This is a genomic window from Sphingobium sp. WR1 (assembly GCF_059693745.1).
This window is the reverse complement of record NZ_JCATID010000008.1, coordinates 123,355-169,637: the sequence shown is the minus strand read 5'-3', so window position 1 is coordinate 169,637 and position 46,283 is coordinate 123,355. Positions and strand designations below refer to the sequence as shown.

General features: G+C 63.5%; 40 protein-coding genes and 1 tRNA gene (1 of these 41 running past the window's edge). 17 read left to right on the top strand and 24 right to left on the bottom strand.

The features are described 5' to 3' along the window. Window positions 1–76 precede the first annotated feature (76 nt). Window positions 77–205: a hypothetical protein gene (locus AC58EF_RS12255; RefSeq protein WP_497276565.1), complete on the top strand. Its 129-nt coding sequence runs from the start codon at window positions 77–79 to the stop codon at window positions 203–205. Window positions 206–212: 7 nt separating this feature from the next. Here AC58EF_RS12255 and AC58EF_RS12250 read toward each other — a convergent pair whose 3' ends face one another. Next, window positions 213–1,097, bottom strand: coding sequence for an ABC transporter permease (locus tag AC58EF_RS12250; protein WP_497276564.1), 885 nt, complete (start codon window positions 1,095–1,097; stop codon window positions 213–215). A gap of 117 nt (window positions 1,098–1,214) precedes the next feature. On the opposite strand from AC58EF_RS12250, the gene AC58EF_RS12245 reads away from it, so the two are divergent. Then, window positions 1,215–1,892: a GcrA family cell cycle regulator gene (locus AC58EF_RS12245; protein WP_497276563.1), complete on the top strand. Its 678-nt coding sequence runs from the start codon at window positions 1,215–1,217 to the stop codon at window positions 1,890–1,892. A gap of 63 nt (window positions 1,893–1,955) precedes the next feature. Here the strand turns inward: AC58EF_RS12245 and AC58EF_RS12240 are convergent, their stop codons facing one another. Beyond that, a complete protein-coding gene (locus AC58EF_RS12240; RefSeq protein WP_497276562.1) occupies window positions 1,956–2,795 on the bottom strand; it encodes an outer membrane protein in 840 nt (279 codons plus the stop codon). A gap of 158 nt (window positions 2,796–2,953) precedes the next feature. On the opposite strand from AC58EF_RS12240, the gene parE reads away from it, so the two are divergent. Beyond that, the gene (parE, locus tag AC58EF_RS12235) at window positions 2,954–4,930 is read left to right on the top strand and encodes a DNA topoisomerase IV subunit B (protein ID WP_497276560.1); all 1,977 of its coding nucleotides are present in this window, start codon (window positions 2,954–2,956) and stop codon (window positions 4,928–4,930) included. After that, on the top strand, window positions 4,927–6,240 hold the full coding sequence (locus tag AC58EF_RS12230) for a serine hydrolase (RefSeq protein WP_497276559.1): 1,314 nt from the start codon (window positions 4,927–4,929) through the stop codon (window positions 6,238–6,240). Before parE ends, AC58EF_RS12230 begins: the two co-directional genes overlap by 4 nt. On the opposite strand, the gene AC58EF_RS12225 is transcribed toward AC58EF_RS12230, so the two are convergent. Then, complete coding sequence (locus AC58EF_RS12225; RefSeq protein ID WP_497276558.1) at window positions 6,212–6,904, bottom strand: uracil-DNA glycosylase; 693 nt, start codon at window positions 6,902–6,904, stop codon at window positions 6,212–6,214. The genes AC58EF_RS12230 and AC58EF_RS12225 overlap by 29 nt on opposite strands. 23 nt (window positions 6,905–6,927) lie before the next feature. Between AC58EF_RS12225 and folK the strand changes: the two genes are divergently transcribed. Next, window positions 6,928–7,434: a 2-amino-4-hydroxy-6-hydroxymethyldihydropteridine diphosphokinase gene (gene folK / locus AC58EF_RS12220; protein WP_497276557.1), complete on the top strand. Its 507-nt coding sequence runs from the start codon at window positions 6,928–6,930 to the stop codon at window positions 7,432–7,434. A gap of 42 nt (window positions 7,435–7,476) precedes the next feature. After that, window positions 7,477–7,552 (top strand) — tRNA-Lys (locus tag AC58EF_RS12215). 98 nt (window positions 7,553–7,650) lie between these two features. Here the strand turns inward: AC58EF_RS12215 and AC58EF_RS12210 are convergent. Next, the gene (locus AC58EF_RS12210; protein WP_497276555.1) at window positions 7,651–8,445 is read right to left on the bottom strand and encodes a Crp/Fnr family transcriptional regulator; all 795 of its coding nucleotides are present in this window, start codon (window positions 8,443–8,445) and stop codon (window positions 7,651–7,653) included. A 224-nt stretch (window positions 8,446–8,669) separates the two neighbouring features. Continuing rightward, the gene (locus tag AC58EF_RS12205) at window positions 8,670–10,592 is read right to left on the bottom strand and encodes a hypothetical protein (RefSeq protein WP_497276554.1); all 1,923 of its coding nucleotides are present in this window, start codon (window positions 10,590–10,592) and stop codon (window positions 8,670–8,672) included. Between AC58EF_RS12205 and AC58EF_RS12200 the strand changes: the two genes are divergently transcribed. Then, window positions 10,579–10,962 carry a hypothetical protein gene (locus AC58EF_RS12200; RefSeq protein ID WP_497276552.1) on the top strand — a complete coding sequence of 128 codons (384 nt, stop codon included), beginning with the start codon at window positions 10,579–10,581 and terminating at the stop codon, window positions 10,960–10,962. The genes AC58EF_RS12205 and AC58EF_RS12200 overlap by 14 nt on opposite strands. 58 nt (window positions 10,963–11,020) lie before the next feature. Here AC58EF_RS12200 and AC58EF_RS12195 read toward each other — a convergent pair whose 3' ends face one another. After that, the gene (locus tag AC58EF_RS12195; RefSeq protein WP_497276550.1) at window positions 11,021–11,728 is read right to left on the bottom strand and encodes a response regulator transcription factor; all 708 of its coding nucleotides are present in this window, start codon (window positions 11,726–11,728) and stop codon (window positions 11,021–11,023) included. Between the two features lie 70 nt (window positions 11,729–11,798). Beyond that, entirely contained in the window at window positions 11,799–14,042 is a 2,244-nt protein-coding gene (locus tag AC58EF_RS12190; RefSeq protein ID WP_497276548.1) for a GumC family protein, read from the bottom strand. A gap of 353 nt (window positions 14,043–14,395) precedes the next feature. Between AC58EF_RS12190 and AC58EF_RS12185 the strand changes: the two genes are divergently transcribed. Continuing rightward, on the top strand, window positions 14,396–15,706 hold the full coding sequence (locus AC58EF_RS12185) for a lipopolysaccharide biosynthesis protein (RefSeq protein ID WP_497276547.1): 1,311 nt from the start codon (window positions 14,396–14,398) through the stop codon (window positions 15,704–15,706). Here AC58EF_RS12185 and AC58EF_RS12180 read toward each other — a convergent pair. The 9 genes from AC58EF_RS12180 to AC58EF_RS12140 form a co-directional block, all read right to left on the bottom strand. Further along, window positions 15,603–16,334 (bottom strand): LuxR C-terminal-related transcriptional regulator, encoded by a 732-nt coding sequence (locus AC58EF_RS12180; RefSeq protein WP_497276546.1) that lies wholly within the window; start codon window positions 16,332–16,334, stop codon window positions 15,603–15,605. The two genes, AC58EF_RS12185 and AC58EF_RS12180, sit on opposite strands and share 104 nt — an antisense overlap. Before the next feature lie 334 nt (window positions 16,335–16,668). Then, window positions 16,669–17,748 carry a glycosyltransferase family 4 protein gene (locus tag AC58EF_RS12175; RefSeq protein WP_497276545.1) on the bottom strand — a complete coding sequence of 360 codons (1,080 nt, stop codon included), beginning with the start codon at window positions 17,746–17,748 and terminating at the stop codon, window positions 16,669–16,671. Then, a complete protein-coding gene (locus AC58EF_RS12170; protein ID WP_497276544.1) occupies window positions 17,745–18,455 on the bottom strand; it encodes an HAD family hydrolase in 711 nt (236 codons plus the stop codon). Before AC58EF_RS12170 ends, AC58EF_RS12175 begins: the two co-directional genes overlap by 4 nt. After that, window positions 18,452–19,468 carry an ATP-grasp domain-containing protein gene (locus tag AC58EF_RS12165; protein ID WP_497276543.1) on the bottom strand — a complete coding sequence of 339 codons (1,017 nt, stop codon included), beginning with the start codon at window positions 19,466–19,468 and terminating at the stop codon, window positions 18,452–18,454. The genes AC58EF_RS12170 and AC58EF_RS12165 overlap by 4 nt, the downstream gene beginning before the upstream one ends. Beyond that, the gene (locus AC58EF_RS12160) at window positions 19,468–20,145 is read right to left on the bottom strand and encodes a PIG-L deacetylase family protein (protein WP_497276541.1); all 678 of its coding nucleotides are present in this window, start codon (window positions 20,143–20,145) and stop codon (window positions 19,468–19,470) included. Before AC58EF_RS12160 ends, AC58EF_RS12165 begins: the two co-directional genes overlap by 1 nt. 5 nt (window positions 20,146–20,150) lie before the next feature. After that, the gene (locus tag AC58EF_RS12155; protein ID WP_497276539.1) at window positions 20,151–21,065 is read right to left on the bottom strand and encodes a methionyl-tRNA formyltransferase; all 915 of its coding nucleotides are present in this window, start codon (window positions 21,063–21,065) and stop codon (window positions 20,151–20,153) included. Next, window positions 21,037–22,773: a sugar transferase gene (locus tag AC58EF_RS12150; RefSeq protein WP_497276537.1), complete on the bottom strand. Its 1,737-nt coding sequence runs from the start codon at window positions 22,771–22,773 to the stop codon at window positions 21,037–21,039. The genes AC58EF_RS12155 and AC58EF_RS12150 overlap by 29 nt, the downstream gene beginning before the upstream one ends. Window positions 22,774–22,793: 20 nt before the next feature. Next, window positions 22,794–24,038, bottom strand: coding sequence for a glycosyltransferase (locus AC58EF_RS12145; RefSeq protein ID WP_497276536.1), 1,245 nt, complete (start codon window positions 24,036–24,038; stop codon window positions 22,794–22,796). Then, window positions 24,035–25,270, bottom strand: a complete 1,236-nt coding sequence (locus AC58EF_RS12140) for a glycosyltransferase family 4 protein (protein WP_497276535.1) — start codon at window positions 25,268–25,270, stop codon at window positions 24,035–24,037. Before AC58EF_RS12140 ends, AC58EF_RS12145 begins: the two co-directional genes overlap by 4 nt. Window positions 25,271–25,649: 379 nt before the next feature. Between AC58EF_RS12140 and AC58EF_RS12135 the strand changes: the two genes are divergently transcribed. The 7 genes from AC58EF_RS12135 to AC58EF_RS12105 all read left to right on the top strand — a co-directional run bounded on the left by AC58EF_RS12135 (window position 25,650) and on the right by AC58EF_RS12105 (window position 34,522). Next, the gene (locus tag AC58EF_RS12135) at window positions 25,650–27,638 is read left to right on the top strand and encodes a polysaccharide biosynthesis protein (RefSeq protein WP_497276534.1); all 1,989 of its coding nucleotides are present in this window, start codon (window positions 25,650–25,652) and stop codon (window positions 27,636–27,638) included. Further along, window positions 27,622–28,893 carry a DegT/DnrJ/EryC1/StrS family aminotransferase gene (locus AC58EF_RS12130; RefSeq protein ID WP_497276533.1) on the top strand — a complete coding sequence of 424 codons (1,272 nt, stop codon included), beginning with the start codon at window positions 27,622–27,624 and terminating at the stop codon, window positions 28,891–28,893. Before AC58EF_RS12135 ends, AC58EF_RS12130 begins: the two co-directional genes overlap by 17 nt. A 15-nt stretch (window positions 28,894–28,908) precedes the next feature. After that, on the top strand, window positions 28,909–29,748 hold the full coding sequence (locus AC58EF_RS12125; RefSeq protein ID WP_497276532.1) for a sulfotransferase family protein: 840 nt from the start codon (window positions 28,909–28,911) through the stop codon (window positions 29,746–29,748). Next, entirely contained in the window at window positions 29,748–31,034 is a 1,287-nt protein-coding gene (locus tag AC58EF_RS12120) for an O-antigen ligase family protein (RefSeq protein ID WP_497276531.1), read from the top strand. The genes AC58EF_RS12125 and AC58EF_RS12120 overlap by 1 nt, the downstream gene beginning before the upstream one ends. A 233-nt stretch (window positions 31,035–31,267) precedes the next feature. Beyond that, window positions 31,268–31,816, top strand: a complete 549-nt coding sequence (locus AC58EF_RS12115) for a polysaccharide biosynthesis/export family protein (protein WP_497276529.1) — start codon at window positions 31,268–31,270, stop codon at window positions 31,814–31,816. 9 nt (window positions 31,817–31,825) lie between these two features. Continuing rightward, entirely contained in the window at window positions 31,826–33,091 is a 1,266-nt protein-coding gene (locus tag AC58EF_RS12110; RefSeq protein ID WP_497276528.1) for an outer membrane beta-barrel protein, read from the top strand. 21 nt (window positions 33,092–33,112) lie between these two features. Further along, on the top strand, window positions 33,113–34,522 hold the full coding sequence (locus AC58EF_RS12105; protein ID WP_497276526.1) for a pectate lyase family protein: 1,410 nt from the start codon (window positions 33,113–33,115) through the stop codon (window positions 34,520–34,522). A gap of 54 nt (window positions 34,523–34,576) precedes the next feature. Here the strand turns inward: AC58EF_RS12105 and AC58EF_RS12100 are convergent, their stop codons facing one another. After that, complete coding sequence (locus tag AC58EF_RS12100) at window positions 34,577–35,398, bottom strand: hypothetical protein (protein WP_497276525.1); 822 nt, start codon at window positions 35,396–35,398, stop codon at window positions 34,577–34,579. Between the two features lie 191 nt (window positions 35,399–35,589). Between AC58EF_RS12100 and AC58EF_RS12095 the strand changes: the two genes are divergently transcribed. Continuing rightward, window positions 35,590–37,200 carry a glycosyltransferase family protein gene (locus AC58EF_RS12095; protein ID WP_497276524.1) on the top strand — a complete coding sequence of 537 codons (1,611 nt, stop codon included), beginning with the start codon at window positions 35,590–35,592 and terminating at the stop codon, window positions 37,198–37,200. On the opposite strand, the gene AC58EF_RS12090 is transcribed toward AC58EF_RS12095, so the two are convergent. The 6 genes from AC58EF_RS12090 to rfbF are packed head-to-tail and all read right to left on the bottom strand — an operon-like array spanning window position 37,201 to window position 43,585. Continuing rightward, the gene (locus AC58EF_RS12090; protein ID WP_497276522.1) at window positions 37,201–38,211 is read right to left on the bottom strand and encodes a glycosyltransferase family 2 protein; all 1,011 of its coding nucleotides are present in this window, start codon (window positions 38,209–38,211) and stop codon (window positions 37,201–37,203) included. It lies immediately after the preceding gene. After that, complete coding sequence (locus tag AC58EF_RS12085) at window positions 38,208–39,158, bottom strand: NAD-dependent epimerase/dehydratase family protein (RefSeq protein WP_497276520.1); 951 nt, start codon at window positions 39,156–39,158, stop codon at window positions 38,208–38,210. The genes AC58EF_RS12090 and AC58EF_RS12085 overlap by 4 nt, the downstream gene beginning before the upstream one ends. 16 nt (window positions 39,159–39,174) lie before the next feature. Continuing rightward, window positions 39,175–40,395, bottom strand: coding sequence for a methyltransferase domain-containing protein (locus tag AC58EF_RS12080; RefSeq protein WP_497276519.1), 1,221 nt, complete (start codon window positions 40,393–40,395; stop codon window positions 39,175–39,177). 25 nt (window positions 40,396–40,420) lie between these two features. Continuing rightward, window positions 40,421–41,632: a DegT/DnrJ/EryC1/StrS family aminotransferase gene (locus tag AC58EF_RS12075; RefSeq protein ID WP_497276518.1), complete on the bottom strand. Its 1,212-nt coding sequence runs from the start codon at window positions 41,630–41,632 to the stop codon at window positions 40,421–40,423. Beyond that, window positions 41,623–42,777 (bottom strand): CDP-glucose 4,6-dehydratase, encoded by a 1,155-nt coding sequence (gene rfbG / locus AC58EF_RS12070; protein WP_497276517.1) that lies wholly within the window; start codon window positions 42,775–42,777, stop codon window positions 41,623–41,625. Before rfbG ends, AC58EF_RS12075 begins: the two co-directional genes overlap by 10 nt. Further along, window positions 42,770–43,585: a glucose-1-phosphate cytidylyltransferase gene (gene rfbF, locus AC58EF_RS12065; RefSeq protein WP_497276516.1), complete on the bottom strand. Its 816-nt coding sequence runs from the start codon at window positions 43,583–43,585 to the stop codon at window positions 42,770–42,772. Before rfbF ends, rfbG begins: the two co-directional genes overlap by 8 nt. Before the next feature lie 503 nt (window positions 43,586–44,088). Here rfbF and AC58EF_RS12060 point away from each other — a divergent pair. Beyond that, the gene (locus tag AC58EF_RS12060; protein WP_497276515.1) at window positions 44,089–44,658 is read left to right on the top strand and encodes an NUDIX domain-containing protein; all 570 of its coding nucleotides are present in this window, start codon (window positions 44,089–44,091) and stop codon (window positions 44,656–44,658) included. On the opposite strand, the gene glgX is transcribed toward AC58EF_RS12060, so the two are convergent. Further along, on the bottom strand, window positions 44,639–46,283 hold the 3' portion of the coding sequence (glgX, locus tag AC58EF_RS12055; RefSeq protein ID WP_497276513.1) for a glycogen debranching protein GlgX. Its footprint extends 236 nt past the window's final position; 1,645 of the gene's 1,881 nt are visible here — the last part of the coding sequence; its start codon lies off the right edge, out of view — the gene reads right to left on this strand; it ends in the stop codon at window positions 44,639–44,641. The genes AC58EF_RS12060 and glgX overlap by 20 nt on opposite strands.

The following is a 46,283-nucleotide window of genomic DNA, read 5'->3' as shown; positions in this document are numbered from 1 at the left end:
ACCTGCGCAACATATACCCCCTCGCCGAAGCCGCAAACGCCGGCTTCCAACTCTCCCGCGTCGGTGGCGCGGGCAATTGATCTGGCCCTGGGAGGAAGGGCGCGGCGACGACCGCGCCCTTCCTTACATCCGTCACTGGATGAGCGCGGCCTTGCTGCTGACCGGCATGATGATCGTCATGCCGGTTTTCTTCGGCTTTATCTGAAAGCCGTTCAGGCCTTGATCTTCCAACCGCGGCGCAGCAGGGCGTAGCAGAGGCCGCCGAAGATCAGGTTGAGCGCCAGCAGCACAAGACTGCCCGTCACCACATTGGTGTCCGCTGCCGCCACAAAGCCGTAGCGGAAACCGGAAATGATGTAGAAGAAAGGATTGGCGTGGCTGATGCCCTGGAAGAAGGGCGGCAGCCGGTCGATCGAATAGAAGGTGCCCGACAGCAGAGCGAGCGGGCCGACCACGAAATTGGTGACGGCGGCGCCATGGTCGAACTTTTCCGCCCAGATCGACGTCAGCACCCCCAGGAAGGCGATGAAGCTGGTGCCGAGCAGGCCGAACCAGACCACCGCCCACAGATGCGCCGGCGTCACATGCACGCCCGGCCAAGCGGCCATAGCCAGCCACAAGGCACAGCCCACCAACACCGCCCGCGTCACCGACGATGCGGCCAGTGCGAACAAGAGTTCGCCCACGGAAATGGGCGGCATCAGATAATCGACCAAAGTCCCCTGCACCTTGCCCACCATCAGGGAGAAACTGGCATTGGCGAAACAGGCGTTGATCATGCCCATGATGATGAGGCCGGGGGCGATGAAGTCGGCGAAGGGCACCGCTTCCCCGCGCAGCGTCACCGTGCGCCCGCTGCCCCCCAGCGCGACGATGAAGATGATGAGGAACATCAGGGTCGTGATCGCCGGCGCCCAGACGGTCTGGAGCTGCACCTTCATGAAGCGGCGCACTTCCTTGCGGTAGAGCGCCCAGGTGCCCGCCCAGTTCACGTTGCGGATCTGCGGCACGCCGGGTTCGGCGAAGGGGGGCGCCGCCGCCGGGCCGGCGATGGCGGGGACGGAGGAAGGAATGGCAATTTTGGGCTGGTCGTTCATGGCTGGATCGACTATCGGCTGGTTCGTTGTGCTGCAAGCGCGCAGTTCACGGATTTGAACCGCCGCGCCCGATCCCCATATAGGGAGGCACGCAGAAATTTGTGAGGAGTTTTTCATTTGTCCTGGACCGACGAGCGTATCGACCAGCTCAAGGCGATGTGGGAACGCGGCCTGACCGCCAGCCAGATTGCCGACGAACTGGGCGGCGTCAGCCGTAATGCGGTGATCGGCAAGGCGCATCGCCTGGGCCTGCAATCGCGCCCGTCACCGGTGAAGGCGAACGAAGCGCCCAAGAAACCCGCCCCGCCGCGCAAGCCCGCCCCCGCGCACGAAGCGGAAGCCCCCCGCGCCACCGCACCGATCGCGCCGCCGCCCGCGCCATCGCGTCCTGTTGCGCCGGCCGCTCCCGTTGCTCCCGCCCCTGCGGCTTCGGCCGATGGGTCCGTCGCGCCGCCCCAGCCGCGCATCGTTTCGGTCGGCCCCGGCGGCTTCCTGCGTCAGGGGCCGGGCGACCAGCAGGCGCCGATCCCGCCCGCGCCGCCGCGCCGCCTGGTGCCGGCCAAGCCAAGCCCGGACATCGCCGACAAGACCAGTCTGCTCGACCTGACCGAGCGGATCTGCAAATGGCCGATGGGACATCCGGGCGAGCCGGACTTTCATTTCTGCGGCGAAGCGGTGAACCCTGGCTTCCCCTATTGCGTCGAACATTGCGGCCGCGCCTATCAGGCGCAGCTGCCGCGCGGCACGCGCCGCCCGCCGCCGCCCATGCCCTTCGGCGGCCCGCGGGTCCGCTGATCGGAGACGCCATAAGGCCCGGCCTCCTGTTGGAAGCCGGGCCTTTTTTGTCTTTGATCCCGATCAGAAGCGGTAGCTGGTTGTGACCATCACGCTCTGGGTGTCGAACTTGTCGCCACGGTTGATGCTGGCGCCGCCCGACGGAGTGATGCGGAACGGATTGGTCGCCGGAGCCGTGCCCGCGCCCACATCGACCCGATAGTCGCCGACATTATAGCGGGTCCACAAATAGCGCGCGCCGATCGAGAAGTGATCCGACACCTTGGCTTCGATGCCGCCGCCCATGTTCCAGCCCCAGCCATCTTCTTCCGCATTGACCCGGGTGAAGCTGTTGGCGCTATTGCTGGTGCGGAAATAATTCTGCACCCTGGCGTAGGACAGGCCGCCGGTGATGTAGGGCATGATGCCGCCGGGCGTTGTGTAGCCCAGGCGCGCGCGCAGATTCGCGTTCCAGTCGATCGCCCGCCGCATCGTGTAGAAGGCCGGGGTTGTCGAAAATTCGGTCACCTTGTCGTCGATGAAGGCCCGGCCGCCTTCGGCAACCACGCCCGCGACGATGTTGCCGAACTGCCTGTCATAGCCCACATGGCCCATCCAGCCGATGGCGTTCTTGTCGGACTTGCATCCACTGGCCGGCGTGGGACCGCGCGCCGCGCCGCCGCAGGTGCCGGGGGAAAAGGCGTTCGCGCCTGTGGTCGTCGTGACCACATCGTCATAGGCGCCGTCGCCGTCGGTATCGAAACGCAGATGTTCGCCGCCATCCTTCTTCTGCCAGGTCTTGCCGAACGACACGCCGACATAGGGACCGGTCCAGTCGACCCCTCCGTTGTCCTGCGCAAGGGCCGGTGTCGCCAGGGCGAACGCCAGCGTGGCGCCAAGCGGCGCGATTGCTATCATCTTCATACATATACTCCTCGCCTGTGCGGCCATTCGGTCCGCCATCGCCAGCGCCAACGACCCGGCCAGCAAAATTGTTTCAAAGCAATCTGTTACTTTTCATTGCCCATGTAGTTTTCCCGCAACGCTTGCGCCCGCTGCCGGCCCGCTTATAGCTTGTCCCCATGTCCGAAGACCTGTTCGCCGCCAACACCCCGCCCACGCAGCAATATGACGCCTCCACCATCGAGGTGCTGGAAGGACTGGAGCCGGTCCGTCGCCGACCCGGCATGTATATCGGCGGCACCGACGAGCGGGCGCTGCACCATCTGGCCAGCGAGGTGCTGGACAACAGCATGGACGAGGCCGTCGCCGGCCACGCTACCCGGATCGAGGTGACGCTGGACGCAGGCAACCGGCTCACCATCACCGACAATGGTCGCGGCATCCCGGTCGGCATTCATCCCAAATTCCCCGGCAAATCGGCGCTGGAAGTGATCCTGACCACGCTCCATTCGGGCGGCAAGTTCGAGGGCAAGGCCTATGCCACGTCGGGCGGCCTGCATGGCGTGGGCATCAGCGTGGTCAATGCGCTGTCCACCAGCACCGTGGTCGAAGTGGCGCTCAATCGTGAGCTTTACCGCCAGAGCTTCGCCCAGGGCCTGCCGACCAGCGACCTGGAAAAGGTCGGCGCCGCCCCCAACCGGCGCGGCACATCGGTCAGTTTCGTTCCCGACATCGCGATTTTCGGCGAACAGAAGTTCAAGCCGGCCCGCCTCTATCGCCTCGCCCGGTCCAAGGCCTATCTGTTCGCCGGCGTCGAGATACGCTGGAAATGCGCGCCCGAACTCATCAGCGATGACACGCCTGCCGAGGCCGTCTTCCAGTTTCCCGGCGGCCTCGCCGATCATCTGAGGGAACAGTTGGGCAACCGCGATTGCGCGACGACGCAATTCTTCTCGGGCAACCAGGATTTTCCTGGCACCGCCGGTCGCGTCGAATGGGCGGTCGCCTGGCCGCTCTGGTCGGACGGCAGCTACAGCTGGTATTGCAACACCATCCCGACGCCGGACGGCGGCACGCATGAAGCCGGGCTGCGCACCGCGCTGGTGAAAGGCATCCGCGCCTTTGGCGAACTGGTCGGCCAGAAGAGGGCCAAGGACATCACCGCCGACGACATCATCACGTCGTCGGAAATCATGCTGTCCGTCTTCATCCGCGATCCCCAGTTCCAGAGCCAGACCAAGGATCGCCTGACCAGCCCGGACGCCGCGCGGCTGGTCGAAAACGCCGTGCGCGACCATTTCGACCATTTCCTGACCGACCATATGGACCGGGGCAAGGCGCTGCTCGCCTACGTCCTCGATCGCATGGACGAGCGCCTGAAGCGCAAGCAGGAGAAGGAGGTCAAGCGCAAGACCGCGACCAACAGCCGCAAGCTGCGCCTGCCCGGCAAGCTGACCGATTGTTCCAACGACGATCCCGAAGGCGCCGAAATCTTTCTGGTGGAAGGCGATTCCGCCGGCGGTTCCGCCAAGCAGGCGCGCGACCGCAAGACCCAGGCGATCCTGCCCCTGCGCGGCAAGATTTTGAACGTCGCGTCGGCCAACACCGCCAAGATCCTGGCGAACCAGGAAATCGCCGATATGATCCTGGCGCTGGGCTGCGGCACGCGCAAGGATTGCAACCCGGACAATCTGCGCTACGAACGCATCGTCATCATGACCGACGCCGACGTCGACGGGGCGCATATCGCAACGTTGCTGATGACCTTCTTCTTCCAGGAAATGCCGGAACTGGTGCGGCGCGGGCATCTCTACCTCGCTCAGCCGCCGCTCTATCGCCTGGTCGCGGGCGGCAAGAGCCTCTACGCCAAGGACGACGCCCATCGTGAGGAGCTGCTGGCCAAGGAGTTCAAGGGCAAGAAGGTCGACATCAGCCGCTTCAAGGGGCTGGGCGAAATGAACCCGATGCAGCTGCGCGAAACCACCATGGACCCCAAGACCCGCAGCCTCATCCGCATCACCCTGCCCGACGATGTCGAGGACCGGCAGCAGGTGCGCGACCTGGTGGACCGGCTGATGGGGACCAATCCGGCGCATCGCTTCGCCTTCATCCAGGAAAATGCGGCGGCGGTGGATGAGGAAGCGATCGACGCATGAAAATGCGGCAGGCCGCCTCCGCCTGCCTGCGCTCATGGTCGATCCTGCTTGCCGTGCTGCTAATGGCTATTCCTTTGCAAGCATCGGCGCAGGTCAACCCCGCCTATCAATCCCGCGCCGAACAATTGCTGCGCATCCTGTCCACCCCCGGCGACGAGCAGGATTATTTCGCGCCCCTCTTCCTTGAGGCGGTGCCGGTCGACCGATGGCGTGCCGTTGCCGCCGACTTGCGCGCCCAGCATGGCCAGCCTGTCGCTCTGGGATCGGTGCGCACCGAAAGCGCTACCACCGGCCAGGTCGAAATCCGCTATACGCGCGCCACGGTCGGCTTCACCCTGGTCGTCGCGCCGCAGCCGCCCCATCGCGTGATCGGCCTCCACATCGTCGGCGCGCGCACCGCCAATGACAGCTTCGACAAGGTGATGGCGGACATCGCCGCCCTGCCCGGCACGACCGCGTTCGCCATCGCAAAGCTGACCGACGCCGGCCCGCAATGGTTGCGCGTTCACCGCGCCGATGCGCAAATGGCGACCGGCTCCAGCTTCAAACTCTATATCCTCGCCGAACTCGCCCGCGCCACCGCCGCGCGCGAACGGCGATGGAGCGACGTCGTCCCACTTGGTCCCAAGAGCTTTTCCGGCCGCCTGCTGGGCTGGCCGGATGGCGCACCCATGACCCTACACAGCCTGGCCACGGCGATGATCGCCGAAAGCGACAACAGCGCCAGCGACACACTGCTGCACGCGCTGAGCCGCGACAGGGTGGATGCGATGCTGGCCGCGACCGGCCATGTTGATGCAACCAAGGCGTTGCCGCTCCTCACCACCGCCGAAGCCTTCGCGCTCAAGATGCCGGCCAATGCCGACCTGCGCCGCCGCTACGAAGCGGCATCCCCCGCCGAGCGCCGCACCCTGCTGCGCGCGGAGGCCCCGCGCCTCGCCGCCAGCAAGGTGGATGTCGGCAGCGTCGCCGAAATGCCGACCGCAATCGACAGCATCGAATGGTTCGCCTCGCCAAAGGACATGATCGCCCTGCTGGACTGGCTGCGCAGTCATGGCGGGGACGCCCTGCCGATCCTGGCCGTCAATCCCGGCATCGCCCCGGCCGACGCGAAGCGCTGGCGCTATTTCGGCTATAAGGGCGGCAGCGAGCCGGGCGTCATGGCGATGAATATCCTCGTGCAGGCGCAGGACGGGGCCTGGTATGCGGTCAGCGGCAGCTGGAACAATCCGGCGGCGCGGGTGGACGAAGCCAGGTTCGTGGCGCTGATGACACGGGCGCTCAATCTGCTGGCGGACGGCCGAGACTGATTCCGGCCGATCCGTCCGCGATCGCCACGGCTCTGGCGAAGACCGCATCGAACATCTCCGCCGTCAGCCGGCCGACATTCTGGTTGTAGCGGGAGCAGTGATAGCTATCGATCAACAGACGTCCGTCGGGCATCCGATGTTCGGCCAGATGAGCAAAGCGCGCCTTGGGCAGCTTGCCCCCCAATATTTTGACGGCCGACTGGTGCGCGATTTCCCCCAGAGCGATGAAGGTCCGCGCCCGCGGCAGCGCCGCCACCGCCTGCGCCAGAAAGGGCCGGCAGCTATGAATTTCCTGCGGCACGGGCTTGTTCTGCGGCGGCAGGCATTTGACGGCATTCAGGATGATCGCGCCGCGCAAGGCCAACCCATCGTCCGGCCGCCCGTCATATTGCCCGTCGGTCAACCCATGCCGGGCCATCGTTGAGAAGAGCAGGTCGCCGGCATAGTCCCCCGTGAAGGGCCGCCCCGTCCGGTTGGCGCCCTGCCGCCCCGGCGCGAGGCCGATAATCGCGATGCGGGCTTCAGGATCGCCGAAGGCCGGGACCGGCGCGTTCCACCAGTCGGGATGCTCGATCCGGCATTGCTCCCGCAGTTCAACCAGCCGCGGACATAATGGGCAGTCGCGGGACGGCTCTGTTTCGGGCAAGGGGCTTTCCAGGATCATCCGCAGCAGATAGGCGCTGCACCATGGCGGACACAACCCATCTCTATGCGCTGGCGCTTGGATCGAACCGGCCGATGTCCGCCCGCCGCACGCCACCCCGACTGCTGGAGGAAGCCGCGACGCTGATCGCCGATCGGGCGGAGGTGCGGGCGGTATCGCCGACGATCCTGACCCCACCGCTCGGCCCATCGACGCGCCTCTTCGCCAACGGTGCGCTGTTGGTGGAAAGCAGCCTGCCCCCGCCCGCCATGCTGGCCTTTCTCCAGTCGGTCGAGACTCGGCTCGGCCGCCGCCGCCATCGCCGCTGGGGCGCGCGCAGCATCGACATCGACATCATCCTCTGGTCGGGTGGAAAATGGCGCAGTCGGACGCTGACCATCCCCCATCCCGCCTGTCGCACCCGCGCCTTCGTGATGACGCCGCTTCTGACGATCGCGCCGGGCTGGTGCGACCCCGTCACGGGCCTTGCCGTGCGGCATCTGCACGCCCGCCTGCAAAAAGCGACGCCAAAGCGCGCGACAAGAGGTTGACCATCCGCCCCGCCCCCTTTAGGGCGTCGTCCACCTCTTCAGGGGCCCTTAGCTCAGTCGGTAGAGCAACTGACTTTTAATCAGTAGGTCGCTGGTTCGAATCCAGCAGGGCTCACCATGTTCCGGCTAGGGTGGGAAATAGGGCTCTCGCAGCCGGTCAGTCCCAGCGATCGCTCCATCTGAGCGGCAATATCGGAATTACGGACGCGCAAGCGATCATCTGAACAAGGGCAGCGTCTCCTGCCCGCTCGCCTCGGCGCGGCTGCGTCGACTCCCTCCCGGCTCCTGCGTACCCAGGCTGTCGATGTGCCCGAGATAATTGGGATTGAACGTACCCATTTTCGCCAGTGCCCCCAGGTCGACAATCTCCAGCGCGCGATGACGCCAATAGAGCAGGCCCGTCGACCGGAGCAGGTTGATGCTGCGATTGACCTGCACCAAGCTGAGACCGGTACAGTCAGCAATATCGCGTTGCGCCATCGGGAAATCGACCGCGCGTTTTTCCTTCGCGCTGTCCAGCAACAGCGCGCGCACGTAGAGTTCGCAGAGCAGATGGGCGATCCGTTGCGTGGCGCCGAAACGGCCGATGACGGAAATCCATTGGCGCTGGATGGCCAGCGTCATGCTCAAATCACGCCTCAGCGCACGATCTATTTCCGGAAGCTGTGCAGTCGCCGTGATGAAATCGGAATGGGAAAGCTGTGCGAAGACGACCGGTGAAATGGAGCTGGCGGAGTGATCCTGATAGGCGTGCGCGGTATCATGCCCCAATATATCACCGGGCATTAGAATTTGGACAATCTGTCGCGCGCCATTCTCAAATTGATGATAACGGCAAGCCCAACCGTCAAAGATGATTCTCACGGAAGACGCGGGGTCGCCATCAACATAAATATCCTGGCGCGCCTTTACTTGGCGCAATTGTCTTTTCGCCACATTCGCCAAAAACTGCGCCTCTTCGACAGAGACCCCAAGCTTGCAACTCAGCTTTCTGGCAAAAGTGTCCAGCACCTCGAACCTCCGCGGCCTGAATCGAGACAGAAGCAAACCACAGGATGATTTTAATCGATAAATTTAACAAAGTATCTATACCATTAGGGATATTTCCATTCGCAATAGAGACGGGTGCAACATGACCGTCATGGTAGCGAACACATTCGAGCGAGGATCGACATTAACTTAAGTCAATATAAGGAATGATATGATTATCATTATCAAATGAACCATATTTGCGATTAAAACATCGGGCGACCACAATTATAGGCGGGAACAGTGCCGCCCCCCTTGCCGACCATATTATTGTAAAGGGTATGATCCTTCGCCAGGGCGTTCAGATATTCCTCGATATTGGGATAGCCGTCGCCGTCGCGATCATCATTCGCATCCCATTGGTTGGGATTGGTGTTCTTGAACTTCTTTTCCCATTCATCCGGCATACCGTCATTGTCGCTGTCCAGCTTGGCTGCGCGCTGCGTGAGCCGCGCCCACCCACCTGCCTCGGAGACCGTGGACGGCCAATTCCGGTCGAAGAGATAAGGGGCTGTGTCGCAGGTCCGGACATCGTCGATATACATGGCGTCTACGTTGTCCTGACAGGCACCATAAAGACATAGATTGGCGCCGGCGAAGGTCAGGACATCGCGAAAGGCCTGCTGCGCCGACGCCACCCTGGCGACATCGAACGAAGGCGCGGTGAGGCCGGGCATCAGGGCATAGCGCAAGTCTTGCACGACGCTCAGTCCAAAGCGACTGCAATCCTGCACGCCGGCAATGCTGAGACCGCAAACCGAATTGGCACTGACATGGGCGATGTAACCGGCGCTGTTCCGGGAGGAATCCGTCGTCGTCGAACCAAATTGCCCCGCGATCCGCGTCCGCGGCGTCACATTCCCCTTGGAAAAAATGTTAAAACCAAAGGCATAGCGGCTGGCGTTCGCATAGAGCCCGATAAGATAATTGCCATCCGATGCATTGTATTTTGGCCCGCGCAAATAGACGTTGTTGAGATAATTTGCGTAAACATTGCCAAACTGGTTCGAAACGAGGCCAGCTTCGGCAATGAAATTGTAGAGGACATTGTTGACGACATCGACCTGCCCCTTGGCGCCTGCCATCGGCGGGTTGGAACCCGCGGCGACATTGATGCCCCGCTGTTCGCCATGTTGCGAAAGATTATGCGCGATGGTTACACGAGTGGCGGGCTTCAGGAAGAAGGTCTTGCAGTGCAATGACGATGTATGACCGGCATTGCGGCAGATATTCGGTCCGATGATCGACCATTGCACCGTGCAGTCGGTGCAGGCCATGTCCAGACTTTCGTCGGTTCCGAACATGGTCGACACATGGTCGAGTATCTGGTTGTTGGTGCCCGACATACGGATCGGATCGCCATTCTGGGATTTACGACCCAGATGGGGTCCGGTGCGGGTCCGCACATGGCGCAATATCATGTGATTACCGCCGCGACGCGTGTCGATCAGTGAATCCACCGGATTATAGTTCTGACCCAGCCGGAACTCGATGCCACCAGGCGAAGTCTGGCCAGCAATATAGATTTTAGGCTGCGTGATGAAGGCCGACGACTGCAAAATAATGGCCCCCGCCACGTCGAACACGCAATAGCGCGGACGATTGGCGGGAATGGTGTAAGGATTGGTGATCGGCAGGGCCAGGGCGCATTCGCGATAGCTGATCTTGCCGTCCGCAGGATTTGCAACATCCTCGCGCGTGTTGATCTTGTACACGACCGCGTTCGGGCTGCGCGCGCTGCTATTCTTGCCGAAACCGGTCGCGGTGGGAAATGCGAGCGGATGGATCGCCCGGTCGGGAATGGCGCCGTCGTCGGGATTGACGAAGGCGGTGGCGGTCCCCGTCGACTTGGCGGCAAAAGACGGAGCAGGAACCTTCAATCCCTGCACCGAAACGAGCGCTGGGACCGTGGCAGAGGACGGAAGAGAGACCGGAATCCCGCCATTCTGTGTCAAGGCCGCTTCCTTGACCCAACCGTCCGCGCCTTGGACGAAATCGACGTTCCACCATCGTTCGTCATTTCGGGTCAAAGGGCCACCGACAACGGCCCCGTCCACCGCAGCCGCCTGAATTCCGGCGCCGGTCCGCAGATCGCTTTCCATCAACCAGACACTGGTGGCGAGCTTCACTTTCGCACCGATATCGATCGAACCTGCACGAACGCCGACGGCGGTCGCGAGCAGGCCAGCGACTGCGGCCGATACAAATATGAGCTTCGCCTTTGGCCTTGCAGAGTCCCACATTATTTCTGACCCCCTGACTATTTTTGGCAGACAATATTTCACCCTGACCCAGAATTACCTTCTGGATCATGATTTTGACTTTGCCGTTTTAAGAAATTCACCCCCGCAGATGCGCGCATTCAATGCCGCACCCGAAATGAACCCGGTGCGTTTTTATCGTTCCAGAAATTGCGATCAAGTTAACTCATCGCATATTTTCTATCGGCTTGCCTCAAATTCGCAATTGCAAGCAAATATACTGCCCAAAAGAACATGATCTTTTGGACAGTATAATTTTATTCATTATGAACTATTGGTCGAGGCGCGCAGCCTCTTTAAAGAAGATTGCTGGCGATTGCGACCACCTGAGTCCGGTTACTTGCACCGAGTCGACGCATGAGTTCCTTCACATGCGCTTTCACCGTCCGCTCGCTGATGATCAGTCTGCCGGCGATCTCCCGGTTGGTGAGTCCGCGTGCTACCCCTTCGAGCACTTCGCGCTGGCGTTGGGTGAGCCGTTCGTCATGGGTGAACAAGCCGCCGGACGGTGCGACAGCCGATCCCAGGCCGGGTCCTGCCAGCACCGAACGCGGATAGATGATGCACCCACGCCCGACAATGCAGATCGCATCCTTGGTCAGTTCGAACGACATTTCGCTGTTGAGATATCCATCGACGCCCAGTCGCAACGCGGCGCCGGCATGATCGGTATCCGTATGCGTGGTGAGAATCAGGATGCGCCCGCCCGGGGCCGCGACTTGCAGCGGATCGATCATCGCGGACAGGCTGGCCTGATCGAAAGCGTCGGAAGCAAGATTGAGCAATACGGCATTGATGATACGCCGTTCCCGCAGAATAGTGGTGGCTTCCCAAACGCTGGCGGCAGCCGAAACAGAGCGGATTTCGGGCGTATCCTGAAGCGCAGCAAGAAGACAATCGCGCGTCAGCGAACGCGGATCGATCACAAGCAGGTGCAGTTCACGGAACGTATCACGCCCCGCAGTCCCCAGCCCTCCCTCAATTGCTACCAGATCAGGGGGCAACGGCCTGCCCTTTCTCGAAAAACGGTTGCCTGCCCACCACTGTCGGGTGGGTCGGGTTATTGCCTCAACCCTATCCCGCACGACGGCCGATCAACCGCATGAGAGGCGCGAGACGGTTGGGCGCATCCTCCTCGCCATAGGTATATTTGCGATAATGCTGGATGCTGTCGCCATAGCGAAGCTGCGCATGTTTGCGATATTGCACACGATTGAACGCCGCGCCGGTGATCGGTTCACCGAATTGCAATATCGCGGATCGCAGAAGATCGGGTGTCGTGCGCCCCCAGCGGAGCACCATCACCGTCTGGTCGGCATGATGGGCAAGTTCCTGCGCATCCCCGACCGCCAGCACGGGCGGCGTATTGAGGACGATCACGTCATAGCGTGCACGCAAGGCAGAAATGAGCGCTTCGACCCGCGGCGAGGCGATCGCCGCGCCGGGATCAGGCGCAGACCGAAGCGCCCGGATACCGTGAATGGCGGGCGTCGATGTGCTGGTCAGTATAATTTCGTCCAGCGTGGCATCGCCGGCCAGATAATCGAGCAGATCCTTGCCCGATTCCCCCCGCTGCAACGTGCTGCCGAGGCCAGGGCGGCGCAGGTCGAAATCGATCACGATCGCGCGACGACCGCGGGCGATGGCAGCGGCCGCCAGGCCGATCGACAGGGTCGTCTTGCCGTCCCCGGGCAAGGGTGACGTGACCATGACCACATTGCCGGCGGCGCGACCGGAAGTGCGCGAGAGCCGGCTCTCGATCGACCGCACCGATTCGGCGAAGGTCGAATAGGGATGATCGATCACGCGCTGATGCGTGGCGATGCGATGTTCGCGACGGTCGGTGAGACGCGGGATCAAACCCAGCGTCGGCAGGCCCGCGATCGCCCAGATCTGGGCAGCGCTGCGCACCTGCGTGTCGAGAGCCTCGCTCAGCATGACCACGATCAGCCCGAACATGATCGCAGCGACGGCGGCCGCGGCCATGATCTGCGTCCGGCGCGGAAAGCTCGGCTGGGTCGGTTGCAAGGCGGGCGATGCGATAGTGGCATCGGCCTTCACATTTTTTTCGTCCCTGCGGATTTCATTGAGGCGACCAAGCGAGGCAAGATAGACGGTTTGCAACGCCTGCGCATTGCGCTCCAGATCGGCAAGCGGAACGCCTTCGACAATATCGTTGAGCGAACGCGCCCTGAGCGAAGCCACATCGCCGGCGAGTTGCGCCTCGCGCGACTGCTGGGCGGAGGCTTCATTGGACAGTTGCACCCGTACCCGCGCGGATTCACTGGCGATATTACTGTCCAGTTGCGCCAGTTCGGCATAGGCCTTCTTCACGTCGGGATGGCCGTTGCCGTAGAGCGTGGCGAGTTCGCTCAGGCGGCGCTGCACATTGACCTGCTGGCTGCGCAGGTCGGCGAGCAGCGGCGACATCAATTGCCCCGCAGAACCGGAGCGCCGCTGCGCCTCGGCACGCTGGCCGCGGGTCGCCGCGAGTTCGGCGGCGGCGCGCCCGAGCTGCGCGGAATTGGCGTCATTGCCAGCGCCCGGGTCAAGGCCGCGCGATCGGCGATAGGATGCGATGGACTGTTCGGTGGACACAAGCTGCCCGCGCAGTTCGGCGACACGTTCGCCAAGCGTCTGGATGCGGCGCTTGACGGCCGATTGCCGTTCGTCGACCTGGGACTTGACATAGACGCGCGTGATCTTGTTCGCGATCCGCGCGGCCTTGTCAGGACTGACGGACGTGACCGTCACGTCCACGAAGCTCGATTGTCCATCCTGTTCAACCTTCAGCGCATCGAGCAGGCGATCGGTGGTCCGCTCGATCAGTTGCGGCGACGTGCTCCCCTTGGCAGGCGCATTTGCCAACTCATTGTCTTCCACATTCCAGAATGTGAGACGATCCAGGAAATTGTCCCATGAGGTCCGCTTGTCGGGATTGGCATTGGGGTTGAACTCGGGATCGTCGTGCAGAGCCAGGTCGCGAACGACCTGTCGCGCAAGCGGCCGGGACTGGAGAAGTTGTATCTGCGTTTCGATCTGATGTTCGCGCCGGAGTTCGGCATCGCGGATCGACGCGGCCGTTTCCTCCTCGGTCGGCAGGACGGCTTCCCCCGTGTCCACACGCATGACCGCAGTCGCCTGATAGCGCGGCTCGATGAACGCCAGGGCGATGGCCGCAAGGACGATGACAACCAGAAAGGTGATTCCCAGCCGCCTTTGGTGACGCCGCAGCACCCGCAGAAAATCCACGCCCGATGCCTGTTGCGGCACGGCGGGAGGGGGTGGCCGCATATCCGCCAGCGCACGGTCCTGCATATTCCATCACTCCGAATCGATACACCACTGAATGATGTGGAGCCTTGGACCTTACGCGGGTCCCGGGGTGCAGCTAGAAACCAGAAGGGTGTTTCCCGGCGATTTTGGGTAGCATGTCGCCCCTCTGCTACCGCTGGTCGCCTTTGCTATACCTCTACTGAACTATCCCTCTTTGCCGCCTAGCATTCAGGCGTCGGAAACGGCACGCCACAGCCATGAATCAAGAGCCGCCGTCATCGCCCAGTTCCGCCGCCTCCATTAGCGGGGACATCGAAGCCAGGGCGCTTGGCGGCGGTGACGAGCCGTCCCGCGGCGCTCGACCCGACGGACGCGGCCGCGCACAGCTTGGATGGATGTTGAAACAGGTCGCCCATCTGGCAAGTGGAAACGCCGCCGCCATCGGCATCGGCATGGTGACGCTTGCGCTCATGGCGCAAATGCTGGGGCCGGCATTGCTGGGCATTCTCGCCATGATCGAGGCCTATGGCCGGCTGATCGACCAGATCGTCCGCCTGGAATCCTGGCAGGCCATCATCCGTTACGGCTCCGCCGCGATCGAAAAGGCCGATCGGCGCGGCTTCATGCGCCTTGTGCAATTCGGTGTCGCGCTCGACGTCGTCGGCGCGCTGGCGGCCGGCGCCATCACGCTGATGGCCGTGCCCTATGTCGGGGCCTGGCTGGGATGGGATGCCGAGACACAGGCGATGGCGCGCTTTTACAGCATCGCCGTCTTCTTCGGCATCTCCTCCACCCCGATCGGCGTCCTGCGCCTGTTCGATCGGTTCGCGGTGATCGCCTGGGTCGATCCTGCCCTGGCGTTGCTGCGCCTTGCCGCCGTTGCTCTGATCTGGATGACGGGCGGGTCGATCTGGGAGTTGCTGGCAACCATGATCGCCGTCCCCTGCCTCCAGCGGCTGGCGCTGAGCTTCGCCGCCATCGTCGAACTGCGGCGCAACGGCTACCGCTTTGCGCTGCGAGCCGACGGGCTTTCCTATGCCGGTGAATTCGAAGGAATCTGGCCCCAAATCCTTTCAGCGAACGGCACCGTACTCGTGCGCAAGGCGACGCAGGAGTTGGACATATTGGCCGTGGGCGCGATCGCCGGGCCGATTGGTGCAGGCATCTATCAGCTGGTCCGCAAGTTCACGCTCGCTGCGATGAAGGCTGGCGCCATGCTGCAACAGGTGGCCCTGCCCGACCTGGCGCGTCTTTGGGCACGCAGAGACATCGACAATTTCGTCGCCGCCATCCGGCAGGTCGAATTCCTGACCTTCAGCGTGGCGATCGGCTTCGTGCTTGGGGTGTTGTTGGTCGGCGACGATGTCATCCGGCTTGTCGCGGGACCGGATTTCGAGGATGCCGGACATCCGCTGATCGTGCAGTCGATCGCCGCACTGCTGTTTCTGGCCGGCAGCGCACTCAGACCTGCCCTGATGACCATGGGGTTCCAACCCCAGGTCTTTCGCATTGCACTCATCGCCGGCGCCGCCTTCTTCATCACACTCTATATCGCCACGCCGAGGCTTGGCGTAATCGGCGCCGGCGTGGCGCACATCATGTTCAATTTGATCTGGCTACCTTCATGTCTGCTAATATTCCTGAAGGGGCTAAGGCAGGCACGGGCATCGGCATCTCGCCCCCATCGCTCGCCAGACCCCGACTGACGGCCCAGATGGCGGCTTGGGTGCGGTTGCGCACGCGCAATTTCCGCAGAATGGCCTTGATGTGAACCTTCACGGTTGCATCCGCGATCTGCAATCGGCGGGAAATCACCTTGTTCGGCTCCCCGTCGACCAGGCATCGAAGAATATCAACCTCGCGCGTGGAAAGATTATTGCCTGCCGCTCCGGCGCTCCAATATTTCGAGATGGAGCAGGGCTGCGCACTGGCGAGCGATTCAGCGATCTGCGACGGCAGGACCTTTTCCCCCAACGCCGTCAATCGAAGCGCCCCCGCCAGTGGGCGGCACGATATCTGCTTGACGATATAGCCATCCACGGCGCCGGTCATGAATGCGCGCGACACATCCTGCACGCTATATTCATCGGCCATGATGACGATTCGAACATGAGGATGGCGGGCGCGGACTGCTTCGCACGTATCCAGCCCCTCATCTATGTCGATAGCATCGACAATGATGACGGTTTCCCGATCAATTCCATGGTCCAGATCTAACGGACAGGAAACGGTTTCATCAACCAGAAAATCTTCTTCTATGAGAATTCGCTTCAAACCTTCACGAATAATCTCATTCTTGCCTACAATAGCTAAATGAATGGGCGCGTCTGTCATGTCCAATCTCCCCCTCATGGATTAGGGACGGATCGTGCGACCAGTTCTCGAAGATATTATCGATCCTCGGTTGATAAATTATTTGTTAACCCACTTACGTCCAAAAGGGCGATAAAAAAAATATACCAGTTTAACATTGGCTGGATAATTATAAGATTTCCAAATAGTGTCCAAAAAAGCGACACCTGGACGAGCATCGTTTCGGTGAAAGGATGCGATCAAATCGCCATTGACTTGATGCAGGTTAGCATTACTGTCCTTGCGGCGCGGCATATTTCGGTCCCGCTGAACGCTTTGACCGATTGGCTGCCCAGGACATTCGCATTGTCGCGAATCAGGTTCGGGCGCTTTCAATCACCTGCATCCAGCGCGCCAGCACGGCGCTTTCCTGAAACATCTTCACGCGCTCCACGGCGCCGACACCCAGTTGCTCGCGGCGTGCGGGAGAAGACATGAGTTCCGCCAATGCCTTGGACAACAAGTCGACTTTCTCGGGAGGAACCAGCAACCCGCTCACATCCGGCTCGATCAGGTCCGACGGACCGAAGTCGCAATCATAGGCCACTACAGCCAGGCCCGCCTGCATGGCTTCTCCGACGACATTGGCGAACCCTTCATAGCGCGAGGACAGCACAAACAGGTTCGCGGCCTCGATCCATTCGCCATGCTGTGCAGTGCAACCGGGCAAGCTGATGCGCCGCTTCAATCCCAGCGCTTCGACCTGTGCCTCCAGCGCCGGCCGGTCAGGCCCTTCACCGAAAATGACCAGGCTCCAGTCCGGGAACCGCTTCGCCAACAGACCGAAGGCGGCGATCAGCAGGTCAAAGCCCTTTTGCTCAGTGAGCCGTCCGACCGCGACCAGTTGCGGCGATCCTCCCCGCCTCGGCGCATAGGGGAGCGAACATATGGGATTTGGAATGACGACGGCGCGTTTCCGCTCGGCCGGTCGCAAATGTTCCCGCCCGCGATGGGTCAGCATGACGATCGAGGTCGCGCGGGGATAGAGATAACGCAGCGCAAAGCGCCACAGGGGATGCGCGGGCTGCCGGTCCGGATTATTGCGTTCCGAGACGATCACCGGGACGTTCCCGCCACGAGTCGCCAGCAGGGTCAACACATTGACCTTCGTCAGGAAGGATATGACGACGTCGAACCGTCCTGCGAGCACCCGGCGCAACGCCCAGCATCGTCGCGCAGCGGTAGTCCATGCAGCGGCTCCTCGCCCCGTGGTGGGCAAACCGAGGCGAACAAGCGAAACGCGGGAATCGATCGGATGGAAGATCGAATCTTCGGGCCGGTCAAAGGTCACGATCGTGACATCCCACCCGCGCGCCAGGGAGGCGGCGGCGAGCTTGCTGATGACCCGTTCTGCACCACCCGCGCTGAGGCCCGCCAGGACGAATGCCACCTTCATCCGACATGGCTCCTTTCGACGATATGATTCAGCGGCGCGAGAAGCCGATCATGATCCCACTGATCGAACGACTCGATCACCATGTCGGCCCGATGCGCGTCGCTCGGCGCCATTCGCGCATGAATGGCCCCCGGCCGGTCGATCTGGACGGTGGCCCAGCCCAGCGCGCGCGGCGCGAGAAAATCCTTGGCCGGATTGTCCGCCACATAGATGAACCGGGTCGAACGGCCGGCATGGGCCGCCTGCACCGTTTCATAGGCGCGCTTGTGCGGTTTCCAATAATCGCGTCCCCAATCGTCGGTGCAGATGATCGGGTCCAGTCCGAACCGAGGCAGATCCAATGCGTCGATCTTGCCATGCTGCGCGACGCTGTAACCGTCGCTGATCAGCGCGAAGGCATAGTCATGCCCGGCGGTGAGGAACGCCCGCGCATCGGGCGCGAGTTGGATATCAGGCGCATGTTCGCGATAGACCGAAACCATCCGATCGATGATCGCGGGGTCGGCGGGCACGCCCAGGATCGCCAACGCAGCGTCGAACAATTTGCCGTATTGACCCGATTCCACCAGGCTGGTGGCAGCGGCTGCCAGACCGTCCAGCCCCAGCGTCGATCGCGCCCACGCATCCACGACGCGAATGCCGCTGCGGACATAATCACGCTCCAGATAGAGCGTGTCGTCCAGATCGAAAACCAGAGTGACGGTCACGGCGAAACGAAGATCGCGGCATCGTAGCGCAGCATCATGACACCTTCGGTCCAGTCGTTTCCGGCGCTGCTCGGCAGGCCCAGCCGTTCCTCGATCAGCCATTGCGCGAAGGAGGCTCCGGCGGATTCGGCGAGCGGATAACCACCACCGAAGCGCGCGTTGATCTCGAACAGCCTGGCCGTGCCGTCGGGGGCGATGATCGCCTGGTAGCAGAGCGCGCCGCGCGCGCCCGGCAGCGCGGCCGCCAGCTTCTCCGCCATGTCGAGAAGCTGCGCCGGTCGCCCGGTGACGCCCTTTTCCACCTCGCCCGCGCGCACCTGCACGCGATGGTGCGGCACCACCGAATGGAGCACGCCCTTGCCGTCGAAATAGAGATTGACGGTCCATTCCTCGCCCCGCAGCAATTCCTGGACGATCATCGGCTCGGGCACCGAATCCGGCAGCTCGCCCATATTCTCGATCTTCAGGATCGATCGCCCCGCGCTGCCGCCGCGCGGCTTGATGATGGCAGGACCCGTCCATGCTTGCGGATTGAGATCCTCCCACGCCACGGTGCGTGGCACCGCTACGTCATGCTCGGCCAGGAATTGTGCGGTCAGCAGCTTGTCGCGGCAGATGGCGACCAGTTGTGGATCGCTGACCGACACCCAGGCGCCCAGCGCCGCGAACCGATCGCGCGCGTCCGCCAAAGGCTGCAATTCCGGGTCGATCGTCGGCACGATCAGCCCCACCCCATGGTCGCGGCAGATCGCCTCGATCGCGGGGACATAGGCCGGGTCATCGGCGCGCGGGACGCGGAACGATTTGTCGGCGAAGCGGCAGGCGGCGCTCCATTCGGGCTGGAGGTCGCAGGCGATGATCTGAAGATCGACGCCCAGATGCCCCGCGGCGCGCCGGAAGGCGATCAGCAACTCGACCCTGCGCCCGGCCGAACAGAGCAGCATCGTCAATCGCTTGCGCGACGTCGATCGAGGCCTGATCTCTCCCATCCGATCCCCCGTCATCTGATGCATCAGATTACCTCCCGGATTAGCACAAATGCCTCGGCTGCATAACGATGGACGGTCGCGCCACGCAGCATCGCCAGCGCGCGCAGCGCCTCGGGCGAGCGTTCGTTCGGAAAAACGCCGCATTGCGACTGGAAACAGGCGAAGGCGGCGAGCTTGCGCTCCAGCGTCTCGTGAATGTCGATGAAGATATTGGGCGCGAAGCATGGCTCGATCTGCGGCGCCGCCCAATTGGTTTCCGACAGGGTTTCATAGGCGTAGAGCCGCAGCGGATAGCGCCAGTCGCGCGGTCGGGCGGCTACCATGGCGGAGCGGAAGATCAGCTGATGGTCGAGGTGGATGTCGCCCAGGAACGGCAGGAACAGCGTGGCAGGCTTCACTTCCTCGAACAGCCTGCCCATCGCGCCGTTCAGATCGGCGTGCGGCACCTGATCCAGTTCGGCCGCCGGCTGGTCGAGAAAATAGGTGTGCGCGACGCCGAGCAGCTTATGCGCCGCGAGCGCTTCCTGTCGGACATGATCGGCCCCTTCCTGCGAATAGCGCGGCGCCCTGCCCCGCGTCGCGATCGCCACATGAACCTCGCGCCCGGCGTCGGCGAGCCGGGCGATGACGCCGCCGCAACCCAGCACCTCATCGTCCGGGTGCGGCGCGATGACCAGCGTGACGCCGCTGTCGCTGATCATATCCTTCACCCCAACACCCCCAACATACTGTGCAGGGCCGGTTTGCGGGCCTGCGCGGATTCATAATCCGTAACATGCAGCGCACGGCCATCGCCGCAGCAGACGGCAAAGCCCTGATCGTCGCGCAATATCACCTGACCGGGGCTGGCATGTTGCCGATCCGCGCAAGCGCAGACGCGCGCCGCCCATATGGTGATCCGGTCGTCCCCCGTCCCGGTGAACGCGCCCGGATAGGGACGCCCCACCGCCCGCACCAGCCGTTCGACCGCTTCGGCCGGCTGGCGCCAGTCGATCTGCCCATCGCTCGGGCGGCGGCGCGTGGCGTAGGTCGCCACTTTCTCGTCCTGCAACCGTCCCGTCAACTCGCCCTGCAACAGGCGCGGCAGCAACTCGCGCAGCATGGCGTCCAAGGCGACCATATGCTTGGCGTAAAGCGTGGCGGCCGTCTCGTCGGGCGCGACATGGAAATAATGCTGCGCCAGTAGCGGACCGCTGTCGACGCCCTCGTCGATCCAGAACAGGCTGGAGGCCGTGATCTTCTCGTCCAGCAAGATGGTCCAGGGTATCACCGCCCGCCCCCGCAACCGGGGAAGCGGCGCCGGATGATAGCCGACCACGCGCCCGCCTGCTGCTGCGCGAAATTCCGGTCCGCATATCTGCGACCAGCCGATCACGAACAGCATGTCCGGGGCGATGGCTCTGACCCGATCGAGAAAATCCGGCGCGTTGCACGCAGCCACAGGGATCAACTCCGCCCCCGCCCGTGCCGCGACGGGCGCCAGGTCGACAAAGTCCGAGTGGCGCGACGCAAGGTCCGGCGGCAGCGTCGCGATCGCCGCCAGCGTCCATCCGGGCGTATCGGCAATCGCTTGCGCCGCCACCCGCGTTCCTTCAACCGCGCCGATCAGCAACGCTCGCATAGGCCCTCCGAATATGCATCTGGCTGATCCGTTCGCCCCCGAACAGGGTCGCTACCGTCCTGAGCGCGATCCACAGGTCGCGGCCCAGGGAACGACGCTCGACATACCAGAGGTCCAGCGCCAGCTTGTCCGCGTCGCTCAGCAGCGCGTTGCCATTGACCTGCGCCCAGCCGGTCAGCCCCGGCCGCACGCTGCCGCGCCGCTCCCCCTTTTCACCCATCGCCGCCACGGTCGCGGGCAGAAGCGGGCGCGGCCCGACGAAGCTCATCTCGCCGCGCGCGATGTTCCACAGTTCGGGCAATTCATCGAGCCGGCTGCGACGCAACAGCTTGCCAAAGGCGGTCAAGCGCGCCTCATCTGGCAGCGGCCGCCCCTGCGCATCGCGTAAATCCCGCATCGACCGGAATTTGACCAGATCGAAGACCCGTCCGCCACGCCCGGCGCGATGCTGCCGGAACAGCACGGGGCGGCCAAGGGCGAGCGCGACCACCATGCCCAGCAGCAGCATGACCGGCAGCATGGCGATGAAGGCCAGCGCGGCGAGCGTGCGCTCGACCAGGGGATAGTCCCCCAGCGCCCGACCTTCCGGCCGCTGGAGCGACGGACCGATCAGGCTCATTTCCGTCAACAGCAGGCTGTTGACCTTGTCGACATGATAGCGGTCCTCCGCCAGTTGGCGGGAGCGGGCGCCCATGGCCGCCAGCCGCGCGGGATTGGCCGCCAGCCGCGCCATTGCGGCCGCCAGCGCTTCGACGTCGCGGGCCGGCACCAACATGCCATTTTCACCCAGGATCACGGTTTCCCGGCATCCCGGCATATCGGTCGTGATGATCGGCCGACCGATCGCCATGGCTTCCAATATGGTCCTGGGCAGACCCTCGCGATAATAGGTCGGCAGCACGAACACGCTGGCCTGCGCCAGATGAGGCCGCACGTCGCGGGTCGAGCCGAGATAGTCGACGCCCTTCGCCTGCCACGCCGCCATTTCGTCGGCGCTGAAGCCGGCCTTGCCCGGCTCCTGCGGCCCCAATATCTGGAAACGGGTGTCCGGATATTGCCGGCGCACCATCGCGGCGGCCTCGACGAATTCACCGATCCCCTTGTTGCGCATCAACCGGGCGATCAGCAGGAAGGTCGGTGGCCCTTGAGGAATCGGCTGCTGCGCGAACTGGGCGGTGTCGATGCCCGATCCGGGCACCTGGATCGCGCGCTGCCTTGGCGAGAGGATGGCGTGGCGGCGCATCTCCGCCTCATCATCGGCGTTGAAGACGAAAATGCCCGCCGCCCGGGCGATCGCAATGCGATAGAGCAGGGAAATCAGCGGGCGCAGGAACCGACGCTTCCCGCTCGCCGGCTCATCATCCGAGTAGACATGCCCAAGGCCGCTCACCATCGCGAAGAAGCGCGCGCACGGCGCGGCGATCCGCGCCGCCATGCCGCCATAGATGATCGGCTTTTGCGTATAGGCGAGGATCACGTCCGGCGCCTCGCTGCGGATCATGCGCCGCATTGCCCCTAATGTGCCGAGGTCACGCACCGGATTGGTGCCGATGCGGTCCATCGGCACGCGACGATAGGTAATGCCCATCTTCCGCAACTCGGCGTCCGTCGCCGGATCATCGTCGGGCGCGCACGCGACGACATCATGCCCCTCCGCAACCATCCGCCGCAGCAGCGCGCCCCGGAAATTGACCAACGAATAGGCCAAGCTTGCCAGAATGACTATTTTCACAGGCTGTGCGCTCCCGCCTCACGCGCCAGGGCGCTGGCGCTGACCGACCCGCTGCCATGCACGGCATGACGCACAGCGCTGGCATAAAGGCGACGATATTGGACGGCGATGTCGTTGATGTCGAAATGCGCTACTGCTCGCGAGCGCCCGGCCGCACCCATCGCCCGTCGTCCCTCTTGACCAAGATCCGCAAGCCCCGCCAACGCCGACGCCATCGCATCCGTATCGCGCGGCGGAACGCTCCGACCGCCTTCGCCCATCACCCAAGCGCTGTCGCCGACGTCGGTGGCGACGCACGGCACGCCGCAGGCCATCGCTTCTCCCAATATATTGGGGAAAGCCTCACCCCAGGCGGACGACAGCGCGACGATGTCGACGCCCGGCAGCCAGTCGGCCACATCCGCCCGTTCACCCGCGAACGTCACCGCATTGGGCGGTAGGCATTCGCCGATCGCCTGCATCAGCGCGGCGCCGGGCGCATCCATGCCCGGTCCCACCAGCAACAGCCGGCAGTCGCGGCCCGATGCGCGCAGCTTTCCAAGCGCGCGCGCCAGCATGGCGTGGTCCTTCATCGGATGGTTGCGCGCGACCATGCCGATGACCAGGCCATTGTCGTCCATATCGAATAGCGACCGCAACCGCTGGCGCGCATGGGCATCGGGGCGGTAGCGGGTCAGGTCGAACCCGTTGGGAATATGGATGGCGCGCGACCCGTCGAACCCGAAGGCGGCATGTTCCTTCGCCGCGGTCCGGGAATTGTAGATGATGCCGTCGACATTGCGCGACAGGCGGGCGCTGAGCGACAGCAGCGCGCGACTGGTCCACTTCTCCACCTTCGGATCGGCCAGCGAATGGCGCACATTCCAGAGCAGCGGCACCCTGCGCCTGACGGCAAGCTTCGCCATGCTGGCGGCGACATTGCCATGATACATCCATCCCTGCAGCAGATCAGGCTGGAGCATAGCAGTGATCCGCAACAGCCGCAGCACGCCGAGCGGACCAGGATAACCGCGCGCCATGCCGAGCGTATAGGTGGGACAGCCGCTCTGCTTCAGCCGATGCGTGAAGCTGCCGGGAGGCATGAGGGAAAGCACGGCCGGGCGAACGCCGTTGCGCTTGGCTGCGGTGGCCTCGACCAGCTTCACCAGCATCGATTGAGCGCCGCCCACGTCGAGGCTGGTGGTGATATGCTGCACAAGTCCCGGCATGGCGGATACGGCGGCGGGCGTAGGCGCGTTCATATGGCGAGTACCTCCCGATATATTCTGGCGATTTTGTTCACATGGGTTTCGACGCTGAACTTCTGCAGCGCCTCCTGACGCGCGCGATGCGCGATCGTCATCGCCATCCGGGGATCGTCGATGACACCCAGCACATGGGCGGCCAGATCGTCGGGATCGTCCGGGCGGGCGAGAAGCCCCGTCCCCCGGTTACGGATCGCCTCGATATTGCCGCCGGACGCGGCGGCAACCACTGGCGTACCGATCAGCATGGCCTCGATCAGGGTTCGGCCGAACGGTTCTTCCACCGCGGGCACGAGCAGCACGTCGCTCGCCGCGAGCCAGGGTTCGACCGGCTGCAGGAATCCCATCATGCGCACGCAGTCCATGACGCCCAGCTCCCGGATTTTCTGCCTGATGCGCGCATCGATGCCGGGTTCATGCTCATCGCCGAACATCAGGCCGACAACGCGCTTGTCGGGCCTCGCGCGCCGCATCGCGGCGATCGTCTCGACGAAGACGAGCGGCCGCTTGCGCGACGAAAAATGGCCCAGAAAGGAAATGATCGCCGTATCCGGGGCGACATCCAGACGCGCCTCGATCGCGGATCGCGATTCCTTGCGGTCCAGATCCGCGATCGACGTGTCAAAAGGGCTATAGGCGACGGTGGACTTGCCGTGGGCGGACCAGATCCCCTGGGGCGGAGACGCGAAATTCGACACGCATATCACGCGATCGGCCACCAACGGCGCCAGCAGGCGCAAGCCGGTTGCGCGCGGATTGCCGCGATGATGCCAGATATGGCGAGCGCCGGCGAGCCGTGCGGACATGCCCCAGGTCGCGTGCATAGCGCCTTCGTTGGTATGGACGATCCTGATGTTGCGCGCGCGCAGATAGGCGCGCATCCGGGCAACATCGGCGGGCATATGGCGAAGATCACGCAGAGTGACACGCCCCGCCTGCCAATAATGCGGGATCGGCGCACGTTCGAAGGCGACCCCGGCCTTTTCCAGAAAATCAGGCAACGGACCGTCCAGACTGTGCAACAACACCACCGGTTCGAATTGCGTATGGTTGAGACCCTGGATCAGTTGCAGGGCCGAAATGTGGCTCCCGCCGATCAGGCCGCCGGCAAATGGAAAGCAGACACGGCACTTGTCGATGCTCGCCGGACGGACACGACTGACATCCTGCGGCGCCGGGAGCGGCCCATGTTCGGCTTGCGATACAATTTGGCTTTGTAACTCTAGCATCTGGGAATCATGGCCCCCTCACCGTCTGCTGACCGGCATAGTCGTCACTCGACCGAGGGCCCGCCACAGCAACTACGGACACTATCCAAAGGGGTAAGAGTAAAGGGCGGCGTTGCCATTCGCCATCAGCGGAATGCCTGACCGGCGCACAAGGCGTAGACCGACACCGCATGGAATCACCGCCTTATAGTAAATAAATCATTTAGGATTAGAGGCGGACAGAAAGGCTATCGCCCATTGTCCCTTCGGACGAAACCTGATGCCCGACTTAATGGCGCTCGGGTTCCTGTCTACCTTGGCTCCAGAACATCACCACGAAATGTCGCCAAGAAAGAGGTCGCGCTGAGTTCAGTGCTCGAACTGCATAGGGGGCCGAAAAATGGCAGCAACATTTCAGTATCGCTTTTCGGCTCCGAGCCGGACCTTGTTGATCTACGCGATTGACGGCCTGATCGCCGGTCTGTCCTTCATCTTCGCGATCAGCCTGCGGGTTGGTTCCATACGCGCGGACGCTGTTCTGTCGGAACACAGGCTGGCGCTTCCTCTCTTCGTCGCCGTCGCGGTGGCGACTTTCGCATTGATGCGGCTGCATCGGCGGGTCTGGCGCTATGCGTCGACGGGGGACATTTTCGCGGTCATGAAAGCGGCGACCGTGGCGATCGGCATTTTTGCCGCCCTGCTCCTCGCCATCGGCGGCGAATGGTGGCTGCCGCGGTCGATCCCGATCATCCAGTGGCTGATCCTTGTCGTGATGATGGGCGGCGCGCGGATGGCGCGGCGCCTGGTCGGCGAATATTTCGCCGGCCGGTTCCACCCCCCCGCTCCCGCCACCGATCCGCTGGATGCGGGGCGCCCGGCGCTGTTGTTCGGATCGAGCGACGATATCGAACAGCTGCTGCGCCAGCTGGAGCAGGAATCCCATGCCAGCTTCCGCCCGGTCGGCATATTGGAGGAAACCGGCAAGCATGTCGGCGCATGGTTGCGCGGCGTGCCGATCGTCGGCCGCCCTGCCGACCTGGCGCAGATCGTGGGACGGCTGAGCGCCGACGACAAGCGGCCCGCCTGCCTCATTTTCGCCGGCGCGGTGGAACGATTGCAGGGGATGGCGATGGTCGATCTGGTCGCTCAGGCCCAGATGCTCGACCTGGACATCGCCTATCGTCCCGGCTTCACCGGCTTCACCCCCGACAGGGGAGTGAAGCTCGACTTCCGTTTCCTCAACCTCGCCGACCTTCTGGGTCGGCCGCAAGCGCCGCTCGATGGTCAGGCTGTCGTCAACATGATCGCCGGGCGGCGAGTCCTGATCACCGGAGCGGGCGGCACCATCGGCCGCGAGCTGACGCGCCAGATCGCCGCTTTCGCGCCTGCCCATATGGTCCTGCTCGACGCCAATGAGTTCAATCTCTACGAAGTCGACCTGGAGATGCGGGAAAATCATCCGCAGATCGACCGGACGCCGGTGCTCTGTTCGATTCGCCAGCGCAAGCAGCTGATGCACGTCTTCGCCGAACAGCGTCCCGAGTTGGTCTTCCATGCCGCCGCGCTCAAGCATGTGCCGCTGGTCGAGACCCACCCGGTCGCCGCCATCCAGACCAATGTGCTGGGCACGCGCAACGTCGCCGATGCGGCGCGGCGCTACGGCGCCCGCGCCATGGTGCAGGTATCGACCGACAAGGCGGTCAATCCGGTCGGCTTCATGGGCGTCACCAAACGGCTGGGCGAACTCTATTGCCAGGCGCTCGATCTGGAGGGGCGCAACGATCCCGATGCCCCGCGCTTCATCACCGTCCGCTTCGGCAATGTGCTGGGGTCGAGCGGCTCGCTCATTCCCCTCTTCCAGCGCCAGCTGAGCAAGGGCGGCCCGCTGACCGTCACCCATGCGGAGATCGAGCGTTTCTTCATGACGGTGCATGAAGCGGTGCAGCTGATCCTGCAAAGCGCCTCCCGCGGGTTGCGCGATGGCATGTGCCATGGCCGCATCTTCGTGCTCGATATGGGCGAACCCATCCGCATCATCGAGATTGCGCGCCGCATGATCCGGCTCGCGGGCCTCGACCCGGATGTCGATGTGGGGATCGAGATCGTCGGTCTGCGCCCGGGCGAAAAGCTGTTCGAGGAACTGTTCGACATCGAAGAGGAACGGCTGCCATCGTCGATCCCCGGCGTTTTCGAGGCGGAACCCCGGCCCATCCCGCTCAAGGTGCTCACCGAGGCATTCGACATATTGGAGGAAGCGAGCAATGATTCGGACGATGACGCCTGCCGCTTCATCGCCAAGGATCTGCTCCATCGCAAGGCCACGCTGGTCCAGGGCCACGTCCCGATGACGAACCGCGCAAATGGTGCTGCCCATGTTCACGCCAATTGAACCCGCCCTGTCGACCGCAGCTATGGCCCGGTTCGACCATCTCGCCCGACAGGCTACGCCTCCCGCCTCCCACCATGCGGGCGATCCGATCCGGTCGCGCTGGCCGGTCTATGCGGAGGATGAGATCACGGCTGTCGCCGCCGTCCTGCGCAGCGGCCGGGTCAATGCGTTGCATCATGGCGACCAGACCCGCGCCTTCGAACGCGCCTTTGCCGATCTGTGCCGCGCACCACATGCCATCTCCGTCGCGAACGGGACGCTGGCGCTGGAACTCGCACTGCGGGCGCTCGGCGTCGGTCCCGGCGACGAGGTGATCGTCCCCGCGCGCAGCTTCATGGCCTCGGCAAGCTGCGTCGCGGCCATCGGCGCGACGCCCATCTTCGCCGATGTCGACCCGGACTCCCAGGCGCTCAACGCCTGCACCGTCGCGCAGGCAATCACGTCCCGCACCAAGGCGGTGATCGTGGTCCATCTCGCCGGATGGCCCGCTTCCATGCACGAGATCATGGTGCTGGCCCGGTCCCAGGGACTATTCGTGATCGAGGATTGCGCGCAGGCACATGGCGCCGTGCATGACGGCGATCCCGTCGGATCGCTCGGCGATGCCGCCGCCTTCTCCTTCTGCACCGACAAGATCATTTCGACGGGCGGCGAAGGCGGCATGTTGGTGCTGCATGACAGGAAGGTGTGGGAACGGGCATGGGCCTATAAGGATCATGGCAAGCTGCCGGAACCGATGGACCAGACCAGCGCGCCGGGCACTTTCCGCTGGCTGCACGCCAGCCTGGGCAGCAATTATCGCGCGACCGAGATGCAGGCGACGCTTGGCCTGTGCCAACTGGGCAAGCTCGCCGGCTGGATCGAGACGCGCCAGCGCAATGCGCGCATATTGAATGCCGCGCTGGCGCGTCTGCCCGCCGTCCGCTTGACCGAGCCGCCCGCCGACGTGCAACATGCCTATTATAAATATTATGCCTTCGTGCGACCGGAATTGCTCGCGCGGGGATGGAACCGGGACCGCATCATCGGCGAATGCATCGTCGCCGGTGTGCCATGCGGCGCCGGCAGCTGCCCCGAAATCTATCGGGAACAAGCCTTTGTCGGTAGCCCGTCCGCGCCATTGAACCGGCTGCCCGTTTCCTGGAGGCTGGGCGAAACCAGCCTGATGCTGCCGGTCGATCCGACACTCGACGCCGGAACGATCGAGCGGATGGGCATGATCGTCGCGTCGGTGATCGCCAACGCCACGGCCTGAAGAGGGACCAGACAGATGAACGCAGCGCCCCTTCCGCGCCTGATCGTGATCGGCGCCGCCAAAGCCGCCACGACCTGGATCGCAAGGCAGCTTCGCACCCGGCCCGACATTTTCATGCCAGGCCCCGAGCCGCATTATTTCAGCCGTGACTTCGACCGGGGTGAGGACTGGTATCGATCGATCTTCGCGGACGCGCGGCCGGACCAGATGGTGGCGGAAAAATCGGCGGACTATCTGGCCCACCCGCAGGCGCCTGCACGCATCGCCGCCCTGCTGCCCACGGTCCAGCTGATCGCGCAACTACGCAACCCGGTCGAGCGGGCCTATTCGGATTATTGCATGTTGTTCCGGCGAGGCACGGTCGACGGCGACGTCGCCCGCCATCTCCACCGCGCAACGGCGAGCGAACCCCGTTTCCTCGAAGATGGCTTTTATGGCCGGCATATCCGCCGTTTCCTGGACCATTTCCCGGCCGAACAGCTGAAGGTCATCCTGCACGAGGACATCAAGCGCGACCCTGCCGGGGTCACGGCCGATGTGCTGCAAATGCTGGACCTGCCGCCCAGCCCCGATGCGTCGCATATCGAAGCGCGGGTGAATGACGGCGCATCGCCGCTGGTCCCGCTCGCCCTGCGCAGGCTGCCCTCGCCGATCAAGCGGCTAGTCGCTCCCCTGCGTGGCAATCCCATGTTCGAAGGGGCGCGCAGCCTGATCGCGCGCCCGGTTCGCTATCCCCCTCTGCCCGATGATGTCCGGCGTTATCTGGTCGACTATTATCAGGACGATATCGAGGATCTGGCCCGCATCCTGGGCCGCGAACTGCCCGACTGGGCCGTGCCGGCTCTGGCGGCCTGATGGCCTACGGCACCGCCATCTTCGAACCGGCGTGGGCGACGGAGGATCAGGACCGGACACCCTACCACCACGCCATGCTCCGCCTGGCGGAACCGGTGCTGATGCTTGCCGTGTTCCTGGTGCCCTACATCACCTGGCGGATCGTTCCGACCTATCTGTTCACGGTCAGCGATGCGCTCTTCTGCATTGCCGCCGTCCTTCTGCTGGCGGGACGGGGCGTCGCCATCTGCCCGCTGGGCGAATGGTGGGTCGTCTGGCTGTCGGGCATAACGGCACTGCTGTTCGGCTTCTTCATGGGTAGCATCATCAATGGCGATCCGCTTCGCTGGATCATCGTGGCGGGCCAATATGGCTTTGCCTTTGCCGTGCTGCCATCCCTGCTCCTGCGCGAACGTCGCGCCTCCCTCATTCGCTTCGCCACCGCCCTGGTGGCGGGCGTCACAGCCATGGAGCTGTTCGGGACGATTGTCTATTATGCCACCGACGCATCCTACGAGCAGGCGAAGCGTTTCAGCTTCGAATTCATCACCGGCGGGCATCGGCTCGGCGCCTTCATGGCCGACGCGAACTGGAACGCGGCGATGATCGCGATGACGGTACCGTTCGTCCTCTATCTCGCGCGGATCGGCCGGCTGAACTGGATGTTCACCTTCTGCGCGCTGGGTGCGCTATGTTCGGGCTTGCTATTGTCCGGTTCCTTTTCCGGATTTGCCAGTACCGCGCTCGGCGCCCTGGCGTTCCTGCTGATCGATTGGGGAAAGAGATCTGCCGGCACGCTCGTCATCATTCTGACGCTGGCAACGGCCGCGCTTTCGACCGGGGTCGCCCTTCCGTCAGCCTTCCAGAACCGCGTCGCCAACGCGCTGGAACAAGGCGACCTCAATCAGGCGGGCACCTTCACCGGCCGGATGGAGCTTATCCATGAAGCCTGGGATATGGTTGGCGACACGACGATCATCGGGCTGGGCGTCGATCAGTTTCGCGTGGTCAGCATCGACAAAGCACCCGTTCACAACATGTATCTGCTCGTATGGGCGGAAGGCGGTCTCTTATCGCTGATAGGCTGGCTGCTGATTCTGTTCGTGCCACTCGGCGTCGCCATGCGCCACTTCGGTTCAGACCGTTCGGCCGCCGCGCTCGTCGTGGCGGTGTTCGTGCCGTTCGTCGTTTTTTCCAATGCGTCGCCGCATATGTATTCGCGCAGCTGGGTCGTGCCCCTGATCCTGGCGATCGGCATCGCCATCACGCGGCGGGGCAAGCCGGTCGTCGCTGCGTCGCTTGACTGAACATGCCGCGCCGGAGCACATGCGGCGCCGCGCCATTTCTCATTTTTCGCATCGCTTTTCGCGCGAAACCGGTCCCCTCTTTTACGTGCGCGCCTCTAATCCTTCGGGGTAATAACCGCTCCCGGAAGGGTCAGTCCTTTTGAAGACCATCCTGCCTCAGATGCGTACACCAACGGACAGGACAGACCGGCTAGCATCCATTCCATGGAATCGTCCATAGCTGGGGAACTGCCGTGAATCGCCGCACCATGCTGATCGGCATGATCGCGCTGCCCGTCGCGGGTTGCACGAATGCCTATTCCAACCTTCCTGTGGCCAACGCCGCTGCAACCGACCACTATATGCTCGGACCCGGGGATTCCGTGAAGATCGCGGTCTACGGGTTCGACATGATGGCTGGCAGCTATATCGTAAGCGACGCCGGCACCATATCGCTGCCCATGCTGAGCACGGTGGAGGTGGCGGGCAAATCCGCGCCGGAACTGGAAGCGTCGCTCGCGGCGCTGCTGCGCGCGAAGGATCTCGCGCCCAATGCCAGCGTCAGCGTGCAGGTCGACAAATATCGACCCTTCTACATATTGGGTGAGGTGCAGCAGCCCGGCCAATATGCCTATGTTCCGGGCATGACGCTCCTGACCGCCGTATCGATCGCGGGCGGCTATACCTTCCGCGCGAACAAGAGCGTGGCCGCGGTCAACCGGAAGCAGGGTAAGGCCAAGCTCGACCCGGACTCGCCGGTATTGCCCGGCGACACCATCACCATTCCCGAAGCCTGGTTCTGAGCGCGCGCCGTGAGGAGCTTTCGATCCGCCGTCTCGGGCGGCGCGGCGCGGGCAGCCCTGTGGGCGCCCACGCTGGCGATCCTTGCCGTCTTCGCGGCCGTCCCGGGCCACGCCCAGGATGCGCGACGGGGGGCGTCCCCCCGCGACCTGCCGCGTCCGGGCTATGAACGGCGACCGATCCCGCTCGGTCCCACGCAGTTGCGGATCGACCTCGACATCTCTGCCCTCTACGACACCAACGTCTACGCGACCTCGCAGGATGCGAGCGACGATGTGGTGATCTACGCCCAGCCGAAGGTCCAGCTCGACCTGCGCGGCGCGAACACGCAGATTCACGGCGAAGCCTATGCGGAAGCACGCCGGTTTTTCGACGTCACGCGGGAAAATGCGACCAGCTTCGGCGGCGCGGTTTCGGCCCGGCTGGCTCCGGGCAAGGCGCATAATCTGTCGACCGAGTTGCGCTATGATCGCACGATCGAAAGCCGCGCCGACCCGGAAGCACGCGCCAGCATCCTGCTGCCACCGCGCAAGATCGACATTCTGGCTGGCGAGGTCAGCTATGGCTTCCGTGGCAGCCGGATCGGCCTGGACCTGACGGGGGGCGTTCAGAAATCGAACTATCTCGACCCGAACGAGGGAGATCGCGATTTCACCATGTTCCGGGGATCGGCGCGCGTCACATGGCGGCCGGCCGCGCCCGTCGCCTTCTTCACCGAAGCCTATATCAATCGCCGCAACTTCCGCACCGCCGTCGATATCAGCGGTATCAACCGCGACGCATCGACCTATGGCGTGCTGGCGGGCGTCAGCCGTGAAATCAGCGGACGACTCACCGGACGATTGGGCGCCGGCGTCTTCCGGTTCGATCCCGATGACAAGCAGATCGATCCCTATTCCGGTCTGGGCTTCAACGGCGACATCACCTGGACGCCGCGCCCGCGCACGATGATGACGGCGCAATTCTTCCGCGGGGACGTGGCGACGGCACGGATCGGTTCGACGGGCCGCACCGATACGCGCGTCGCCTGGAGTCTACAGCAGGAGGTTCGTCATAATCTCCTCCTTTACGGCCGCGCCGGGTGGACCAGGACGCGGTATCGCGGCATCGGCTCCGACAAGCTGAACACCATCACTGTCGGCGCGGAGGTAGAATATCTGGTCAACCGCAGATTCTCGCTCTTCACGGGCGTCGACTATTCCAACCGGTCGTCCGACGATCCCCTGAGGGAGTTTTCGCGCGCACGGTTCCAGGCAGGCGTTCGCACGAGATTTTGAAGCGGAATGGAAAAATCCACCATGGCAACTCATGTTCGCAGCCGGTCCAGCGTCGCAGGTCTGGCCGGCATTCCTCTTCTGGCTCTTACGGTCGTCATCGCATCCTGCAGCATGACCGCCGCCTGCCGGGAAGAACCCTCCAAGCCCTTCGTGGCCCGTCCGTTGCAACCCGTTCAGCCGGACAAGCGAACCGGCTTTCCGGGCGCGGAAGGCTATGGACGCTTCGCGCGCGGCGGCCGGGACGGGCGGATCATCCCGGTCACGACCCTGGCCGACGATGGCGAAGGCTCGCTGCGCGCCTGTATCGATGCGGAAGGGCCACGCATTTGCGTCTTCCGCGTGGCGGGCGTCATCCGCTACGCGCGCGAACGCCCGATCATCCGGCACCCCTATCTGACCATCGCCGGAGAGACGGCGCCGGGCGATGGCATATTGCTCACCCATGGGGGCGGCAAAACCGCCTTCACCCCGCTGGTCATCAAGAACACACATGACGTCATCGTCCGTCATATCCGCGTACGCACCGATCAACGGGGCGAACAGCGCGGTTCCAACAGCGCCTTCATCATCGAAAATAGCGACAATGTGATCCTCGATCATGTTAGCGCGTCCTGGGCGCTGGACGAGAATGTCGGCGGCTATGCGCAAAATGACGCCATCACCATTTCCTGGTCCATCTTTGCCGAAGGCGTCCCGCGCCACGACAAATGCGCCCTGCTTTCCAGCGATCCGAAGGGACCGCAACGGCTGAGCTTCATCCGCAATCTCTGTGCGCACAACGGCGATCGCAATCCCGACGTCAATGTGCCGCCCGGCTCCTGTGTCGATGTGCTCAACAACGTCATGTACAATGCCAGTTCGCAATTCACCGAAGTCTGGGAAAGCTATGGCGGCGCCCGGGTGAACATCGTGGGCAATTATTACAAGCAGGGGCCGAGCACGGCGGGCCGCTCCTACGCGATCGACCGCCCTTTGATCGGCTCCACCGGCAAGGCGCAAATCTATCAGACGGACAATGTCATCGACGGCGATCGCATCACTATCGCGCCGATCGCGGAGGAGGCGATGGTGAAGACCCCGGTCTGTCCGATCCAGGGTCAGGTCATGGACGCGCGCCAAGCCTATCGCCGTGTTCTGGGCGGCGCGGGAAGCTTTCCCCGCGACGCCGTCGACAGCCGGATCGTGCAGGAGGTGGAAATGCGCACCGGCGCAATCGGCCGGGACAATCGCGTGCTGCCCCATTTGCAGGAAGGCTCCCCTTACGACGACAAGGATGGTGACGGCATGGCGGACATGTGGGAGCGCCGCCATGGCCTCGACCCGAAGCGCAATGACGCCTGGGAGGACAAGGATGGAAATGGCTGGGCCAATTTCGAGGAATTTCTGAACTACGCGCATGAGATGCGGCTTGCCGGGCAGACGATGCGTTAAAGTCGAATGACCTCATACTGATCCAAGCCGTCATTGCGACCGCAGCGACGCCGATCAGCCGCCACCGAGTTCCATGACGAGATCCTCGACCTCCGATCCCGATCCATAGCGGTCGATGATCACCAGCCTGCCATTTTCCTGCATTCGGAACAGCGTGCCGCGATGGTCCGCCGCGCCATGCGTGCGCACGATCAGTAACCAGGCTCCCGGTCCGCTCAGATAGGCGATCGCATTGCCGACGGCTTGGCGCAGCACCTCCGGCTCGAAATAATGACGGTTGAGCAGATTGGCTGCGCGCACGAGGTCGAAGCGTCCGACCAAGGCGGCGCTCCGCCGGGTGATGTCATCCTCCAGCCACTGGAAGGCATGGTTCTGGCGCAGCCGTGGGCTAATCAGCGCAACCTCGGTCCCGTCTCCGGCCGCAGCCCGGGCGATGGCGGGCTTGCGCAACTGCCCCTCCACCAGCTTGCGGACGAGAAACATGCCCGTCCAGCGATCGAGCCGCCGTTCCCATGGACGGACCGCGCGCCCCATCACCTCATATTGCAGGACATGGCCTTTGGGCTCGACCAGCGCCCGGCATCCGAAGGGAAGCGGAACGAGCCGCGCCCGCACCGACCGATCAGTGCCGGTCATGTGCGGCTCATGCCCGGTCGCGCGAAGGCTCTCCAGCAATTCCAGCGTGGTGACACCGGACGAAATGCCCAGGTCCAACACGGCATGGATCTGACTGTCGTCGCGCGCCATCGTAGCGATCAGCGCCGCATCGATCGCCGCCAGGCGCGACGGCTCGGTGCGCTTGAACGTGTTGTTCGCGGTCTTGAGCAATCCGAAGAAGCGGGCCTCGTCACGCGCGCTGATACGGTCCGCGGCCACGGAAAAGAAGGAACTGGCGCAATGCACGGCAAAAAGCCTCCCTGATGGCGGCGACCCGGCTGGCCGCGCCCACTGTGGGTCTAGCATTGCCGCGCGCGATGAGGGTGAGGACCATGGAGGTACCTCTCCTGCCCACAGCCGCCACCTGCCCGTCTGGGTTATGCAGATTGTCGGCTGGCGGGAGGACAGACATGACGGCAATCGACATTCGTTCACGGATCGAACTGCAGGGGGAAAGAGAAGGAACGCATCTGGGCCGCTATGCCTTGCATGGCGCCATTGCCGCGATTGCCCTCTGCGTGCTGGCCCTGTTCGGGCGGATCATGACCTACCCCCTCCAGCATGACGAGCAATTCTACGTATCCGCGGGCGTGCTGCTGAATCGATATTCGCTCTATCAGGATCTGGGCTTCAGCCATTTGCCGAACATCGCGCTGCTTTTCTCGGGTTTCTATGCACTGTTCGGTGACGGTCACTATCTGCTGATCGGCCGTCTGATCGTCTTTGCGTCCTGGATCGCCACGATCGCGGCTTTGCTGCTGATCGCGCGCGATTATGCGCGCAGTTGGCTGCTGGGCGGACTGATGGCGGGCTTCCTGATGCTCAATCCCATGTTCCTGAACGCGACGGGCATGGCGGCAACCAATAATTTCCTGCCCGTTCCCTTCGCCCTTTTCGGCCTTTACCTGTTCCTGCGCGCCGCTGATGCGGAGCAGCCTTCATCGATGCTCGCTCTGGCGAGTGGCTTCCTCCTCGCCGTCGCGGCGGGCTTCAAGGCGAACTATGCCCTGCTCATGCTGCCGTTCGGACTGGCCGCGCTGCTCGCGCCACCGTCCCTGCCCCTGTCGGAACGGCTGCGGCGGATCGCGCTGCCCATGCTGGTCGGCGGCGTGATCGGCGGTCTGCCAACCATCCTCTATGCCCTGAGCGACATCCGGGGCCTCATTGTCCATGTCGTCGATTTCCAGCGCGGGCCGCAGCTCGGCTATTGGGCGGCGCACGCCGATCCAGCCGATCCCAAGGTGATCGGCCTAAGCGACAAGATGCTGCTGGCGCACCGGCTGTGGCTGTCGGGAGTCACGATGCTGATGATCGTCACCCTGCTCTCTTTCACAGCGATCGCCGTGTCGCAGCGTTCAACCTTCCTGCGCTGGCCGATCATGCTCGTCGCCGCCATCGCCGCGCTCGGCGCTCTGCTGGCTTTCGTGCCGACGCCATCCTTTCCGCAATATTTCACCCCTGCGCTGCCCTTCCTCGCCGTTCTGGTCGGGCTGTTGTTCGGCACCTTCGATCAGGATGGGCGCAGGCTCGCGCAGCCGCTCATGACGGCCGTCCTGCTGCTCACCGCCGTCACGGGCGCGCCGCTGCTCCTCCCATCGCTGGCAGGGCTGGCCAAACCGGCCGGATGGACCGGCCTGCGGGTCGCCCGCGACGGCGCCGCCATCGCCGCCATCGTGCGCGAAAGCCGGGCCGCGGGTCGACCGGTGGCGACGCTGTCCCCGCTTCATATGCTGGAAGGCGGCCTGCCCATTTACCCGCAATTTGCGCTGGGTCCGTTCGTCTATCGCGCCGCCCTTTGGGTGCGCGAGGAGCAGCGCCGCTATTTCACCTATTTCGTGACGGCCGACGCCATTCCGGTCCTGCTGAGCGATCAGCCTCCCGCGGCGATCATGACCGGCATCGAAGGCGGCGCAGACGCCGCGCTCGACCGATTCGCACGGGCGCAGGGCTATCGTGCGATCCCCATGTCGCTGAAAAAGACGGAGAATGGCGAGATCGTTCGCCTCTATCTTCCCAGATGATCAGACATGCATATGCAGATCATGGCGCCGGGTCCGGGGAAAGACGCCATTATCGATCGTCGCCGGCGGCACGGCGCAGTTAAGTTCGGCCTCCACGATCGGCGCGGTCGATCCTTTCACCTGCAGGAAGATCCGCCCAAGATATTCGCCGATAATGCCCAGGAAGATGGCGTTGAGCGTGATGCCCATCAGGATCAGCATCGTCGTGGTCGCAAAGCCCGCAGGCCATTGCTGACCGAATATTAGACGCCCTGCCAGATAGCCCAGCGTCAGCAGGAAGGTGCAGGTTCCGACCGCCAGCCCGGTCATCGACGCCACGCGCAGCGGAACGAGCGAATGATTGAGCAGGCCGTCGAGCGCCAGGCTGACCATCTTGCTGAGCGGGAACTTGCTCTCGCCCGCCTGCCGCGCTTCCCGGTCATAGGGAAAGCCCACCTGCGAAAAGCCCATGGCGCTGATCAGGCCGCGCAGATAAGGGGTCGCATCATTCACCTTGCGCAGTTCCGCCAGCACGCGGGCATCGACCAGACGAAACTCGCCGGCATTGACCGGCAGTTCATCCTCGCTCAGCGCATTGAGACCAGCATAAAAACCACGACGCAGCCCAGCGACGACCGGCCCGTCGGGCAATTTGCGGCGGATGCCATAGACGACCTGATGGCCCTGCCGCCACAGATCCAGCATTTGCGGGATCAACTGCGGCGGATCCTGAAGATCGCAATCGATCTGGATCGCGCAGTGCCCCCGCGCCCGCTGGTAAGCGACCAGCAGTGACCGCTGATAGCCGTTGTTGCGCGAAAAGCGGACCACGCGCACGCGCGGATCGGCGGCCGCGATGGCCTTGAGCTTCGGGAAGGTCGCATCGGTCGAATGATTGTCGGTGAAGATCAGTTCGAGCGCATGGCCCGGCAGCGCGTCGAACACGGTAGTGATCTCGCGGTAGGCGCGTTCGACGGTCGCTTCCTCATTATAGGCCGGAACGACCACGGAAACGAGCGTCATATCGGTCATGCCGCGACCTGCGCCCGCATGTGTTCGACCATGCATCTTACGCCCTCCTCAAAGACTGTCGTAGCGGTCCAGCCCAGAAATTCCGTCGCGCGGGCGGGATTTCCACCGACCACATTGGCCTTGACCGCTACGCTCGTGTCCGCAGTGTAATGAAGCAATGCAGGCGCGGCCGATGTTGCGGCCAGCACGACTTCGGCCATGGCGCGCACGCTCAAGAGCCTGCCCGTGCAGAGATTGATGATCGTCCCACCGGGAAGACTGCTCGCAGCCATCGCGCGCAGGCCGCCCACGCAATCCTCCACTGTCAGCATGTCGCGCAGGCTCTGGGGCGATCGCAACTCGCTGCTCTCACCGCTCAGGCAGCGCCTGATCAGCCAGGGCAGCAGATAATCCTCCGACTGACCGATGCCATAGGTGAGGGCCAGTCGCGCCGTCAGTATGCGAAAATGCAGCTGGGGCTGAAGCGCGGCGGCATAATGCGCGCCGGCCGTCAGCGCCAATGTATAGGGATTATGCGGTTCTTCGCGCGCTTCTTCATGCTGACCATCCGGATCGTCGCCATATTCGGCAAGCGAGCCAGTGCGGATGAAGACGCGCAATGAATCCACCTGGGACGCAGCGGACAGCAATGTCAGCAGATTCACGATGTCCGCCGTCAGCATGGGCCATTCGGCCGGAGTGGATATCTGCATGTTCGTGCTACGGCCGGTATCGGTCCCGAGATGGTAGAGGATCGTCGGTCGCACTCGCTTCAGGCACTGCTCCACAGCGGCAGCGTCGGAAAGGTCGACACGATGAACCATGGCGCCGTTCACGATCCTGTCGGAACGAAGCTGATGCCGCGGGCGGACGAGGAGGTGCACCTCGTCACCCGCGGCGACATGCTCGGCGGCAAGGTAGGAGCCGATAAAGCCTCCGCCTCCGGTTACGAGCACATGGTCGGGCATAATTGCGTTCCCGCGATCAGTTGACAAGTATGGGCTGCGGCAACGGCACCAGGAAGCGCCCGCCGCGCGCGACGAAATCGGATTGCTGCTCGCGGATTTCGTCGAAGAAGTTCCATGCCAGCACCATCAAAATGTCGGGATGCTCCACTTCGATTGCCTCGGGCGAACGAACGGGAATTTTCATGCCCGGCGAATACAACCCCTGTTTCAGGGGGTTGCGATCGACAAGAAAGTCCAGTTGGTTCGGCCCGATGCCGAAATAGTTGAGCAGCGTGTTGCCCTTTGCCGGTGCACCATAGCCGGCAATCTTCATTCCCTCGGCCTTCAACTCGCTCAACATGTCGAGCAACTGGACGCGGATCGCCTCGATCCGCGCGGCGAAATGCTGGTATGTTTCCGGCTCCAGCATCCCCGCCTCGCGCTCTTCGCGCAGCATGGTGTGGACTTCCTCGCTCGGCACGGCGAGGCCGTTCGGACGGAAGAAAACGCGCATCGACCCGCCATGGACGGACAGGCGATGCACGTCGACCAGTTCCAGGTCGAAGAAGGCACCGAGTTTCTGAAGCGATAACAGGCTGAACTCGGACACATGCTCCTGATAGACGGTGTCGAACTCGTTGCGCTCCAGCAATTCCTTCGCCCATGGCACCTCGACAACGAAATGGCCATCATCCGCCAGCAGCCGGGTCACGCCCTCCATGAAATGGTGCAGATCGCCGATATGATTGAAGGTGTTGGTCGTGACGATCACCTGCGCCGGACCATGAGCGTCGCGGACTTCCAGCGCCGTGTCGGGATCGAAATAGGCGACATGCACCTTGACGCCGCGCTCCTCGGCGATGTCCGCCAGATTGGCGGCAGGATCAATCCCCAGCGTGCGCAGGCCCCGCGCCTTGCAAGCCGCAAGCAGCAGCCCGTCATTGCAGCCGATGTCGACCACCAGCCCGCCATCAGCCGCTTCGCCCAGCACATCCGCCAGCTTGTCGAAATGATGATGCATCGTCGTCGCGCTCGATGGGACGTAGAGATAATGGCGGAAGAAATCGGCCGGGATCTGATCGGCAATCTCGATCAGCCCGCAGTTCAGACAGACTTCAGTGTTGAGCGCGAAGGCCGGTTGGTTTTCGTCATGTTCCTCTGGCCGGACGAACATGTTGGCCGGCGGATGCTGGCCCATGGGCAGGAAAAGATAGGGGTTGGGTGCCAGGCAAGCGCGACAATGCTGAAGACGTTCCATGAATTCCCTCCCAGTTATCGCCGTATCAAGCCGCGTGCCATGTCGGCGCTGTGTGATGATCCGCAAAGTCGCGGAAGCGATCGTGAATATGATCTATCTGCGCGTCGCTCAGCCCATGATGGCAGGCGATCAAAATGCCGCCGCGCGTGACCGCGTCGGCGACCGGATAGCCTCCTTCGCCGACATGCGCCCTGACCTGCGCCATGGCGGGCTGCCGCAATATGTTGCCGGTAAAGACGACGCGGGTCTGGATGTCGGCCTGCTCGAACCAGATTTGCAGGTCGCGCCGGGTGAAAGGCGCGTTCGGTCGGACCGTCAATGGAAAGGCCAGCCAACCCGTGCGCGCTTCCGGCAATTGGCGCGGCAGGATGAACCAATCCTCATATTGCGAGAAGAAGGTCAGATGTCGCTCGAAATTATATTCGCGCAGGCTGATGTTCGTTTCCAGCTTGTCCAACTGGATCAGACCGAACGCCGCTCCCATTTCGGACGGCTCCATATTATAGCCCAGTTCCTCGAACAGGAATTTCGCGTCATAGGGTATATCGCCCAGCGCCACGTCGAAGCGACGCTCGATCGCCTCGGAATCGACGAAGATGGACGAGGATCGGCCCCAGGACCGCAGCAGCAGCGCACGCCGGTCCCATATCTCGTCGTTCACGCACAACATGCCGCCATTGCCCGCCGCGTTGATGACATGGGAGCCATAGAAGCTGGTCGTGCTGATATGCGACCGCAGGCCGGTCGGCCGCCCGCGCAATGTCGCGCCCAGCGTGTCCGCGCTGTCCTCGACCAGGATGAGATTATGCCATTCGGCAATTTCGCGGAGCCGGTCCCAGTCGGGCAGATTGCCGATCAGCGACGGGATCATCATCGCCCGCGTGCGCGACGAGATCATCGACTCCAGCAGATCCTCGTCGATATTATAGGTGCCTTCCCGCACGTCGACGAACGCCGGCACCAACCCGTGACGAACGATCGGCGCGACCGTCGTCGCGAAGGTGAGCGCGGGGGTGATGACCTCGCTCCCCGCCGGCAGGCGCAGCAACTCGATCGCAAGATAATTGGCCGAGGAACCGGAATTGACCATGATGCCGTGCCGCTTGGCGAAGAGGGCGGCAACGCGCCCCTCCATTTCGCGAACATGCGCGCCCATCTGGGTCGATCCGCGCAGGACGGACACGACGGCGTCGATCTCCTCCTGCCCATGAACGCTCTGGCCATAGTTCACGCGCATATGGCGACCTCTCGAAACACCGGATCGAACTGTGGCAATGAGGCCGGGCGCGCGCCCAGGACGTAGCGGGCGATCTGCCGTTCGCTCAGCAGGCGCAGGTCGCATCGCCCCGCAAGCGCCGCCCGATACCATTCGACCGTCAGAGCGACGGCATCCGCCAGGCAGAGACGCGGCCGCCAGCCAAGCTGTTCGCGCGCCTTGCCGCTGTCGAGCCGAAGGATCGCTGCTTCGGGCGGCGACCGGCCGGAATCGCCAAAGTCGAAACGGGGCGCACCCCTGCCCCAGGCGCTCTCCACCATGGCGGCCAGTGTCGCGACATCGACCGTCGCCTCGGCATCGGGACCGAAATTCCACGCCCCGCCGACGCTGCGATCGCCCTCCATCAGCCGCGTCGCCAGCATCAGATAGCCGGCCAGCGGTTCCAGCACATGCTGCCAGGGCCGCACGCTCGCGGGGTTGCGTATCTGCACCGGCTTGCCGGCCTCCACGGCGCGGATGATGTCGGGCACCAGTCGGTCGACGCTCCAGTCACCGCCACCAAAGACGTTGCCGGCACGGACCGATGCCAGCACCGGGCTGTCCGCTTCCCCGAAGAAGGATCGGCGATAGGCTTCCACCACAAGTTCGGCGCAGCCCTTCGACGCGCTGTAGGGATCGCTGCCGCCGATCCGATCGGTTTCTCGATAGCCCCAGGACCAGCCCTGATTGTCATAGCATTTGTCGCTCGTCACGACGATCACGCCCTTGAGCGAACGGAAGCGCCGCGCGGCGTCAAGCACGACCGCTGTCCCGACCACATTGGTCTGAAACGTTTCGATCGGGGAAACATAGGATGGTCGCACCAGCGCCTGGGCCGCCATATGGATGACGAGATCGGCGTCGACATCCTCGACCGTCCGCGCGAAGGCCGCTTCGTCGCGAATGTCGCACAGGCGATGATCGACCAGGCTATCGACGCCGATCGCCTCGAACAAGCTGGGTCCGCGGCCGCACGGGGGTAGTGCGACCGCGGTAGTGTCGGCGCCCAGCCGCCGGAGCCACAGCGCCAGCCAGCCGCCCTTGAACCCGGTATGCCCGGTCAAGAGAATACGGCGACCTGCCAGCGCGCGGCTCAGCCGCTCTTCGTCGAACCGCTGATCAGGCATCAGCGCTTGCCCTTTCATATGCGGTGGCGACGGGCCGTGCCTTGGTCGGAAGCCACGGCGGAGAGGCGGCTGCACAAAGCTGGTTCAGATGATCGCGATCCCGGACGGTATCCATCGGATGCCAGAAGCCGGTATGCTTGTACGCGAACAGCTCGCCATCGGCCGCGAGCCGGGCCAGCGGCGCCTGCTCCAGCGGTTCCTCGTCGCCGCTCAGATAGTCGAGTACGCCCGGCTCGAAGATGAAAAAGCCGCCGTTGATCCAGGTTTCATGCTTGCGGACCTTCTCGGTGAACTCGACGACGCGCCCGCCATCCAGTTCGAGATTGCCGAAGCGCGCCGGCGGCTGCACCGCCGTCACCGTGGCCAACCCGCCATGGGAACGGTGGAACTCGAGCAGCTTGCCGATATCCACATCCCCGACGCCATCGGAATATGTCACCATGAAGGTGTCGTTTTCCAGCCATTCGCGCAGCCGCAACAGCCGCCCGCCGGTCATCGTCAACTCGCCGGTGTCGACGACCGAGATGTTCCAGTCGACCGAGCGGGATTGCCGCAGCGCGATCTGCCCGTTGCCGACTTTGACGGTGAAGTCGTTGTTCATGAAATGCAGGTCATGAAAGAACTTCTTCATCAGCATCATCTTGTAACCGCACGCCACCACAAAGTCGGTGAAACCATGCTGGGCATAGATGTCCATGACATGCAGGATGATCGGCTTGCCGCCCACCTCGACCATCGGTTTGGGAACGTGAACCGTTTCTTCCGCCAGGCGCGATCCCAATCCGCCTGCCAACAGCACGATTTTCATGACGATGCTCCCTGCCCTCGACGTCATCCGTCTCGTCACGACAGTAAGCGAGGTTGGGCGAGAAGCGATTTGGGCAGAGGAGTTACCGGGTCGCTCAAGCGGAGTAGGCGCGGCGGATTAAAGGGAGCGTTTGCAGGCCATGCAAATGCCCCGCGGCGGTGAAATCCGATCGCGTTTCGCTTGCATGTCCCCTCTCAAGCCTTCGGCTGTCCCGCCGTTCGGCGTGATTTCGATCGGGCGCTTCGGCGCAGCGCCAAGAAAATGAGAAAGTTGAGCGACAATGGCCTTTCGGACGATAAGGCGCATAGCCCGTCGGGCTATGACGGCCGCCGCCAAAAGTGACGGCCCTCGCCCGACCGGCCAGGATCGGGCATGATATATTTCCCCCGGAACATGGTGACGCCGCACATTTCCGCCGCATCATCGGCGACCTGATTTCGGCCTCCCCCTTGGCGTCAGTCGACGGCTGCTCTAGCTTTCGAAACTCCCTGTTCGGAGCGCCCATGACGAAAATCCTGTCGACCCGGCTGATCTATGAGGACTGGCTGAACCTCCGCATGGCGCATATTCGGGCCGACAGCGGCGACGAATTCGAGCGCCACATCGTGGAGATGCGCCCGGCCATCTCGGTGCTGCCCTATGATCCAGAGCGGCGCGTCGCGCTCACCGTCTCCATGCCGCGCGCGCCCGTCACCCAGGCCGGGCTGCCCGACATGATGGAGGCGATCGCCGGCCTGATCGACGAAGATGCGGAAAGCTGCACCCGGCGCGAGGCGCTGGAGGAAGCGGGCGTGCGCCTCGGCGACCTCATCCATGTCGGCCAGATCTGGAGCATCCCCAGCGTCGTCACCGAGAAGATCGACTATTATCTTGCCCCCTATCGCGCGGCGGACAGGATCGAAGCGGGCGGCGGTCATCCCGACGAGCAGGAGAATATTACCGTCCATGAACTGTCGCTCGACGCGCTCTGGACGATGATGGCGCGCAAGGAACTGGCCGACGGCAAGCTGGTGATCCTGCTGATGGCGCTCCGGCTGCGACGGCCCGACTTGTTCAGCGTGCCGGTGGACTGATCGCGACGCTGCGGCCAGCCACAGTCATCGTCCCCTCCGGCAGGGTGAATGCGCAGTCGTGCGGACTGCCGTTGACGCAAACGGCCAGGCCTGTCGTCCGATAGCGCATCGCGAGCCGGCGGCGCTGTGGGTCTTCCCATTGAGCTACGCTCAGCGGTTGGCCTTCCTCGTCCAGCCATTCGACATCCGCGTCCGACAGTAGGGCGACGTCGCGCAGTTCGGGCGTCTTGGCTCGCAGCGCCGCGAGCGCGAAAGCATGGGCTTCCAGTTCGCCGTCGCGCCGCGTCCAGTCAATCCACCCGATGGCATTGTCCTGCGCATAGGCATTGTTGTTGCCCTGCTGGCTACGGCCGAACTCGTCGCCTGCCGTCAGCATGATCGTTCCGCGCGAACAAAAAAGCGTCGCGAGCAGCGCCTTTACGTCCCGCCGCCGCGCCACCCCTATGGCGGGATCGTCGCTTGGCCCCTCGACGCCATTGTTCCAGCTGAAATTTTCGCCATGGCCGTCACGATTCCCCTCGCCATTGGCGTCGTTGCGCCGGCTTTCATAAGCAGTCAGGTCGGCGAGGGTGAAACCGTCATGCGCGGCGAGGAAATTGACGCTGCGGGTCACGCCGCCGGAGAAGATATCCGACGATCCCGTCAGCCGCGTAGCCAGCGCACCGAGCGTCCCCCGATTCCCGCGCCAGAAGCGGCGCATATCGTCGCGATAACGGTCATTCCACTCCAGCCACCCCTCCCCGAAGCGCCCCAGCTGATAGCCGCCCGGCCCGATGTCCCAGGGTTCGGCGATCATCAACCGGTCGGCCAGGATCGGGTCGGCCCGCATCTCCTCCAGCAAGGGCGCGTGCGGGTCGAAGCCATCCGCCATCCGCCCCAGCGCCGGTCCCAGATCGAAGCGGAACCCGTCCACCCCCGCCTGCGTCACGAAATGCCGCAGCGAATCCAGAATCAACCGCCGCACCACGGGCGCATTGCAGGCGATGCTGTTGCCCGTGCCGGTATCGTTGATCAGCCGCCCATCGGGTTCGTGCCGGAAATAGCCGCGTGCATCCAGCCCACGCAGCGACAGCGTCGGCCCCAGCCGGTCGCTTTCCCCGCCATGATTAAAGACCATGTCGAGAATCACGCCGATCCCCGCCGCGTGCAGCGCCGCGACCATATCCCGCAATTCGGCCATCCCGCCCGGGGCGAGGCGCGGGTCGATCGCGAACCAGTTGACCGGATTATAGCCCCAATAATTGGTGAGGCCGAGCGGCCCCAAATGCCGCTCGTCGATCCAGGCGTTGATCGGCATCAGCTCGACCGCCGACGCATGCAGCGCCTTGAGATGCGCGATGACCGCCGGGTGGGCGAGCGCGGCGAGGGTGCCGCGCTGTTCCTCCGGCACGTCGGGATGCAGCCTGGTGAAGCCGCGCACGTGGAGTTCGTAGATCAGCCCGCCGGGCGTGAAACGGGGCGGTTCGACCGCCAGCGGAGGCAGCGGCGCCTCGATCACGCCCTTGGGCATGAGCGGCGCGGTGTCTCTCCCCTGCCCGCGCGGCGCAGCCAGTGCCGGATCATAGGCGAAGGCCCGGTCGATGGCCGTGGCATAGGGATCGAGCAGCAATTTGTCGGGATCGAAC

Bases quoted from the DNA above. Each gene is read 5' to 3' on its own strand.
- AC58EF_RS12165 (WP_497276543.1), bottom strand. From the start codon at position 19,468: ATGCATCAGATGACGGGGGATCGGATGGGAGAGATCAGGCCTCGATCG.
- AC58EF_RS12145 (WP_497276536.1), bottom strand. From the start codon at position 24,038: ATGAACGCGCCTACGCCCGCCGCCGTATCCGCCATGCCGGGACTTGTG.
- AC58EF_RS12155 (WP_497276539.1), bottom strand. From the start codon at position 21,065: ATGCGAGCGTTGCTGATCGGCGCGGTTGAAGGAACGCGGGTGGCGGCG.
- AC58EF_RS12085 (WP_497276520.1), bottom strand. From the start codon at position 39,158: ATGCCCGACCATGTGCTCGTAACCGGAGGCGGAGGCTTTATCGGCTCC.
- AC58EF_RS12175 (WP_497276545.1), bottom strand. From the start codon at position 17,748: ATGAAGGTGGCATTCGTCCTGGCGGGCCTCAGCGCGGGTGGTGCAGAA.
- AC58EF_RS12135 (WP_497276534.1), top strand. From the start codon at position 25,650: ATGGCAGCAACATTTCAGTATCGCTTTTCGGCTCCGAGCCGGACCTTG.
- AC58EF_RS12230 (WP_497276559.1), top strand. From the start codon at position 4,927: ATGAAAATGCGGCAGGCCGCCTCCGCCTGCCTGCGCTCATGGTCGATC.
- parE (WP_497276560.1), top strand. From the start codon at position 2,954: ATGTCCGAAGACCTGTTCGCCGCCAACACCCCGCCCACGCAGCAATAT.
- AC58EF_RS12185 (WP_497276547.1), top strand. From the start codon at position 14,396: ATGTTGAAACAGGTCGCCCATCTGGCAAGTGGAAACGCCGCCGCCATC.
- AC58EF_RS12130 (WP_497276533.1), top strand. From the start codon at position 27,622: ATGTTCACGCCAATTGAACCCGCCCTGTCGACCGCAGCTATGGCCCGG.
- AC58EF_RS12250 (WP_497276564.1), bottom strand. From the start codon at position 1,097: ATGAACGACCAGCCCAAAATTGCCATTCCTTCCTCCGTCCCCGCCATC.
- rfbF (WP_497276516.1), bottom strand. From the start codon at position 43,585: ATGAAAATCGTGCTGTTGGCAGGCGGATTGGGATCGCGCCTGGCGGAA.
- AC58EF_RS12060 (WP_497276515.1), top strand. From the start codon at position 44,089: ATGACGAAAATCCTGTCGACCCGGCTGATCTATGAGGACTGGCTGAAC.
- AC58EF_RS12125 (WP_497276532.1), top strand. From the start codon at position 28,909: ATGAACGCAGCGCCCCTTCCGCGCCTGATCGTGATCGGCGCCGCCAAA.
- AC58EF_RS12180 (WP_497276546.1), bottom strand. From the start codon at position 16,334: ATGACAGACGCGCCCATTCATTTAGCTATTGTAGGCAAGAATGAGATT.
- folK (WP_497276557.1), top strand. From the start codon at position 6,928: ATGGCGGACACAACCCATCTCTATGCGCTGGCGCTTGGATCGAACCGG.
- AC58EF_RS12090 (WP_497276522.1), bottom strand. From the start codon at position 38,211: ATGACCGATATGACGCTCGTTTCCGTGGTCGTTCCGGCCTATAATGAG.
- AC58EF_RS12140 (WP_497276535.1), bottom strand. From the start codon at position 25,270: ATGCTAGAGTTACAAAGCCAAATTGTATCGCAAGCCGAACATGGGCCG.
- rfbG (WP_497276517.1), bottom strand. From the start codon at position 42,777: ATGCCTGATCAGCGGTTCGACGAAGAGCGGCTGAGCCGCGCGCTGGCA.
- AC58EF_RS12225 (WP_497276558.1), bottom strand. From the start codon at position 6,904: ATGATCCTGGAAAGCCCCTTGCCCGAAACAGAGCCGTCCCGCGACTGC.
- AC58EF_RS12095 (WP_497276524.1), top strand. From the start codon at position 35,590: ATGACGGCAATCGACATTCGTTCACGGATCGAACTGCAGGGGGAAAGA.
- AC58EF_RS12080 (WP_497276519.1), bottom strand. From the start codon at position 40,395: ATGGAACGTCTTCAGCATTGTCGCGCTTGCCTGGCACCCAACCCCTAT.
- AC58EF_RS12160 (WP_497276541.1), bottom strand. From the start codon at position 20,145: ATGATCAGCGACAGCGGCGTCACGCTGGTCATCGCGCCGCACCCGGAC.
- AC58EF_RS12120 (WP_497276531.1), top strand. From the start codon at position 29,748: ATGGCCTACGGCACCGCCATCTTCGAACCGGCGTGGGCGACGGAGGAT.
- AC58EF_RS12190 (WP_497276548.1), bottom strand. From the start codon at position 14,042: ATGCAGGACCGTGCGCTGGCGGATATGCGGCCACCCCCTCCCGCCGTG.
- AC58EF_RS12075 (WP_497276518.1), bottom strand. From the start codon at position 41,632: ATGCGCGTGAACTATGGCCAGAGCGTTCATGGGCAGGAGGAGATCGAC.
- AC58EF_RS12105 (WP_497276526.1), top strand. From the start codon at position 33,113: ATGGCAACTCATGTTCGCAGCCGGTCCAGCGTCGCAGGTCTGGCCGGC.
- AC58EF_RS12240 (WP_497276562.1), bottom strand. From the start codon at position 2,795: ATGAAGATGATAGCAATCGCGCCGCTTGGCGCCACGCTGGCGTTCGCC.